Origin of the sequence: Paenibacillus sp. PastM-3, from assembly GCF_029893965.1 — a bacterium.
GTDB lineage: Bacteria > Bacillota > Bacilli > Paenibacillales > Paenibacillaceae > Paenibacillus_AQ.
The window spans coordinates 57,672-115,059 of record NZ_JARXXP010000022.1; the positions used below are offsets into that span (position 1 = coordinate 57,672).

Genomic DNA, 57,388 nt, shown 5'->3' on the forward strand with positions numbered 1-57,388 from the left:
TCGATTGCAGAGCTTGTTGGAAGTGCGCCTTATCTGCTGAGCAAAATGGACAGCTCCGACAAAGCGGTTACACTGGCGAATACGCTAATTGACAATGCAGCGGCAGTACTGAACAATGCGCAGGGAGTATCGGCAGACGAGATACAGAAGCTGAAAGCTAATGTCATCACCTCAAGCCAGTCAGCGCTTAACAAAGCGGGAGAGGTTACGATTGCCAAAGCTAATGTAACGGTTGAAGGCAATGCGGTTTCTTCACAGCTTGATGAATCGCTGATCAGTGCACAGATCCAATCTGCGAAGCAGGCCCTGTCGGATCTCTCCAAGAATCTGACCAGTAAGCTGGGAGCAGGAAGTGCCGCTGAGCTGAAGGCAGGTATTACTGTTAAGGTGCCGGCAGTTGAAGAAGGGATTCATAAGCTGAACACCTCACTTCCGTCGGATATCCTTACACTGATTAAAGACAATGATATTTCCGGTTTGAAAATCGAGATGGACCAGACAGCCTTCACTATTGAAGCAGATACCTTCGGTCCGCTTGCGGCAGGACAGACTATTAAACTGGCGGCAGAGGTTGTTGAAAATGCTGTCGTTACCAAACCAAGTCAGGCTGATCCGCTGGCAAGTATTCCGGTAATGGAATTCAGTGCGTTTATAGGAGCTGAGCAGGTGAAGAGCTTCAACAAACCAATTGATGTAACCTTTGATGTGTCGGCAATAGATACATCCAAATACTCTGAAGCGAACCTGGAGAATCTGACAGTGTATTTACTAAATGAGGAGAGTCTTACATGGGAGGCTGTCGGAGGAAAATATGACCCGGTTACCCGGACAGTGACAGCACCAAGAGGACACTTCAGTAAGTATACGGTAATGCTGGCTAAGGCTGCATTCACAGATGTAGCGGCAAGCCACTGGGCTGTGCAGGAAATTAACTATCTGCTTAATAAGGGAATCCTGGATCAGACTGCACAGTTCCGTCCGGCAAGCGCAATTACGCGCCAGGAATTTGCAGCCATGATTGCCCGGGCTTATGGTCTTAGCGGTGAAGGTCTGACGTTGCCGTTCAAGGATGTTGCCTCAGCTAATCCTTATTATCATGATATTGCTGCTGCTTATGCTGCAGGCATTATTACCGGCAAATCAGCCAGTGTCTTTGAACCTCAGGCAACCATTACCCGTGAGGAGATTGCAACGATGCTTGCCCGGGCGCTTACCGGCTTTAACGGCCAGCAAGCCGTATCCCAGCCTGCATCTGTAAATGCCGTCTTTACAGATGCAGCCAAGATATCCAAATGGGCAGCGGCAAGCGTAGCTTTGACCAAGAATATCCGGCTGATTGAAGGCTTCGAGGATCAGAGCTTCCGTCCGGCGCAGACAGCGAGCAAAGCGGAGGCGGCTGTGTTAATCTACCGTCTGTATCAATTGAAATAGCAGGATACAATAAAACTGGCAGGGCAGCAGTAATCCTACTCGGGATCATTGCTGTCCTGTTTTTTGTGGCTTATTATGGTAAAGTATTTCATTATTAAGTAAATGATCTTTTATAGGAGCGGAAGCATGGAACAAGCTAAAAAAGCCCTGCTGAGGAACCTTGCCGTGTTCTCCTTAATCCTGAGCATCGGGTACAGTCTTATCATAACCAATAGGAGTAACTCATTATTGTCTACACCGTATGTCAGCGGCCCGGGAGATGCTGTTGTATTTGTGCTGTTTTTTCTGATCTTGTACATGTGTCATATTGTGCTCAGTCTGTTGCATTACCTTATATTTAGGAACGGAGCATGGAAGCTTTCCGTAAAAATGATCATTTTTAACGGTACAGTAGCCGCTATGATTGTCATCTTGTACTCGTCATGGAATGAGCCTGTTGTGTTGTTACTACTCATTACTCCGCTGGTCTTCTCTCTTAGGTTATCGTAAACGAAGGAATCGTTGAATGGGAGTGCCGGACTTGCGAGGATTATTACGGTTCCGATTACGCTAGTTATTAATTTGCTGCTTATTGCTTTTGGACATCCGTTAAGCCTGAGACTAAAGAGGCTGTCTTACAAGGTTTTACTGAGGGCATTTATCATGATCATCACGCTGGCAGTTACGCTATACATGTATCCGCAGGAAAGCGGGCCGGCTGTTGTTGATGTACTGTGGGACAAGCTGGCTGGAAAGTGAGATCAGGAGAGGAGGAGAGAAGCGTATGAATAAGTCATTTAAAAAAATATGGATTATCTCCATCTATATGAATATCGTTTCTATTGTCTTCTTCTTTATGCTGGTTAATCGATTCTTTATAGATGGAATGATTATGGATTTGGTGAGTACAGCTATTCTATTGTTTTTCGGAGGTCCTTCAGCTCTCTTAATTATAGTCTCAACTACAATATTCACCGCAGGCTGGAAACCACGCAGTAAAGCGGGATATGTAGCGGCGTCCTTCATTATTGCTGCCCTCCTGGGACTTGCCGGATATCTCTTTTCATACGTAAAGTACCTCTGGTAAAAGAAAAAGCCCGCCCCGGCACCCGTTATCATTTAACGGATACCCTCAGGCGGGCTTTCTTCTAAACCAATATACAGTCTAATGCCCGCCATCCGTCTCCACAATCCATACCTCCGGCAGGTTGCGGTACTGCTCGGCGTAGTCGAGGCCGTAGCCGACGACGAATTCGTCGGGGATGTCGATGCCGCTGTAGTCGATAGGGATATCGGCCAGGCGGCGGGAGGGCTTGCTGAGGATGGTGCAGATGCGGACGCTGGCGGCTTCGCGGAGGGCGAAGAGCTGCTTGAGGTGCTGCAGGGTGAGGCCGGTGTCGATCAGGTCCTCGACGAGCAGGACATGCTTGCCGCGGATGTCGGTGTCGATGTCCTGCTTGATGGTGATGACACCTGAGGTGGTAGCGCTGCTGCCATAGCTGGATACAGACATATAGTCAACGGCGACAGGGAAGGTGATCTCCCGCATCAGATCGGACATGAATACGGCGGCCCCCTTCAGGATGCCGATGAGGACAAGCTCTTTGCCTTCATAATCGCGTGAGATGACGGCGCCCAGCTCCCGTACCTTGCTCTCAAGCTCTGCCTTGCTTACCAGTACCTTGCGTAATTCGTTCATAACCACTGCTCCTTGTGCATCGATATTATCTGTCAGGATGTACGGTCCTTCTCCTTTAGCATAACATCATGTGCCCCGCCTTCGTAAATCGTTGTGGCGGAGACAAGGGTGATTTTGGCATGCTGCTGCAGCTCAGGGATGGTCAGGGCGCCGCAGTTGCACATGGTTGATTTGATTTTGCTGATGCTGAGATCCAGGTTATCCTTAAGCCGGCCGGCATAGGGGATGAAGGAATCAACCCCCTCTTCGAACTCCAGCTTGCTCTCCTTGCCTGGATTGCCGAAGTCGTAGCGCTGCCAGTTGCGGGCCCGGCTGGAGCCTTCGCCCCAGTATTCCTTGACGAAGTTCCCGCCTACGAGCAGCTTGCGGCCCGGGCTCTCGTCAAAACGGGCAAAGTAACGGCCGAGCATAACGAAGTCTGCGCCCATCGCCAGGGCAAGCACGATATGGTAGTCATGAACGATCCCGCCGTCAGAGCAGATGGGTACATAAATTCCGGTCTGCTCGTAATATTCCTGGCGGGCTGCAGCCACTTCGATGACAGCGGAAGCCTGGCCGCGGCCGATACCCTTCTGCTCCCGGGTGATGCAGATGGAGCCGCCGCCGATCCCGACCTTGATGAAATCCGCCCCCGCCTCCACCAGATACAGAAAACCTTCCTTATCTACAACATTACCAGCCCCAACCTTTACAGCTTCCCCGAACGTTTCCTTGATATACCGGATCGTCTCCGCCTGCCATTCGGAATAGCCGTCAGAGGAATCGATGCAGAGCACATCTGCTCCTGCTTCCACCAGTGCGGGAACCCGCTCCTTGTAGTCACGGGAGTTAATGCCTGCACCGACGATCAGCTGCTTGTTGCTGTCATGCAGCTCCAGCGGATATTCCTGATGGCTGTCATAATCTTTGCGGAAGACCAGGTACATGAGATGGCCTTCACTGTTCACAATCGGCAGGCAGTTCAGCTTGTGATCCCAGATCATATCGTTGGCTTCGGTAAGGGTAATGCCTTCCTGGGCGTAGATCAAGGAGGAGAGCGGAGTCATAAACTCCGTAATCGGGCATTCCCGCGGCAGCCGGTTCTCGCGGTAGTCCCGGCTGGTGACGATGCCCATCAGCTTGCCGGTCGGCTCCCCGTTATCGGTAATGGCGATGGTGGAGTGGCCGGTGCGGGCTTTGAGAGACAGCACATCCTGCAGGGTGTCCTCCGGACGGAGGTTGGCGTCGCTTACGACGAAGCCGGCTTTGAATTTTTTGACCCGGCGGACCATCTCGACCTGCTGCTCGATGGACTGGGAGCCGTAGATGAAGGAGATGCCGCCGCTTTTGGCCAGGGCAATCGCCATATTGTGATCGGAGACCGCCTGCATAACGGCAGAGGTAACCGGAAGGTTCATGGTCAGCGCCGGAGTCTCACCGCGCTTGAATTTGGTTACGGGGGTGCGGAGATCCACATTGCCCGGGATGCATGCTTTGGTCGTCAGATTCGGAACGAGCAGAAATTCGCTGAACGTTCTGGACGGCTGCTCATAATAGTAAGCCATTGTCTTCACTCCTTGAATGTATGGTTAGCGTTATACCGCTGACAGCACCCGCACTGGAATTCCGTAGTCTGCTTCCAGCTGTCTGTAATGCTCGCCTTTGGCCAGAATGCCCTGTACCCCGACAAGCTCGATGCCCATGATCTTCATTTGATCAGCGATACAGCGGATCGTTGCGCCCGAGCTGATGACATCATCGAGAATAAGCACCCGGTCCCCGGCCGTGAAGCCGTCAAAATAAATGTAATTCTCGTTATACGCTGTCTCGCGCTTGATGCATACCTCATAATTGTCGTACAGCTCGGTGCTGAGCCGCAGAATGTTCATCGGTTTGTTCAGCTTATAGGCCGCGAGCATCCCCCAGGTGTGACCGCCCGGCTCAGGCGATACGATATAATCAAAGGCCGGGAACTGTTCAGTAATGCTGCTGGCCAGATTAGCGGTAATTTCACTGATCAGCTCCGGATGAATATAGGTGCCCCGCTCACCAAAAGGGTACAGCTTGAAATCATAGGCGGTATCCTTGTTTTTGTAGATTCTCACGTTCTTGGCGCTGCTGATGGATTCACTGAGCCGTGCATACGATGCGCTCATGGCCTTTCACTCCCTTTGTCTGAATATGCAAAAAACCCCGGAATACAAGAGACGCCTGCAGAGCAAATGTCGCTAAAAGCGGGCGGTCACAGTAACTTCTGCGGCAGCACGGATTCAAGCTTCTTCGTTCTTGAGGAGTCTCTTGTAGCCTGGGGCAATTTACGGTTGCCTGTAGAAACGCTCAAACCAGATTAATGAGCTTATACAAGAGTTATGATGTTGTAATTTTCATGTCAGATATTATAACTTTGATTATTTTTATATATGCTATCATTGTGGATTATATGTGTCAATCCTTGATTTGGTGTCAGTTAATATGACATTTATTCTTTGTTGCAGGTGATTCTGACTGGAAAGAAGGGATTTGCTTTGTTTTGTGAAATATTTAGGAAGACGAACTGCATCAATGGAGGATGATAAGAAATGCGTTTAAAAATGTACCGTGACTATTTTTGGTATATAGCAATGCTGAAAAAGAAGGAAACCTTTATAATTTTGGTGGATTTCGGAATTTTTTTAGCGACAGTATATGCTTTTATCGGACAAATGAAGCTTGAATTCAGCAATAGCACTATTACCTTCAGTATCGGGATTCTGCTTGTCCTTAGCATAGTAAAGTTCGTATGGGACTGCTATAAGATGTATTCGGACTATGCTTCCTATAAAGGTGAGGGGAAGTACACTACCGAGCAGACAGAACAGATTTTAAATGAGAAGGGGATTTACAAGCTCGCTGATCTACGGCCAAGCAGTGATGAGGAGGGCAGGGGCTTTCAGGTGCATTCTGTTCCAAACAGTACGGAGCATATGAATCAAAAGAAAAATCCGTTGGAGTACGTACTTTACTCGGATGATATCGACCATTATCTGCGGACCACTGAAATAAGGCTTACTCTTCATACCAGAAAGTATGCACAGGTTAGAAAGCGGATCAAGAAAGAGGGGGATGCTCTGCTCTCGTTCCTGAGATACAATTTTTATAGATCCCTGAATAAAGGCCAGCATTTTTATAACGAGCAGAAGCTTTGCTTGTCCACTGATATTTCTTTAAATAACAATGAAGTAGAATGTCATAAAGGAAGTTATTTTGATACATATCTCACCAACATTATCTCGATGCAGAAACTAATTGAAGCAGAAAATCCTGAACGTGCCGTTTTTGACGGACGCAGAGGTTATCCTTACAGCCTCAGTGCCGGAATCCTCAAGCTGTGCAGTATTAAAGATGCATGTGTTAATAATGAGATCGGGGTTTCCACTCTTGCTTTTACTAAGGATGGATATTTGGTCCTGTGGAATCAGAATGCATTGGCTCAATCAAGCGGAGCTATGCTCGTCCCGTCGGGAAGCGGGTCTGCGGATTGGGAGGACATTGAGGGGGCAAGCTTTACCAAATCAATTCAAAAAGGAATGAGCCGCGAGTTAAAAGAGGAAAGTACGTTAAACAGGTTATCCGCTGACGATATCGGTGAAACACGCATTGTCGGATTCTTCCGCTGGGTTCGCAAGGCGGGTAAACCAGAGTTTGTGGGCATCACTAAGATGAAGGTCGACTGGCTGGATATTAATCCTGAGACAACAGAGGTAGCGCGTATAAGTCATGCAGATAATAAAACGATTACATCTCTGGAGCAATTGAGTACAACCTTGGCAGAGATCAAAAACAGTCCCAATATATCCGTTCCGCTATATATGAATATAAATGCTTTGGAGCGGTATATCGCACGTGATCCTGCAGGAGTAATCGCTTTTTTGGAGCTGGAGTCCTAATAACGAAAGGATTGAAAAGATATGGACAGCATGAACCGCCGGACAGTAGAAAAATATACGCTGCAAGGAGACGGGCAATGGAATGAGGATGCGCTGATCGTCAATGAACCTGCGGATATTTACGGAGTCGTGGACGGGGCCACCTCGCTATCACCTTACCGCAACAAGGAGGGGATGACCGGGGGGTATCTGGCTGCGCAGCTGGCTGCTACCTTTTTCGGGGAGGCGGACGGGCAGGCGCTGGAAAAGATAGCGGTTCAAGCCAACGCGCGTTTACGCGAAGTAATGGAAGCTGAAGGTGTGGATGTGCTGGATGCTTCTGCGCTATGGTCAGCTGCCTATGTCATTGTCAAAGTAAATCCGCATTCTATCGACTATATACAGTCAGGAGACTGTATGCTGTTGTGTAAATACAGGGATGGGGCGGTAAGGGCACTCACGCACACCCAGGTGGCCCATGTTGACCGGCTGACGCTGAACAGGATGGAGGAGCTGCGGGCGTCGGGAGTTGAAGATCCGGCTGAGCTTCGCAGGCTGCTGCTCCCGCTGCTGCAGGATAACCGCAGAAAGGCAAATACGCTGGAGGGCTATGGAGTGATGAACGGCAGTACGGAGTTCCCGCTTTTTCTGGAGAAGGGTACATTTAACAGGGCTAATGTGGAGAGCCTGTATCTGATCACGGATGGCCTGTATTCGGGCGTGGAGAGCTGGGAAAGTCTGCTGGACAGTATGGATGCAAAAGGGCTGAAGGGCTATACGGATGAGCTGTACGCAAGAGAGCAGGAGGATGCCATGCTGCTGGCTGTTCCCCGGCTCAAGGGTTCGGATGACAAAACAGGAATGGTGCTGCGCTTCGCCTGATTAATAAATAAATTATAAATAACCCATCATAAACCATAGTACTTTTATGGTTTTTTATTTATAATAATTATTATCTGGATGTCATAAAGAGTTCAAAGGTTTTGTAAAAAGCCTTATATTGATGTGATATACTTAACACACGTGATTTGAGAAAATGTGAAAGACAGTGCCTGCACCACTGAATAGAGACTAGGATGGTGAACAAGCGATGCACATTGTCGTCGTTGGCCTGAATTACCGTACGGCTCCCGTTGAGGTGAGAGAACAGTTCGCTTTTGCAGAGAAGGATCTTCCCGAAGCGCTTCATCAGCTGATGAAGACCAAAAGCGTGCTGGAAGGTGTCGTTGTTGCCACCTGTAACCGGACGGAAATTTATGTGGTCGTAGACCGCCTTCATATGTGCGGATATTTCATCCGCAGTTTTATGGAGCAGTGGTTCAATGTAAAAAGTGAGCAATTTACGCAGCATATGTATATATACGAGGATGAGCAGGCCATTGCCCATCTGTTCCGCGTAACCTGCGGTCTGGATTCCATGGTGATTGGTGAGACGCAGATTCTGGGTCAGGTGCGCAATTCTTTTTTGACTGCCCAGAGCGAGGGAGTGACCGGTACCTGGTTCAACCAGCTGTTCAAGCAGGCGGTGACGCTCGGCAAACGTGCGCATAATGAGACCTCAATCGGGGAGAGCGCCGTTTCGGTAAGCTATGCGGCTGTGGAGCTGGGTAAGCGGATCTTCGGCATGTTCACCGGTAAAAGAGTGCTGATTCTCGGCGCCGGCAAAATGAGCGAGCTGACCGTCAAGCACCTGTACAGCAGCGGCGCGGCTGAAGTTATTGTCGCGAACCGTACGCTTTCGCGGGCGGTAGAGCTGGCGGAGAAGTTCTCCGGCAGACCGAGCACGATTGATGATGCGCTGCAGCATCTGGATGAGGTCGATATTGTAATCAGCTCCACAGGGGCTGAAGGCTATGTGCTGACTGCGGACCAGGTATCCGCCGGCATGAAGCGCCGCCCGTCGCGGCCGCTGTTCATGATCGACATCGCCGTGCCGCGTGATATTGATCCGGAAGCTGCGAAGGTGCAGGGAGTATTCCTGTATGATATTGATGATCTGGAAGGCATCGTGGAGAGCAATCTGGAGATGCGCCGCAGCGAAGCCGCCAAGATTGAAGTGATGATAGCCGAAGAGATGGACGAGTTCCAGGTCTGGCTGAAGACGCTTGGCGTCAGACCGGTCATCCGCGCGCTGCAGGACAAATCGAATGCCATCTATGAAGATACGATGGACAGCCTGTTCAACAAGCTGCCGGAGCTGGATGAGCATCAGCGCAAGGTGATCCGCCGCCTGACCAAGAGCATCGTGAACCAGATGATGCATGATCCGATCAATGTGATCAAGGAAATGTCCGGCGGCGACCAGGGAACCGAAGCGCTTGCGTATTTCACGCAGATCTTTGCCCTGCAGGAGCAGCTTGAAGCCGGCGGCGGAAGCGGAAGCAGACCGGCTCCTGTGCAGAAGAAAGAGGATGAACGTGTATCCGCTGCTGAATTCCTTGTGCCTAAGACCGTTTTTGCTCCGGCAGGCCTGCTGGGCGGGTGAGCAGCATGAAACTGCTGAACGGAATATATGATGCCGCTCTGCTGCTATATGCCCTGAGCCTGCTGTTTATTTTCTCGGATTGCCTAAGGCGTAATCCGGGCGGAAAGCGGCTGGGCACAGGGCTTCTTGCTGTTGTGGGCCTGCTGCAGATGGCGGGACTTGCGGTCCGTTTCTCCCAGGAGGGCGGGCTGCCGATTTTTACCCCTTATGATTTCCTGTTCTGGTTCTCCTTCATTATCGTCATTACGTCGCTGGCCATTGCCTATACACGCGGCGGGGAATTTACCATTCTGCTGCTCAGCGGTGCCGGCTTCAGTGTGTTTCTGCTTAACCGGTTCTGGCTGACGGCGGCAGATCATGGACTGGAGAGCTGGAGGGCGGTGCACGGCTGGCTGGCGATGCATATTATTTTGGCCAACCTGAGCTTTGGCGCACTGACACTGGGGACGGTTTTTGCGATAATGTACCTGTTCCTGCATATGAAGCTGAAGAATAAAAAGTGGGATGACCGCATCCGGCGGCTGCCGAGCCTGGAGACGATGGATAAATATTCGTATACGGCGATTCTGGCCGGTGTTCCGCTGCTGGTGGTGTCCCTGCTCCTGGCGGGGATGTCGATTATTGCCGAAGGACGGACGCCGCTGTTTCAGGATTCCAAGGTACTGACCACAATGGTCGGGCTGGGGGTATATATAACGTATATTCTGCTGAAAAGATCCGGCCGCAAAAGCGGTACGGTGATGGCCCGCTGGGCGATTTCGGGGTATGCATTTATTATTCTCAATTTCCTGCTGAACTCGCTTTCTGACTTTCACGGCTGGAGCGGGAGGTGAGCGGGATGGCGGGGTATTTGCCGGTTATGCTGGATGTCAGCGGGCAAAGGATTGTGGTGATCGGCGGCGGGGCTGTTGCGGAGCGCAAGGTACTGTCCCTCCTTGAAGCGGAGGCGGCGGTAGTGATAATCAGCCCTGAGCTTACTGCTGTACTCTCCGGGCTGGCCGGGGAAGGCAGAATACAGTGGGTTAACCGCGGTTATGAAGCCGGGGATGTCCGGGGCGCTTTTCTGGTGTATGCTGCCAGCAGCGATCCGGCGGTGAACGAAGCGGCGGCTGCCGAAGCGAAGGCGCTCGGTCTGCCGGTAAATGTAGCCAGTCATGCGGAAGCGGGAAATTTCATTACACCGGGGGTTCTGCGCCGGGGGAGGCTGACAGTGGCCGTCTCCACATCAGGTGCAGGACCCTCTGCTGCGGCTGAGATTACCGCGCAGCTGGCGGAGGTTTTGGGTGAGGAGTATGAGCCTTATCTGGATTTTCTGCACATGATGAGGTCCGAGATTAAGCGGCAGGAAGCTTCCGCTGAAGTCCGCAGACGGCTGCTGCGCCAGCTCGGTCAGCTGGATGTGTTGAATCAGCTGCGGCAGGGCACCTTTATAGAATGGACGCCGGAGGCAGTCCTGGCGTGGATTGCTGCGAACCGGGAGGAATAGCGGCGGAGGGAAGCCGCCGGACCCCTGAATCATTGAAGTGATTGTACTTTGTGCAACAGAATCCTTGCTGAACGGCCAAGGGCAGCCATTCTGTTGCATTATGTACAATTGATCTCAGGGAAATGAGGCTAAAACGCCTGAAACGTGAGAATCTGCTGTACGAAATACAATAGATCCGCTGCTCAGGCTGATTTTAAAATGATCTGTTGTACAAAGTACAATAGATGGGTTAGCGCGGGAGAAGAAGCGATACCGGGAGGAAGATGAGAATGCGCAAAATTATTGTAGGCAGCAGACAAAGCGCGCTGGCGCTGACCCAGACTGGGCATGTCATTGACGATCTGACGCGGCTGAGTGAGAAGCATGGCTTCGGGTTCACCTTTGAGGTGCACAAAATCATTACCAAGGGCGACCGGATTCTCGATGTCACCTTATCCAAGGTCGGCGGCAAAGGGCTGTTCGTAAAAGAAATTGAACAGGCCATGCTCGATAAAGTCATTGATATGGCCGTACATAGTATGAAGGATATGCCATCTGAGCTGCCGGAGGGGCTGATTAACGGGGCTGTGCCGAAGCGGGTCGACCCGCGCGACTGTCTGATTGCTACGGATGCGGCAAGCCTTGAGGAGCTGCCGGGGGGTGCGCGCGTAGGCACAAGCAGCCTGCGCCGCTCCAGCCAGCTGGCCGCGCTGCGTCCTGACCTGGTGATTGAGCCGGTACGCGGCAACATTGATTCCCGGCTGAAGAAGCTGGAGAACGGCGAATACGACGCGATTCTCCTGGCCGCAGCGGGCCTGACCCGGATGGGCTGGCAGGACCGGGTAACCTCTTATCTGGAGCCGGAGGTATGTCTGCCGGCAGTCGGCCAGGGTGCGCTTGGCATAGAATGCCGCGAGGACGACAGCGAGCTGCGCAAGCTTCTGGCGCTGTACAATGATGAGCAGACAGCGCTTACGGTAGCTGCAGAACGGACGTTTCTTGGTGCGCTGAACGGCGGCTGCCAGGTACCCATCGGCGCATTTGCGGTACTTGGGGCAGAGGAAGCAGAGAGCGGGGCTGGGCGTGAAGGGACGACTGCGGAGCAATCTGCGAATGATGAAAAAGCTGCAGAAGAAGCCTCGGGTGTACTGGGAGCGTCAACTAATCCTGCAGGACGGGTAATTACTTTGACAGGGATGGTCGGAACACCGGACGGCTCGCTGATTCTCAAAGAGACGCTTACGGGGACTGACCCGGTACAGCTTGGTGAAGAAGTGGCCCGCAAGCTGATTGCCCGCGGTGCGGAGAAGATTCTGGCGGATACAAGGGGATGATGGAGATGGCGGAGAAGACGGGGAAAGTATATCTGGTTGGTGCCGGTCCGGGAGATGCGAAGCTGATTACAGTAAAAGGGCTAGAGTGTATCCGTAAAGCGGATGTGCTGGTCTATGACCGGCTTGCCAGTCCTAGGCTGCTCAAGCAGATGAAGTCCGGCGGGGAGAAAATCTATGTCGGCAAGCTGCCCGACCGCCACACCATGAAGCAGGAGGAGATCAACCAGCTGCTGGTTGACCTGGCGCTGGAAGGCAAAACGGTGGTGCGGCTTAAGGGCGGGGACCCGACGATCTTTGGCCGGGTGGGCGAAGAAGCGGAGCTGCTGCGCCGGAACGGCATCTATTACGAGATTGTGCCGGGCATTACCTCGGCCATCAGCGTGCCGGCGTATGCCGGCATCCCGGTCACCCACCGGGACTATGCATCCTCCCTGTCGATTATTACCGGGCATGAAAGCCCGGACAAGCTGGACCATTCCATCCATTGGGACAAGGTAACGAATGCTACGGGAACGCTGGTCTTCCTGATGGGCGTAGCCAAGATTGGCTACATCAGCGGCCAGCTGATCAAGCACGGCCGTCCGCCGGAGACGCCGGTGGCGCTGGTGCGCTGGGGTACGCGTGCGGAGCAGGAGACGCTGACCGGTACGCTCGCCGACATCGAGGCGAAGGTAACAGCGGCCGGCTTCCAGCCGCCGGCGGTCATTGTCGTCGGCGAAGTGGTGCGCCAGCGCCCGCAGCTGATGTGGGCCGAGGCGCTGCCGTTGTTCGGCAAGCGCATCGTGGTCACCCGCGCCCGCAGCCAGGCAAGCGAGCTGGTGGACCGCATTGAGGAGCTCGGCGGCGAGCCGTACGAGTTCCCGGTCATTGAGACGGTCATGCCGGAGGATGCCGGGAAGAAAGCCGCCATAGCTTCCGCGCTGGGGGCGCTGGAAGCCTATGACTGGGTTTTCTTCACGAGCCCGAACGGCGTGGAGTTCTTTTGGCGCCACCTGGCGGAGCTGAAGGTGGACATCCGCGGTTTGCACCGCGCGCGCATCGGCGCGGTGGGACCGGCCACAGCCGCCGCGCTGGCGGAGCGGGGGCTGGTGGCCGAGGAGCTGCCCGCCCGCTTCCAGGCGGAAGGGCTGCTGGAGGCATTTGGCCCGCGGCTTGAGGCGGGCCAGAAGGTGCTGCTCCCGCGCGGGGACCTCGCGCGGGAGTGGCTTCCGGCCAAGCTGCGCGAGCTTGGGCTGGAAGTGACCGAGATCGACACCTACGAGACGGTGGTGACGGGCGAGGATGATATCGAGCTGCTGCGCCTGCTCGAGGAGAAACGCATCCATGCGGTTACCTTCACCAGCTCTTCGACCGTGCGCAATTTCATCGGCATCCTGAAGCGCATGGGCCTGGAAGACCCGGTGGCCGCGCTGGCCGGCGTGAAGATCGCCTGCATCGGCCCGGTGACCGAGGAAACGGCCGTTGCCGCCGGCCTGACCCCCGGCCTGCTGCCGGACGAGGCCACGATCGAAGGCCTGGTGCAGGAGCTGTGCCGCTGGAACGAGTCAACGAGAGTAAGATAGATAGGGGCTTCATCCCCCGCTGGCGAAGCGGGTTAAGGATAGTTACTTACACTCTCCTGATGCGGGGTTAACTGCACTTTATGCAACTAAACTCGGTCATATTCGGCTGCTGCGCGGAATAGCTGCACTCTATACAACTAACTCTGCCTAAAACGGCTAAAATCCGCTTTTTCCGCCAAAATAGCTGCAGAAAGTACAACTAATCTGGTTACTCAGGGGAAAACTGGAGGAATAGTTGTACAGCGTGCAGTTAAAGTTAGTTTGTGACAGGGGGAATCCTCCCGACGAACATCAAAGGTACTCCGGACATGCGCTGGCATTGCTCAGTGCTGCCGGACTTTTTTTACATATTAACTACACAGGAGGATACATCAATGAGCTTTCCAATTACCCGGCACCGCCGTCTGCGCGGTACAGCCGGAATTCGCGGGATGGTACGGGAGACTGTACTGAATACGCTGGATCTGATCCAGCCGATTTTTGTGACATATGGAACAGGGGTGAAGATGGAGATTGGCTCAATGCCGGGCGTGTACCATTTTTCGCTCGATATGCTGAAGGCTGAGGTGGACGAAATTGCGGCGCTGGGGATTCCGGCGGTTCTGCTGTTCGGGATTCCGGAGACGAAGGATGAGGTGGGTTCTTCCGGTTTTGCTGATGACGGGATTGTGCAGGAGGCGACCCGCCTGATCAAAAAGTGGTACCCTGAGCTGCTCGTTGTAGCTGATACCTGTCTGTGTGAGTTCACGGATCACGGCCATTGCGGCATGGTTCATACCCATGTGGTTGACGGTGTTGTCCACGGTGATGTCATCAACGATGCTTCGCTTACGCTCCTGACCCGTACGGCGGTATCGCAAGCCAAGGCCGGGGCGGATATTATCGCGCCTTCGAACATGATGGACGGTTTTGTGCAGGCGATTCGCGCCGGACTGGATGAGAATGGTTTTGAGCATGTGCCTATTATGTCCTATTCGGTAAAATACGCTTCCGCCTTTTACGGCCCGTTCCGCGAGGCTGCTGATTCTGCGCCGCAGTTCGGCAACCGCAAAACATACCAGATGGACCCGGCCAACCTGCGGGAAGCAATCCGCGAAGCGGACTCCGATGTCCTGGAAGGTGCCGATATGCTGATGGTAAAACCGGCGCTGGCTTATCTCGATGTGATCCGGACGATCCGCGACCAGTTTGATCTGCCTTTGGTGGCTTACAATGTGAGCGGGGAGTATTCGATGGTCAAAGCGGCAGCGCTGCAGGGCTGGATCGATGAACAAGCCATCGTAATGGAAATGCTGACCGGCATGAAGCGGGCTGGCGCGGACATTATTATCACTTATTTTGCCAAGGATGCGGCCCGCTGGCTGCGCGGCTAAATTAACGAACAGAACAGGAGTGAACAATATGGGCAATGTGCCATTGTCGCGCCGGGAAGAAGCTTCCCGGAACGCTTTTGAAGAGGCCAAGCAGTATATTCCCGGCGGGGTGAACAGCCCGGTGCGGGCGTTCAAATCGGTAGGCCTGACACCGGTGTATGTGGATCACGGGATCGGCTCGCGTATTTATGATATCGACGGCAACAGCTTTATCGACTATGTCTGCTCCTGGGGTCCGCTCATTATGGGACATGCCCATCCGGAGGTGGTCAAAGCGCTGCAGGAGACTGCGGTAAAAGGGACCAGCTTCGGCGCGCCGACGCTGCTGGAGACGGAGATGGCCAAACTGGTCGTCGAACGTGTGCCGTCTGTGGATATTGTGCGGATGGTCAACTCCGGTACGGAAGCTACCATGAGCGCCATCCGTCTGGCCCGCGGCTATACCGGACGCAGCAAAATCCTTAAATTTGAAGGCTCGTACCACGGTCATGCGGACAGCCTGCTGATCAAAGCCGGATCGGGCGTCGCAACCTTGGGTCTGCCGGACAGCCCGGGAGTGCCGGAAGGGGTAGCAGTTAATACAATTACTGTACCTTACAACGACCTGGAAGGTGTCAAAATCGCCTTCGAGCGCTACGGCAACGAAATTGCCGCGATCATCGTCGAGCCGATTGCCGGCAATATGGGCGTTGTCCCGCCGCAGCCGGGCTTCCTGGAGGGCTTACGTAAGGTGACTACGGGTTATGGGGCGCTGCTGATTTTTGATGAGGTAATGACCGGGTTCCGGGTAGACCGCAGCTGTGCGCAGGGCCTGTTCGGGATTGAACCGGATCTGACCTGCTTCGGCAAGGTCATCGGCGGCGGTCTTCCGGTCGGCGCTTACGGCGGCCGCAGGGAGATTATGGAGCAGATGGCTCCGGCAGGGCCGATCTACCAGGCCGGTACGCTCAGCGGCAATCCGCTGGCGATGGCTGCCGGCTACAGCACGCTGAAGCTGCTGACTCCGGAGGTGTACGACCGGCTGGAAACGCTGGGCGCTCGTCTGGAAGCAGGGCTGAAGCGCAACAGCGTTGACACCGGCATCCCGCTGACGATTAACCGGATCGGATCGATGGTCTGCCCGTTCTTTACGGAAGGGCCTGTCCATAACTTTGAAACGGCCAAGACAAGTAATCTTGAGCAATTCCGCAGTTATTTCGGCCAAATGCTCGACCAGGGCATCAGCTTGCCGCCTTCCCAATTCGAGGGCATGTTCGTATCGGGTGTGCACAGCGAGCAGGATATTGACGATACGCTTGAAGCCCACTACCGGGCGCTGAAGTCGCTGTGACGGCTGGCGGAGGGGATAAGCCGAGAAGCGGCGGCTGGGACAAGACGGTAACTGGCCGCTGGGATAAGCCTGCAAGAGGCGGCGAGAATACGGCAGTAAAGGGCAGCTGGGATAAAGCGGTTCAGGGTAGCGGGAATAAGGCTGCAAAGGGCGTCGGTGACAAGGCGGTAATTGGCGGTTGGGATAAGGCAGCAAAAGGTAGCGAGAAAAAGGCAGTAAAGGGCGCCAAGGATAAAGCGGTAAGAGGCAGTTGGGATATGACCGCAAAAGGCAGCGAGAACAAGACGGTAAAGGGCAGCTGGGATAAAGCGGTCCAGGGTAGCGGGAATAAGGCTGCAAAGGGCGTCGGTGACAAGGCGGCAATTGGCGGTTGGGATATGACCGCAAAAGGTAGCGAGAACAAGACGGTAAAGGGCAGCTGGGATAAAGCGGTCCAGGGTAGCGGGAATAAGGCTGCAAAGGGCGTCGGTGACAAGGCGGCAAAAGGTAGCGAGAATAAAGCTGTAAACAGCGCCGAGGACAAAACGGTAGAAACTGCCGGGAGCAAGCCGGTTCCAGGCGGAGGCGCCTGGAAACGCCGCGGGGAATGGCTTGAGGCCATGCCCGGCCGGGCCGTTACCGGAGCGGCCGATAAGGAGGCCGCGATTGACCGCTGGCTGCTGGAGACTGCCGGGATGCCGGCGAAGCTCCATGCCCGGCTGCGCCGCGAAGGCGGCATCCAGTGGCGGGGCGACCGGCTGCGGCTGGCGCTTTGGCCGGAGCGGGAGGCCGGCATAGAGTCGGTATGGCAGGAGGCCCGGGTGCTGTATGAGGACGACTTTTGCCTCGTCGTCCATAAGCCTGCGGGCATGGCGGTCCACCCGGACGGCAGCGGATCGGATGCTACGCTGGACCATCTGGTAGCCGGTCATTACGCCGCTTCCGGCGGCGGCATTGCCGTGCGCCATATCCACCGTCTGGACAAGGATACGACCGGTCCGGTGCTCTATGCGAAGAATGAGTACGCTCAGCTTGTACTCGATGAGGATATGCGCAGCAAGGACATTTCGCGCCGCTATGCAGCCATCACTGAGGGCACTGTGCCTGCCCAGCTTACCGTCATCGACGCGCCGATCGGCCGCGACCGGCATCATGCGGCGCGGCGGCGGGTGTCGCCCGGCGGCCAGCCGGCGGTGACGCGGATTACCGGGCGTGAGGTGCTGCGCGGGGCAACCGCCCTGCAGGTCGAGCTCGAAACCGGGCGGACGCATCAAATCCGCGTTCACCTCAGCCATGCCGGTCATCCTCTCATCGGGGATGAGCTGTACGGCGGGCCGCGCTGGGGACTGGCTGAACGCGGCCGCCAGGCACTGCATGGCGAAGCGTTAGCGTTTCGCCACCCCTGGACCCGGGAGCTGACCGTAGTGGCCGATCCTTGGCCGGAGGACATGCTCCGGCTGCGCGAGTCACTGGGCGGCGCGCCTCTGTAACAAGGCGTGCGAAACAAGAAAGCAAAATTTCCAGCTCGCCCATATGTTTGTACATAAAACCCGCGTGTCCCGCCAGGTTATTGGCGGTTCCCGCGGGTTTTGTGCAGGTGCATGGAGCTGTTTCTTAAGCGAGCCTGAAGCTTAGACTTAATATGTTACTCCGCGGGTAGTGCTAATGAATTAAGTGGAAAAATGCTACCTATTTCTCGCCAAAATAGCTTAACGCGGAATTTACGTGGAAAAAGGTTACTTAATTTCACTGTTTTTGCTTTAAAAGGAGGTTATAGCTTGAATTAAGTGGCATTTTTCCACTTAAATATGGAAAAGATGGAGAACCAGAGAAATTAGTTGACGAAAATCCAACTAAATACATGGAGCCCCATACAATACATGAAGCCCCATACAATACATGAAGCCCACACAACACATGCAGCTGACACTGGATTTTTACCGGAAGCCGACTCCAGTCAGAATGTTACACGTGTCCATCTGAATCCCTGCCGATTACCTCAATTTCCCAGCAGTCGCACCCTGCCGATTTTGGGTATAACACTATTAAGCGTTAGTAAACGTTAATTAGGTTTTGCTGTTTTCGCAAGACTCCGGAATATCCGGACTGTTACGGAAACAATAATCCATTAATGTAAACAGACTGGGGGATGGGCCATGAAGTGGCAGGGAAGAAGAGGCAGCTCGAATGTGGAGGACCGCAGAGGCGGCGGCGGCGGTGGCGGGAAGCTGGTCGGCGGCGGGATCGGAGGCATTATTCTGGTGGTTGTAGTCACACTGCTGAGCGGCGGGAATGTCGGGGATATCCTGGGCAATCTGACTTCAGGCGGAACCACCACCTCAAATGCCCCTTACCAGGAGACTGCCGAGGAGCAGGAGCTGGCACAGTTTGTCTCGGTGGTGCTGGCGGATACGGAGGATGTGTGGAGCGAGCTTTTTGCCCAGCAGGGAATGACTTATACCGATCCTACGCTGGTGCTCTATAGCGGCAGTGTGAATTCGGCCTGCGGGACCGCAAGCTCGGCGGTCGGACCGTTTTATTGTCCGGGGGACAGCAAGCTGTATATCGACCTGAGCTTCTATGACGAGCTGCAGCAGCGCTTTAAGGCGCCGGGTGATTTTGCAATGGCCTATGTCATCGCCCATGAGGTTGGGCATCACGTGCAGACTCTGCTTGGAACGACCAAACAGCTGGATTCCCTCCGCCGCAGCTTGAGCGAGACGGAATACAACAAATATCAGGTGCGCTTTGAGCTGCAGGCGGACTATCTGGCCGGCGTCTGGGCGAACCATGCCCAGGGGATGAATCTGCTGGAGGAGGGCGATCTGGAGGAAGCGCTGACGGCGGCGAGTGCTGTCGGCGATGATACGATCCAGAAGCAGGCCCAGGGCTATGCGGTACCCGACAGCTTCACCCACGGGACGTCGGAGCAGCGGAAACGCTGGTTCTACAAAGGCTTCAACAACGGTACGATCACCGGTGGAGACACTTTTAACGCTGCCGAGCTGTAGAGAACCGCGCCTTTTATGGAGCCGGTGATGTCCGTACTTTCTATTGAACTGCACGAACACAGCAGGTATTACCGAGTGAATACCGTATCAGCTTGTGCCACTCTGCAGACACAACAAGAGCCGTTCCAACCGGGCAACCGGTGGAACGGCTCTTTTATCATAACGGATTAGTCAGCCAGTGCATTGTGCGCCGAGAGCCGGTTGCGGCCGAGTTTTTTGGATTCCAGCAGGAGCTGGTCGGCGCGGACGTACCCTTTTTCCATGGATATGCTCTGATCCGCTCTAAAGTAGTAGAGGCCGAAGGAAGCCGAATAGCTGACCTTGATCTGCTGATCCTCATAATCTGCCGCAGCTGAACTTCCTTCTATATCGAGCAGCATTTCCTGAATGATCAGACGGCATTCCCGGAAAGACTTGCCCCTCAGAAACAATGTGAATTCCTCTCCGCCGCTGCGGAACAGGATGTCCTCCTCCTGCAGGTGGGCTTTGAGAGTATCTGCGAAATGAATAATGACCCTGTCCCCTACAGCATGATTGTAGGTATCGTTGATTTTTTTGAACCGGTCGATGTCTGCTACAACAATACCTATATATTCGCTGCTGTGGTCGAGCTCGTTCATCATTTTGTCCATGTGTGCCCGGTTAAAGGTTCCGGTCAGGAAATCCTGATAAGCCATCTGCTCGAACTTGTCCCGCTCGAATTTGTGCTGGGCACTCTGGGATTTGGAGAAAAAGGAGAGGCTGACAATGTAGTTCAGCAGGAACAGCGCAATCAGCATCTCCCATTTCTCCATCTGCAGCAGACGCAGCAGCAGGGCGTTGGTCAGCGCTACTTTGCTGAAATCCAGCAGGTTTCTGCTCTTGAACAGCAGATCAAGCGCTTCTTTGCGTGTTGTAATGTCCCCGGAGAGGGCGAAGGTTATGACCAGAAACCCCGAGGACAACAGGGTTGTCACACAGACCACCAGCAGGAACAGCAGCCAGTAACCGGCGGGAACATGTGCGGCAGCCGGATAGAGCAGCGTGTACAGGTAATAGGCGGCGGTCCCGCCAAGCGTGAAAGAGCCGATATTATAAAAAGCGTCCAGGAATTCTCCCGGATCGGCGGTCTTTGTTTTCTTTTTATAGAGGTACACTGTAGTCCGGTAGAAAATCTCATAAATCAGCGTGCCGAGCGGTCCGGCAAAAATACCGAAGGAAGAAGTATAGCTGATCGCATAGTCGATCGTGGAATTCCCTTTCCGGGTAACAAGGCGCAGCTGAAAGTAAAAGCTCGCGAATACCCAGTAGAGCAGCATGGCCTTTATATATGTATCATCCAGTACTACTGAAGGGTGCGTTAGAAGCGCCAGGACCACAGCAGCCGCGAACAAGGAGAGGTCGAATAATCTTGCTTTAGACATATCGGTAACATCCTTTCGAGCGTTATACCGATTATACCCGAAATATGTAAACATGATGAAAATAGTTTTGCAAAAATTCACACTTTACTCCGCTGATAGAATTGAGACTCCCAACCATACCGGAAAACCGGCGCCGGACATATAATACTATGTTAATGCATATGCCGGCTGTTTCTATTTCTGCAGTGAAATTTATAACCGGAGGAGAGGGATTCATGAGAATCTGAAGGAGTATGAGGCCAAGGCTGTAATGCCATCTCCGCTGAAGCGGCGTCAAGGTAAGAAGCTCATCATGCATGCAAGTCGCCTTGAATACATTAAGGGAGTTCACATCCTGATCCGTGCGCTGGGCGGGCAAAAGCGCATGTGTCCAAATTAGTCATGCCTTCCTGATTGGAGCATATACATGAGTGGAGTAACATTTTGGGCTTATACTCTGGGCTTGTCTCAGGGTTAGATTATGCCAAGAAGGAGGAAATTTCCCGTGTTTGACCAGTCCCACGGCTTGCGGTTTGATATTTATGAACGCATCCACCTGCCTGCAGAACTTCCGGGAATCGCTGAGCTGGAAGAGGTGGAGCTCATTCCGGAAATTCAGGTGATTCAGCGGGAAGACCGGGCCGAGCTCTACGGCCAGCTGCTGCTCACCGGACTTTACCGGGGAGAAAATGACCGGACGGAGCGCCTGGAGCATGCGATCCCCGTTGAAATCACAGTCCCGCTGACCCGGGTCAGCTCACTTGAAGACATAGGGGTAGAGATCGAGAACTTCGATATCGACCTGCTTACGATGCGTACTGTCAACATAACCGGCGTGCTTTCACTGAGGGGAGTAGGCGGAGCGGAGACAGGGAAGGCCTGGCAGCAGGAGGAGTATACAGTAGCCTACTCTCCCGAGCAGGAAGACCGGGCAGTTGCTGCTCCGGCCGAGGGCAGGGAACAGGACGGCGAAGCCCTGTACGAGAATTCACTGTGGACCTACGGCGAGGGGGCGGCGGAAATTCCTGCAGACCAGCAGGAGTATACCTCCTTTATTCCCGATGCGGCAGCGGTCAATCCGCTGGTTCTGGAGAGCTCCGTCTATACGCAGGCGGCCGGACCTGCTGCCCAGCCGCATAAGGAAAAAGAAGCAAAGCTGCGCACGCACAGCCTGGAGGACCAGACGGGATTCACCGGCGGAGCGGCTGCGGAAGCCTGGCAGAAGGGGAAGGCACCGGCGGAGCCGGTATCCGGGCATTTTTTCGGCACGCGCGAGAAGGAACCGGCAGTGAAACCGGCCGCTTCTGCTGCTGATATTACGCAGGCCGGATCCGGTGATGCTGCAGAGGAGATTGTTCCGGCAGCTGCGCAGGCGTTTGATTTCGCGGACATCGCCTCCGGGCAGCTCTATGCCGAGAGACTGGAGGAGCCGGTTGCTGCGGTTGAGCCCGAGAATACTCCTGCAGAGATCCAGGAAGAAGCGGAACTGCCCGAAGCGGAGGACACCAAGGAGCCGGAAGCGGAGGACACCAAGGAGAATGATGCGCTTCTCTCACCGGAAACACTGCCTGTCCAGGAAGAAAAGGCAGATCTCAAGGTTGCGCTCGGCAGCAAGAAGGAAGAGGCAAGCTCCGCCAAGGAGCATCTCACCTTCTCCTCCCTGCTCAGCTCAAGCCGGGCCCATAAGGAGCAGGAAAGCGCAGTGACTGCTGCTGCGGCTCCGCAGCCGGAGGTTAAGGAACCGGGGAATGACAGCGACTGGAAGAGCCGCTTTATCAGCAGAGCCGGCGGTGTGGAGCTGTTCCGCAAGGTCCGGATGTGCATTGTGCAGCGGGAGGATACGCTGGATACGATTGCCGAGAAGTATCAGCTCAGCGCAAGGGAGCTGGTAATGTACAACCGGCTGGCAGGCCAGAATGTGGAAGAGGGGCAGGTTTTATATATTCCTTAGGTTATGGTTATGGGACTGAGCAGCGGCTTCCTGATTACGGGGAGCGCTGCTCAGTTTTTTGTTAAGGAGAGGCAGGGTTGTGGAAAGCCGGCAGTTTAGATGCCGGTAGACGCCTTTAGCCGCTAACGGACCTAAGCGACCTTGTTTTCCCGGAAATTAGTATTTTGTCCGGCTAACGGACCGTGCTGCACTTATTTCCCTCCATACGGCCATTATTGTTCCGAATATCTGCATTTAAGGTTATTGATGTCCGTTAGCATGCCGAGAAATGACTTTATGCGAAAGGAAGTGCATCGGAGTCCGTTAGAGCAGGCGGTATTCTGTCTGCCGGGGCTGTGGCCGGGAAGCGGGAATTTGGATGCACATCCGGGAGAGGATTCTTTTACCTTAGCGGCATAGAATAAATTCAATAGTATAAGACCGGCTGTTTGTGTGTATGCTGGTTGACTAGGAATAGTACTAAATGTATTATGGGAATAAGTAAAACTTAGCTAAAGACTGGGAACGGGAAGAGTAGGTCGTCAGCCCTTCAGAGAGCGGAATTGTAATTGCTGTGAATTTCCGCAGGATGCATGCCACCGAAGTCGCCCCGGAGTCGCCCTTCCGAAGGTTAAGCCGTTATAGGCTGATCAGTGTAGGATGTGGCCGGACGCAGCCGTTATCTGCATGAGTGTCGCGCTAAGCTTCGGGGAGTGCAGGTTTTCCCGGGCACAGGGTTATTTTGCATTAGTGCGAAACAAAGGTGGTACCGCGAAAGAATGGCCTTTCGTCCTTTGAGACGAAAGGCCTTTTTGTATTTTCACAAGATAAGAAATTAATGGAGGTTCAGGACATGGCTGATGACATCAAAGCGGCAGAGATGCTGCCGGACACGCAGGAAGCGGCAGCGCAGGCTGCGGCTGACAATAGCGCTAAGAACGACATGCCGACAACGTACGATCCGAAAGCGGCAGAGCACAAGTGGTACACCTACTGGATGGAGAACGAATTCTTTAAGGCCGGCCAGCGGCCGGACGCAGAGCCTTACAGCATCGTAATCCCGCCGCCGAACGTAACGGGAATGCTGCATATCGGGCATGCGCTCGACTTCACCCTGCAGGATATTCTGATCCGCACGAAGCGGATGCAGGGCTTCGACACGCTCTGGCTGCCGGGGACAGACCATGCGGGTATTGCTACCCAGACCAAGGTGGAGCAGAAGCTGCGCCAGCAGGGGATTTCCCGCCATGACCTCGGCCGCGAGAAGTTCCTGGAGCAGGTATGGGCCTGGAAGGACCAGTATGCCGAAACGATCCACGGACAGTGGGCGAAGATGGGCCTGTCCCTGGACTATTCCCGCGAACGCTTCACGCTGGATGAGGGCTTGACCAAAGGGGTACGCCAGGTTTTTGTTGAGCTGTACCGCAAAGGCCTGATCTACCGCGGCAAGCGCATTATTAACTGGGACCCGGCTGCACGTACGGCCCTGTCGGATATTGAAGTGGAGTACAAAGAGGTTAACGGACACCTGTATCACCTGCGTTATCCGCTGAAGGACGGCAGCGGCCACATTACTGTAGCCACAACACGTCCGGAGACGATGCTCGGCGATACCGCGGTAGCGGTTCATCCGAAGGATGAGCGCTACAAGGATCTGATCGGCAAAACGCTGATCCTGCCGATTATCGGCCGGGAAATTCCGATTATTGCCGATGATTATGTAGAGAAGGAATTCGGCAGCGGCGCGGTTAAGATTACTCCGGCCCATGACCCGAATGACTTTGAGGTAGGCCAGCGCCACAATCTGCCGCAGATCAACGTGATGGACGAAGGCGGCGTAATGAATGAGGAAGCCGGACCGTATAACGGCCAGGACCGCAGCGAATGCCGCAAGAATATCGTTGCTGATCTGAAGGAGCAGGGCGTCCTGATTTCGATCGAGGATCACGTACACCAGGTAGGACACAGCGAGCGCTCCGGTGCCGTAGTTGAGCCATATCTGTCCACCCAATGGTTCGTTAAAATGCAGCCGCTGGCTGAGGTTGCCATCAATGCGCAGAAGGAAGGCAACGGCGTTAACTTTGTTCCTGAGCGTTTTGAGAAGACCTATCTGAACTGGATCGAAAATGTACGCGACTGGTGTATCTCCCGCCAGCTGTGGTGGGGACACCGCATTCCGGCCTGGTACTCTGAGTCTACAGGCGAGGTGTTTGTAGCCTACAGTGAAGAAGAAGCCCGCGAAATGAGCGGTCTTGATGATCTGAAGCAGGATGAGGACGTGCTGGATACCTGGTTCAGCTCAAACCTGTGGCCGTTTGCCACAATGGGCTGGCCTGACGAGAGCAGCAGCGACTACCAGCGTTACTATCCTAATAACGTGCTCGTTACAGGATACGACATCATCTATTTCTGGGTAGCGCGCATGATCTTCTCCGCCTTTGAATTTACCGGCCAGAAGCCGTTCGCCGATGTATTCATGCATGGTCTTGTGCGTGATGCCGAAGGCCGCAAAATGTCCAAATCGCTCGGCAACGGGATTGATCCGCTGGATGTTATTGAACAGTACGGCGCGGATGCTATGCGCTATATGATTTCTACCGGTATTACTGCCGGGCAGGATCTGCGTTTCCGGATGGAAAAGGTAGAGCAGGCCCGCAATTTTGCCAACAAGATCTGGAACGCATCGCGCTTTGCGCTGATGAATCTGGAGGGTGTTAATTTTGCAGATATTGACATTACAGGTGAGCTTACGACGGCTGACCGCTGGATTTTGCACCGCCTGAACGAAACTTCCCGCGATATTACGCGTCTAATTGACGCGTACGAGTACGGCGAGACCGGCCGTCTGCTGTACAACTTCATCTGGGATGATCTGTGCGACTGGTATATCGAGTTCGCGAAGCTGTCGCTGTACGGCAGCGATGCGGCTGCCAAAGCCAAAACCCAATCGGTGCTTGCCTACGTGCTCGACCGCACGCTGCGCCTGATTCATCCGTTCATGCCGTTCATTACCGAGGAGATCTGGCAGCATCTGCCGCACGAGGGTGCAACGATTACGCTGGCAGAGTGGCCTAAGTACGACGCAGCGCTGGAAAGCCCTGAGGCTGTGGCTGAAATGAACCTGCTGATGGACATCATCCGCGCGGTACGCAACATCCGTGCAGAGGTTAATGTACCGATGAGCAAAAAGGTCGAGCTGATCATCAAGGCAGGCAGTGCAGAAACACTCAGCATCATCAGCCGTAACGACAACTACATCAGCCGTTTCTGCAACACGTCTTCCTTTGAAGCGGGCCTTGATCCGCAGACTCCTGACAAAGTCATGTCTGCAGTTGTTACCGGAGCAGAGCTGCTGCTGCCGCTGTCTGGGCTGATCGATATTGAGCAGGAGATTATCCGTCTCGAAAAAGAAGTGCAGACGCTGAACAGTGAAGTGGAACGCGTTGAGAAAAAGCTTGGCAATCAGGGCTTTGTTGCCAAGGCTCCGGCTAAAGTCATCGAAGAGGAACGGGCGAAGCAGGCGGATTATTCCGCTAAGCGCGAGAAAGTGCTGGCCCGCATCGCAGAGCTGAGAGGATAAGGGATATGGAAGAGATGATCGGGAGCGGTAAGGCCGCTCCTTTGGGTTCTTATACAGAAGCAGTGGACTGGATTAACGGGCTGATTCCATTCGGCATCCGTCCGGGGCTGGAGCGGACCCGGCTCCTCATGGAGAAACTCGGCAACCCGCACCGCAGGCTGAAGTTTATTCATGTGGCGGGAACGAACGGCAAAGGTTCGACCTGTGCCTTTCTGACAAGTGTGCTGCTGAAAAGCGGCTACAGTGTAGGGACGTTTACGTCCCCCTACATTACGAAGTTCACCAACCGGTTTCAGTATAACGGTACGGATATTCCCGAAGATACGCTCACTGCGCTTGCGGAGAAGCTTCGTCCCCTCGTAGAAGAGATCGCCGCCGGCGAGCTTGGTTCACCGACGATGTTCGAGGTCGCGACAGCACTGGCTATCCTCTACTATGCCGAATGCTGTTTCCCTGATGTAGTCGTATGGGAGACAGGGCTTGGGGGAAGGCTGGATGTAACGAACATCGTCATGCCGGTTGTTTCCGTAATTACCAATGTCGGGCATGATCATACTGATGTGCTGGGCGATACGCTGGAGAAGATTGCTTTTGAGAAGGCCGGGATTATTAAGCCCGGTGTTCCTGTGGTCAGCTGTGTCAGCCAGCCTGAAGTGATTGCCGTTCTGAAGGCGCGGGCGGAAGCCTGCCGTTCAAAGCTCTATCTGGCCGGGGAAGATTTCAGCTATGAGCTTACAGGAATCGAGGCAGGCGTACAGAGCTTTACCTTCAAGGGACCGTTCCGTGAGCTTCAGGTCGGCATCGCCATGAAAGGCGAGCATCAGCTGAGCAACGCAGCCGGAGCGATGATGGTTGTTGAGGTGCTGCGCCAGTATATGGCGTTCATGCTGGAGGATGAGGATGTGCTGGAAGGCTTCAAGGATACCTTTTGGGCCGGACGCCTGGAGGAAGTAAGCCGGCATCCGCGGATTGTACTCGACGGTGCACATAATCCTGAAGGGGCGGAGAGCCTGGCCAGAAGCCTGCCGCAGTTTTATCAGTACGGTAAATTAAATTTACTCATGGGGATGCTGGCTAATAAGCATCATGAGTCATACTTCAAGCATATACTGCCTATAGTGGATACGCTCATCCTGACCGAACCGGATTTCCGGAAGAAAATGGACGCGGAAGAACTGCAGGCCATCGCAGAAAGTCTGCGGGAGAAATATGCCAGGAACCATTTGGAAATCATAGTAGAACGTAATTGGGGCAAGGCGCTGCAGCTGCTGCAGTCGATCACGTCGGAGAAGGATCTTGCGGTCGTGTCCGGCACACTGTATCTGATTTCCGATGTACGCAGTACGCTTTTGCGGCAACCCGATTCTGAAAAAGGCTGGTGACGAACTGTTGGATACTACTGAACGTGTGCATTTTATAGGGATCGGCGGCTACGGTATGAGCGCGATTGCCCGGGTAATGCTGGAAATGGGATACACGGTTACGGGCTCCGATGTGGCTGCCCAGGAATTAACCGAGAAACTGATCGCCAAAGGCGCCAAGATCTATATCGGGCATACGGCCGAGCAGGTTAAGGGTGCCGATCTTGTTGTCTATTCAACCGCGCTTACAAGCGACAATGTGGAGTGGGTGGAGGCCGAGCGTCTTAACATTCCGGTGCTGCACCGCTCCCAGATGCTGGCGCGTCTGCTGAATGAACGCAAGGGCGTTGCCGTTGCAGGGGCGCACGGCAAAACCACCACCTCCTCCATGATTGCATTGATCATGGAAGACTGCGGTGTGGACCCGACGTATATTATCGGCGGGGAGATTATGAATGTCGGTACAAATGCCAAGGCAGGACAAGGAGAATACGTTGTAGCTGAAGCAGACGAGAGCGACGGCTCCTTCCTCCAGTACCACCCTTGGCTGGCGATTGTCACCAATATTGAAGCGGACCATCTGGAAAATTACGGCGGGGATTTCGGCAAGCTGAAGGCTGCTTACGTCCAGTTTATGAATCAGCTGCGTGAAGACGGCACGGCGATTGTATGTGCTGATGATGAGACAGCCAGCTCTCTTTTGTCTGAAGTGAAGGGCAATATTATCACTTACGGCATTGATTCTCCGGATGCGGACTACACTGCTGCTGATATCGTGCTGGGGGACAGACAGGTCTCCTATACAATGAACCATCAGGGGCGCGTGCTGGGCAAGATTGAGCTGTCCATCCCGGGCAAATACAATCTTTACAACTCAATGGCTGCGGTAATCGCCTGTCTGAAGTCAGGCGTTGCCTTTGATGCCATTGCTGCCGCCATTGTGAAATTCCATGGCGCCAAGCGCCGCTTCCAGGTGCTCGGCGAGGTTAATGACATTCTGGTCATTGATGATTACGCCCACCATCCGACGGAAATCCAGGCTACGATCAGCGCTGCCAAGGCTACCGGTAAAAAGATTATCGCCGTATTCCAGCCGCAGCGCTATACGCGTACCTTCTTCCTGCTGGATGCGTTCAGCCGGGCTTTCAGTGAAGCGGATGAGGTCATTATTACGGACATCTACTCGCCGGCAGGTGAGAAGCAGATTGAAGGGGTAACCTCTGCGAAGCTGGTGGAGCTGATTGTCCAGAACAGCAATTCGAGCGCAAGGCATCTGCCGACCAAGGAAGATGTGCTTGCCGATCTGCAGGGCCGTATCGCTCCGGGCGACCTGGTGCTCACCATGGGTGCAGGCGACATCTGGAAGGTAGGCTACAAGCTGGCCGAAGGCTTAAAGGAACAAGGGAACAAGGAATAAATTAGCGCCGCTGCGTCGCTTGAAGCAGTGATCCGCTATTCTAAGGCGTATTTTCTCTGAACACAGAGAGAATACGCCTTATTTATAAGTTTTTCGGAGTTCCCGCAAAATGCCTGAGTCCGCATTCGCGAGACTGCCTTCTCTGAAGGACGGCATAGCCGTTTCTACTTGTGCACGTCAATTCTTGGGGGGGGTCTGCCGATAATAGATTTGATAGACTGCAGTTTGCGGTCACGATATTGATTTCCGGACAGTTGGTGGTGTGATTATGGAGTTTCAGCTTGACATCAGAACCTTAGTGTACCTTTTCATCTTAGGGAATTTATTTACTGGGCTGCTGATCACCTTTTACCGGTTCCATTCCCCTAAGGATATGGCTTCAGCCCTGTTCATCGGCGGCAAATGGGTGCAGGTGCTCTTTTGGAGCTCGATCCTCCTGTGGGATTATCTGCCGCATAAGCTGATGATTCCGCTGAGCAACGTCCTGATTCTGATCGGAGGGATACTGGAAATTACAGCACTTATGATGATGATGGATATCTTCGGTCGTTCGGCCAGACTGTATTATGGGCTGCTGACAGCATTAAGTGTTACGAGCTTCTGCGTGATTGCGCTGTTCTTCAATCAGGCCAACCTGCGGGTAGCTTCAGCTTCACTGTCGGTGCTGCTGTATGTCCTCTATCCGGCAGTCCGGCTGTCCGCAGGTAAGCAGAAGCCACCCCTGCACAGATTAACCGGACTTATCTTTTATGGGATTGCCTTTGTCATGCTGGGACGGTTTATTGCTGCGCTGTTTATTGACCCGGAGATGGGCGCATTATCGGCTAATATGGCGCAGTATCTGTATTATATGGGCATGTTTTTTATGCTCGTGTCGGGAACCGCAGCGTTTATCCTTCTCTCCAATGGGCATTCCTACGAAAGATTGAAAAGAATCGCTACCTACGATTCCCTCACGGGTATCCTGAGCCGCAGGGCATTTCTGCTCGAGGCGGAGCTGAAGCTTGCGCTTGCTGTTAAAAAAGGCCGGCCCTATTCCCTGCTGCTCCTGGACCTTGATCATTTCAAGAGGATTAATGATACCTACGGGCATGATAAGGGGGACGGCGTACTGCAGGAATTTGCCCTTACCGTGCAAAATAATCTTGGCAACGGCGCTTTGTTCGGGAGGGTCGGCGGAGAGGAGTTTGCTGCCGTTCTATACGGTCTGGGTGAAGCGGAGAGCAGTCGTAAGACGGAGCAGCTGCGCATGGCGGTAGCGGAAACCTCCAGGATCACAGGCACAGCCGGGTACACGGTCAGCATTGGCGTCATGACAGTCATTCCCGATCCGCACACCTCGGTCAATATGCTGTTCAAGCTGTGTGACCGGGCACTGTACCAGGCCAAGCAGGAGGGAAGAAACCGTGTCGTCCGTTACAGCAGCCAGTAGGGCGGGAAAGAGCGGAAAAATACATGGTAGGATTCAAGAATAATTCAGGCGGGGAAGGTGAACCACATAACGGCAGCGGTCAGTTTGGATTTTGAAACAATCCTGGTATGCCTGTTTATTGTCAACTTCTTTACAGTGCTGTTCATGCTGTCGCACCGTTCGCGTTATACAAAAGGCAGCGGCCTCAGGCCGTACATCATAGCCAAGCTGATTCAGCTGCTGGCATGGATGCTGCTGCTGCTGGATACCGCTGTCGACCTGCGCGGCGTGCAGCTGACAGTTATGCTGATATGCCTGGCCGGGGGAATGATGGAAGCTTTTTCCCTTCTAAAGCTGCTGGGAGTATACAATGCCGGACTCCGGCGGTCATATTACAGGCTGGCTGGCATATCAGGGGCCGGGGTGCTGCTGCTGGCGGGGCTGTACCCTTCAGCAGTGCAGGCTGGCGCCCTGACTGCGGCGGCAGGTGCGGGCATGATGGCCTATCCTGTCTATTTACTCTGCATGAAGCTGGGTGAAACTCCGCTGCAAAAGCTGATCGGGCTGCTGTACGGCCTCGCGATCATTGCGCTGCTCGGCCAGGCGGTCCACCTGCTGTACGCGCAGTCCTTGGCAGGCACGGCGGCGTCCGGCTGGCTGCAGGAAATCTTTTACATTGGCCTGTATCTGCTGATGTTTCTGGGTACGGCCGGATATATGCTGCTCTCGCGGGAGCGTACTTATGCTGAATTGGAGCGCGTGGCCACCTATGATGAGCTTACGGGAATCCTGAACCGCAGGGCTTTTGTAGTGAGGGCCCGTCCCCTGATTGCTGCAGCGGCCAGAGAGGATGTGCCCTTTTCTTTTCTGCTCCTCGATGTGGATCACTTCAAGCAAATCAATGATACATTCGGACATGAGACCGGAGATAAGGTGCTGTGGGATTTTTCGCGCAAAATCGAGGCTCAGCTCAGCAGCAACGACCTGTTCGGAAGATTTGGCGGCGAGGAATTTGCGGTACTGCTGCACAGGGCGGATGAGACCGCCAGTACCGGCATTGCTGAGCGGCTTAGGCGGTGCGTTCTGGGTGCGGTCATTGATGACACCTTGCTCCCGTATACAGTGAGCATTGGAGTAGTGACCATCTGCCCGGAGAAACGGGTACCGCTGGACAGATTATACAAGCTGACCGATTTAGCCCTGTATGAGGCCAAGCAAACAGGCAGAAACCGCGTCGTCAGAACCTATGAACACAGCAGTTTGCTGGACGAAAAAGTACCATCCTCTTAACAGGTTAAATGAGGAGGGTGCTTTTTTTTGTTTTGACTGAAAGGATAGATTTATATAAAAGAAATAATTTAGAAGTTTTTAAAATATTTTACCAGTTCATAGTAGGGAAAAGGTATTTATCCGGGTAATATATGCTAGACATCAGCGCAATACACATACATACACACATATAGATTGCAGGAGATGGGACGATGAAAAAGGAGAAAATACTGTTCATTTCCGCTGAGAATCCTTTTCCGCAGGACAGCGGCGGTAAGCTGAGGACTGGAAATATTCTAAAGCTTCTTTTGGCAAAATACGATGTGGATCTGCTGACCTACAGGAATCAGAGGCCGGACAACCGGCATGGGCATGTCCCGGGTCTTGCTGTACATGAGGTGGAACGTACAATGAGCTACCGTAAAGCCATGCTCCGCTCGCTCTATAAGTGGCGCAACTGCTCATACTTGAGTCATGCGGATAAAGACATGAATGGCCGGATTGCCGTGCTCAGCAAGGAGAACCGCTATGATCAGGTCTTCATTTCACACAGCCTGCTCGGCTCCTGTATTGATATTGTACGCAGCGTGCTGCCGGAGGCAGTCATTATTACAGATGCCCACAATTTCGAGAGCAGTCTGTCCGCACAGCTGGCCAAGAAAAAGCAGGGGGTAGCTCGGCTATACTTCAGGCTTAATGCAATGTGGACGAGGGAGGATGAACGGAAGCTGATGGATAAGACGAGTCTGCTGCTGGCGACCTCTGAGCAGGATGGCTTGTCATTCAAAGCCCTTTCTTTTCACAATTCGCACAAGGTGCATGTCATCCCCAACTTTATCCGGATCAGCGACTATTCTCCCAAGCCGGATTCAGGCAAGGAACAATGGATCATACTCCCAGGTAACATGAACTATTTTCCGAATATCAATGCCGCCTCCTATTTCAGCCGGGAAATCTATCCGCTCATCAAAGCAAAGCTTCCGGATATTAAATGGTATATCGTGGGCCGGGATGTGCATCCGGAGGTGGCTGCGCTGGCTGAAAGGGATCCGTCGATCGTCATTACCGGCTACGTCGACAGCGTGGCTGACTATGTGCGGAGGGCCGGTGTCGTGATTGTACCGCTGCTGGAGGGCAGCGGTACCCGGCTGAAGATTCTGGAGGCCTGGGCGCTGAAAACGCCTGTAGTTTCAAGTACCATAGGGGCAGAAGGCCTGCTCTATGAGCATAGCAAAAATATTTTGATTGCCGATAGCCCGGTTGCCTTTGCCGATAGTGTTCTGCAGCTGCTTGCTAACCGGGAGCAGGGAAGAAAACTCGCGGATAATGCATACCAGACGCTGCTGGCCCATTATGAGGCGGAGAGTGTGAAGCAGAAGCTGCTGAGCCTTGTCTGAAGAATGTCATATTTAGAAATAAAAAAAGTTTTCTCCCATGAATCGACATTCTTTCACGGTGAACTGCGCTACTATTGATCTACAACTAAAGTTTCAGGTTTAACTAGAATCAAGGAGTCGTAAGAGATGAGAGAGAGAATGCTGTATCTGTCCGCCCGGAACCGGGGTCCGGAGGAAGAGATTGAGGAAGAAACGCGTACGGAAGGGATGATCGGCATCCTGCTGGAGAAATTCGATATCGATCTGCTGGAATACTGCAGTTACGGTCGGAAAACTCACTTGAGGCCTGATCCCGCATTGAGAATACATGCAGTTACGCCTGCACCGAGGCCGCATACCATCCTGAGGAATTCACTGAATAAGCTGCGCGGCAGCTCGTACCATACCGATACGCATAAAGATTTGCAGAATGAGATCAGGCACCTGTGCAAAACCAATGACTATAGTCACGTGTACATTACCCGGGGAGTGCCGGGCAGCTGCGTTGAACTTATTTCATCCCTGCTGCCGGAAGCCTGTATTATCACAGACGCGCTGTATCTGGAGAGCCGGCATTCTGAGGGAAAGGCTGCCGGCAAGCGGGGTCTGAGCAAACGTTATCACATGCTTAATGCAGCACTTTCCCGGCGGGATGAGCGCAGGCTGATGAACAAAACCGGACTGCTCCTGACTGCTTCGGAGTGGGAGGCGCTGTCCTTTAAGGCCTTGTCCTTTGCAGATGCAGGGAAGGTCCATGTGGTGCCGCAATTTATAGATCTGGACGAATACCGGTTCAGCGAGCCAGCCGTCAAGGAGGATGCGGTCCTGCTGCACTGGAATATGCAGACCAGCCAGGGCAAGAACACTGCGTTGACCTTCCTTAAGAAGGTGTTTCCGCTGATCAAGCAGGAAGTGCCGGGCTGCAAATGTTATATTGTCGGTCCGGAGATCCATCCGGAAGTGGCAGCACTCGCCAATCTGGATTCCTCAGTACAGATTATAGAAGAAGGCAGTGCCGTCCAGGAATACATACGGCGCTCCAGAGCAGTTGTGGCCTCCCTGCGCGAAGGCTGCGGCGGCCAGCTGCGGATCCTGGAGGCGTGGGCGCTGCGGACGCCGGTAGTTACCGGCCAGAAGAGTGCGGAAGGATTACACTGTGAACAGGGCCGCAACATTCTGCTGGCCGGAACGACCGGGGAAATGGCCGACCAGGTGCTGAGGCTGCTGCAGACGCCGGAGCTGGGACCCATTATCGCCGATCAGGCATACCGGACACTGCAGAAGTATTATGAAGCAGGCAATGTCCGGGCTAAAGTGCTCAGTCTGGTGTAAAGATATTATGTTCTCAAAATAGCATATCCCTCTCTTCTCTATCATATATTCTCTTAAAGAATTGAAGATAGCGAGGTGTGGGATTTGAATAACGGAAAGATGACGTTCCGCTTTGATACAGGCAATGGCAGGGATAAGTCCGGACAAGCAGGAAGTATAAAGGATTCGGATTCCGGGCGGGGATATCTTGGTACAGCCCGGGATTACGGCACCGTTAAGGAATCCGGCACAGTTGAGGGATACGGTAACGTTAAGAGTTACGAGGCGGCTAAGGATTATGACATAGTCAAGGATTACCATATACCGCTGCATCGTGCCGATGTTTCCGAAGAAGTCCAGACATACAATACAGCTGGCGATTCTGGCTTTCGGGAGCAGCACAGACACAATGGGGACCGTATTTCCGAAGCCGAACCGGTAACGGTGCACTATGAAGATCCGGATGACCGTGGCCACCGGTCTGAACGGCCGGCTCCAACCTTCTTCCGCGCGGAGCCGGTGACTGACCTGTGGGAAAGAACACCGCCGCGGCGGACTCCGGAGGTTAATCAAGAGAACGGGTACGGACACAGGGACCGGTCTCCTGAGACTGTATTGGAAGATGATCCGGGGGCGTTCGGGGACATCTCCTACTCCGGGCTCAATTACACTGGCGGAGGCTCTTATCAGACCCGCCGGCCGACCCATTGGTGGAAATTCGCCCTGTCCATCGCGGGCGCACTTGGTACAGGGCTGCTGCTGGGATATGCTGCGCTAAATTTCATCAGCGGCGTGAACGACGGCAGCAGCGGGTCTGCTCCGGATGCTGTGCAGGCTGCCAACGCAGGCGCTAACGGCCAGCAGGCAGGTGGCGGTGCTGCATTGCCGTCCGCGGACAGCATCGCCGGCCGCATACCGGTTTCGGTTGCTGCGCAGAGCTATTACCTGCTGCAGTACGGCGTGTTCAGCACGCCTGCCGGAGCAGAGCAGGCGCAGCAGGAGCTGCTCACCGCAGGACTGGCCGCCGGAGCTGATCCTGACGGCGGCAACCGTGTCTATGCCGGAGTGTCGCCTGACCGGGAGCAGGCCAAGCTGCTGAGCAGCGGCCTCAAGCACCAGGGGATCGAGCTTTACGTCAGGGAGGTTAAGCTGCCTGCCTTGGAACAGGCTGCTTTTTCCGGAGAGGGTGCGGCGGTGGACAGCTATTTCGCAGCCAGCACAGAGCTGCTGAATGAGCTGAGTAGCCTGTCGGCCTCCTTGCTAAGCGGCGCTTCCGGGTTGCCAGATGCTACTGCCGTCAGTAATCTTCATATGCAGTGGACCGAAGCCGTCAAAGCGCTGGAGCCTGGCCTGAGCGCGGAAGGGCAAAGCCTGTGCGCAAGTCTGCAGAAAGCAATGAGCCAGGGTATTGCCGCCGTGAATGAATACAACAAAAACCAGGCGCAGGGCCTGCTCTGGGAGGTGCAGGAATCCATGCTGAGCTTCCTTACAGGTCAGAAGGCCCTGCTCTCCCTGCTTGAATAGTGTGAAACAAGCATCCCCCGGCTGCGGTAGTCCGCAATGCCGGGGGATGCTTGTTATTCAGTTTATGAGGAGGAGTAACAGGGGGGATTCAGCAAGAATTTAAGTGGAAATTCGCCACCTAATTCTTGCTATATCACCGGAAAGGGGGAGATTAGTTGGAAAAATGACACTTAGTTTGACGGAATCCGCTTCGATTTGGCGTTTTGGTCTGATTTAAGTGACAAATTTCCACCTAATACTAAGAAACGCCGGGAATTGGGAAGATTAAGTGACAAAAATCCAACTAAATTTGCAGAACCCCTCGCCGGTGGAAATCTTTTTGGCAACTACGAACCGCCAAGCCCGAAGCTCCCAAGCTCCCAAGCCCCCAAGCCCCCAAGCCCCCAAGCTCCCAAGCTCCCAAGCTCCCAAGCTCCCAAGCCCCCAAGCCCCCAAGCTCCCAAGCTCCCAAGCTCCCAAGCCCCCAAGCCCCCAAGCCCCCAACGGATACCTATCCCCTATGACGTCCCATGGGACATGTATCCCGCCCTACCCGTAAGCGCCTGATGCGTGTCCGGTGGTAATCATTTCCGCTGAGGATTTTGAGTTTGTATTGAGCCAAGTTTCACCGTATAATAATTAGGGTGTCAAAAAATGGCGAGGGAAGACGTGGATGAAGAAGAAAAATGTAGGAACATTGCTGTTATTTCTTATTCTGGGCTGGCTCGCCGGTGCGTGGATCGCAAAGCTGCTGGAGCCTGTAAAAGCCCTGTCTTTGCTTACAGCTTCGACTGTCTTGTCATGGTCGCCGCAAGCCGATTTGGACATCATAACCTACGACATCACCATTCATTTGAAATTGTGCCTGCTCAGTCTTGCCGGTATGATTACAGCCGTGTGGCTGTACCGCAGGCTGTAGCTTTCAAGCTGCTGACTTTAGAAGGGACGTTTATACAGTGGAGCATGACAACTCACGAATCATTATCCTTGCTTCAGGCTCACCCCGCCGCCGGGAGCTGTTATCCAATCTTGGCCTGCCTTTCGAGGTGCTGGTCAGCGATGCGGATGAGAGTACGCCCGCAGATTATACACCGGAGATGGTCGTGCATACCCTGGCTTTGCGCAAGGCGGAAGCCGTTTTGCCTGCTGCCCGGGATCGGAATGCAGTGATTGTCGGCAGCGACACTATTGTCGTACTGGACGGTAAAGTACTGGGCAAGCCTAAGGATGCGCAGGACAGCCATGCTATGCTGAGCATGCTTCAGGGCCGTACACATAAAGTGTATACCGGAGTAGCCTGCATCGGGCTGCCGGACGGCAGGTCTGAAGTAGCGCACCGGGTAACCTCAGTAACCATGAGAGCACTTGGCGAAGAGGAAATCTCCGCCTATATAGCGACTGGAGAGCCTGCTGACAAAGCCGGCTCCTATGCGATACAAGGGTTTGGTGCCACGCTGGTCGAAGAGATTCAGGGCTGTTATTTTAACGTGGTCGGACTACCGCTGTCGCTGCTTGGCGGCATGCTGCCCCGGTTTGGCATATCTGTGCTGGGCCGGCAAGGATAGTACAGGAGAGAGGGATAGGGATGGAGTCGCACACCTTTATGCTGCGGGACCTCCCCCATGAAGAACGACCACGAGAGCGCATGATGCATTATGGGGCGGAATCACTCAGCCAGGCGGAGCTGCTGGCGATACTACTGCGCACGGGAACGCGCCGGGAATCAGCCATTCACATTGCCCAGCAGCTGCTGGGCCATTCAGGCGGACTCCGCGGGCTCGCGGACCTGAGCATTGAAGAACTTACGAATATCAAAGGCATCGGCCCTGCCAAGGCGGTGCAACTGAAAGCTGGCATAGAGCTGGGCAGGCGGATGGCGAACTCCAGGCTTACCGAGCCGGTCATCATCCGCAGCCCGCAGGACGCAGCTGAGATTCTGACAGAGCAGCTGCGTTATTTACAGAAGGAGCATTTTGTCTGTCTGTTTCTGAATACGAAGAATCATGTAATTGCACAGGAAACCTTGTCGATGGGCAGCCTTAACGCATCAATCGTGCATCCGCGGGAGGTGTTCCGGGCTGCCATGAAATGCAGCAGTGCAGCGATTATCTGTGCGCATAATCATCCTAGCGGCGATCCTGCGCCGAGTCCCGAGGATATTTCCCTGACCTCCAGACTGGTTCAGGCGGGCGAAATTGTCGGGATTGACGTATTGGATCACCTGATTATCGGCGACAGCCGGTTTGTAAGTTTGAAAGAAAAAGGGTACATGTAATATAATTGTGCAGATTCACTAGGAAAAGGAGAATACAAGCATGTTAGGTGGTTTTACGAAAGATTTAGGAATTGACCTGGGGACAGCGAATACGCTCGTCTATGTACGCGGTAAGGGGATTGTAGTGAGAGAGCCTTCCGTGGTGGCCATTAATACTGATACTAAGACAATTGAAGCGGTAGGCGAATCTGCCAAAAAAATGATCGGCCGCACGCCGGGCAACATCCGTGCCATCCGTCCGATGAAAGACGGCGTTATCGCTGATTTTGATACGACGGCGACGATGATCAAATACTTCATCCGTCAGGCGCAGAAGCAGCGCTCCATGTTCCAGCGTCACCCGAACGTGATGGTGTGTGTACCTTCCGGCATCACTGCAGTTGAGCAGCGTGCCGTTGAGGATGCGACCAAGCAGGCAGGCGCGCGCGAAGCTTACATTATCGAAGAACCGTTTGCTGCGGCAATCGGTGCCGATCTTCCGGTATGGGAGCCAACAGGCAGCATGGTGGTGGATATCGGCGGCGGAACGACTGAAGTTGCTGTTATTTCGCTTGGCGGTATCGTTACCAGCCGTTCTGTACGTGTAGCCGGCGATGAAGCGGATGAGTCCATTATCCAGTACATCAAACGCCAGTATAACCTGATGATCGGTGAACGTACTTCCGAGCAGCTCAAGATGGATGTGGGTTCAGCTCTGCCGCTGGAGAAGGCTGAAACGATGGAAATCCGCGGCCGTGACCTGGTAACCGGGCTGCCGAAGACGCTGACCATTACTTCAGATGAGATTTGTGAAGCGTTGTCGGACACGGTAAATGCGATTGTCGAAGCTGTAAAAGTAACGCTCGAGAAATGTCCGCCGGAGCTGGCAGCCGACATTATGGACCGGGGCATTGTACTGACCGGCGGCGGCGCACTGCTGCGCAACCTGGACAAGCTGCTTGCCCGTGAAACGGGGATGCCGGTTATTGTAGCCGAGAATCCGCTGGACTGCGTCGTTATCGGTACAGGCAAGGCGCTGGATAACATTCATCTGTTCAAGAGCCGCAACAATACAGGACTTCGTCAGAAACGTTAGGCTACTGCTATTTGTGCACATCAACCCCTGATATGGGTGGAATACGGTTGTTAGAGGGTGTTGAAACTGTTTAAACTGTTTAACAATAAACGTCTGTTCATCCTGCTGATTACACTGGTGATGTTCATCGTGGTCATGGGCTTCAGCCTGGGGACAAGGAAGTCCTTGTCCTGGCCGGAGAATTTCCTCAGGGATACGACCGGATTCGTGCAAAATTTGTTCTACAAGCCCGCTGGATATGTAGCGGGCTTCTTCCAAGATATCGCGAATCTGCATGATCTGGCCGAAGAGAACGAACGGCTCAAAATTTTGGCTGCCCAGTACGCGCGGGATAAGGCAATCTATAATTTTACTAAAGCGGATAATGACAGGTATAAGGGACTGCTGGAATTCAAAGAAGCTCAAAAAGTGCTGTATGATTATGAGCTGCACATCGCCCAGGTAATCAGCCTGACGACAGAGCCAAACAACAGCTCTGTTGTTATTGATCTTGGCTTAAAGGATGGGATTAAACCCAACATGTCCGTCATTTCTCCGGAAGGCATGGTTGGTGTGATTAGTCAGGTAAGCAATTTCACCTCGACAGTGAAGCTGATGACAATGATGGATATCAACGATCCCAACTCCCAGCCGCCGATTGCCGGAACTGCACTGAACAAAGAGCAGGACAGCTTCGGCATGATCGAAAGCTATGATCCGCAGACGGGAATGCTGGAGATGAATAAAATTCCGGTCGGTGATCCGATTGCCGTAGGTGATACCATTATTTCCAAGGGAAGCGGCGGCGTGTACCCGCGCGGTCTGACCATTGGAACCGTCAAGAGTGTTCAAGAGGGGGCCTACGGATATACATCGACTGCCCTGATCGAACCAAGCGCCAATTTCCAAGACTGGAAGGATCTGTTCGTGGTGTTCACGGAGGAGCGTGTTGAATAGTGAGGATGCGCAGATCAGTTCTTATCCTGTTGTTATTTCTTCTGTTTATTGTTCAGGGAACCATTGTGCCCTGGCTGCTTCCGGATGTCTGGGAAATGAGAGTCATCCCTAATCTTGTCTTTATCGTAATTTTGTTTGTTACTGTTTATCATCACCGGCATACAGCACTTATTCTGGGCTTATCCTTTGGCATGCTGCATGATGTGGTTTTCTACGGAAGAATTCTTGGGGCCCATTCCTTTGCAATGGGCTTATCCGCCTATCTGATCGGTCTGGTGTTTCAGCTTCCCCGGGCTCCTCTGCCTCTGATGATGACGGTTGTCCTGCTCGGCAGCCTGCTGGAGGACAGCATCCTGTTTGGTATCTACAGTGTATTCAACCTGAACAGGGAACCTTACAATTGGTCACTTCTGAATCATATGCTGCCGACCATGCTGTTCCATTTCGCTGTCGGGCTGCTTCTGTACATTCCGGTAAGGCGCCAGCTGGAGCTGCTGAAGAAAGAGACGCAGAAGGAAGAATCTGCATAGCAGGGCTCTGCATTTTCTTTGAGACAAAGCAGGAATTTACCTGATCCGGAACGAATGAATGAGGATGGGGGGACAGGCATATGACAGTAAAATCCAAGCACGTGAGGATTAAGGGCATCAAGGACGGCCTGGTATTCCTGCTAGACGACAAGTGTCCCTTTGAAGATCTCTTAAGCGAACTGCGTTACAAGCTGGAGCACAGCCATCAGAATATTCTAACCGGACCGATTGTGCATGTGGACGTTAAACTGGGCAGCCGTCCCGTTACTGAGGAAGACAAGGAAGCTGTGCTGGAGATTCTGAAAGGACAGGGCAACCTGCTGATCCGGTCCATAGATGCGGTTGTTGAATCCGCCCAAACCGATCAGGACGTCCTGTTCATTATGAGCGGAATCATCCGTTCCGGCCAGGTGGTTCATCATGTTGGTAACCTGCTATATCTTGGTGATGTTAATCCGGGAGGGACGGTTACCTGCACAGGTGATATCTATGTTCTCGGAGCGCTCAGGGGCGTCGCTCATGCCGGTGTGGACGGTAATCAGGAGGCGATAATCGCCGCTTCTTTATTAACCCCGACCCAACTGCGGATTGCCGATTGTATAAGCCGGCCTCCGGATGAATGGGGAGCCAGGGAGAGCAGTATGGAATTTGCCTATTTGTCCAGTGGTGCTATGCAAATCGATAAAATTCATAATATAGTCAAAGTACGTCAGGGTTTAAATGTGTTTAAAGGGGTGTAGCCTCCATGGGAGAAGCGATTGTCGTAACCTCGGGCAAAGGCGGTGTTGGCAAAACAACCACAACGGCCAATATTGGAACCGCGCTTGCACTGCAGGGCAAAAAAGTATGTCTGGTTGATACGGATATCGGACTGCGGAATCTGGATGTGGTTATGGGGCTGGAAAACCGGATCATCTATGATCTTGTTGATGTGGCGGAAGGGCGTTGCCGCCTGAATCAGGCGCTGGTCAAGGACAAACGTTTTGATGAGCTGTACATGCTTCCGGCTGCCCAGACAAAGGATAAGACGTCCGTTACTCCGGAGCAGGTCAAGGACATCATTCTGGAGCTTAAAAAGGAGTACGAATACGTATTGATCGATTGTCCGGCCGGGATTGAGCACGGGTTCCGCAATGCTATAGCCGGTGCCGACAAAGCTATTGTGGTCACAACTCCGGAACATGCGGCTGTGAGAGATGCAGACCGGATCATCGGGCTGCTGGAGCAATCGAGTGTGGAGTCACCGAAGCTAGTAGTTAACCGCATCCGCCCCGGGCTGGTCAAAACCGGGGACATGCTTGATATTGAAGATATTTTACAGGTGCTTAATATTGACCTGATCGGAATCGTTCCGGACGATGAGCTGGTCATTAAGGCAGCCAATAACGGTGAGCCAACAGTCATGAATCCAGACTCGTCTGCCGCCATTGCCTACCGCAATATTGCCCGCCGCATTCTCGGCGATGCCGTGCCGCTGATGCAGCTGGACCGGAAGATGGGCGCTTTCAAGAAGTTCAAGAAATTTTTCGGCATGGGCTAATCCTTATTCAGCAATCATACAAAGACATACAATCCCGCCGCAGGGCATCTGCGGCGGGATTTTTGCGGTGCGGGGAGAAGTAGCGGCCCTTGTACCCGTAGCGGTATCCTAACTGTCTTCCCTTTTCCGGTATTGTGTATGCTGCCGTGGAGGGCTTGTTCTAAACAGGCTCCGGGCTCTCATAAACTAGCAATAAAACAAGCCCGCCGGAGGGATCAATATGGAACAGGGATCAGGGATCAAAGGACGGCGCAAGGAGCGCATCCGCAGTCTGCTGGATGACCAGCGGGAAGGCGCACCGCTTCCGCTGTATACGCTGGAGGAGGATGCACCCAGCTTCAAGGAATGGGGCAAGCACCAAGGCGGGAGGGAGCCCGGCTATGAGCCGGACCCCGAGGTCCTGTGGAAGCAGAACCGCGGAGGGTGGATGGACGAAGGGGGCGACGGCGGCAGGCCGCGCTTCACCGCCGGGCTTATCCGCAGAACTGTAGCGAGTGTACTTGTGTTCGGGGCAGTATGGGGCATTTTCCTCGCCAGGGAGCCTTGGGCCGTCAAAGCGCAGGCATTTATTACAGATGCGCTGAGCAACGATATGGATTTTGCAGCTGTCCAGGTATGGTACGAAACGCATTTTAACGGTGCGCCATCGTTTATTCCGATCTTTGGAGAGGATGAGGTTCCGGCTGAAAAGGTAAGTACCGCGCATACCCTGAGTGCCCCGCTAACGGGCAGTATCCTGCGTTCTTTTGCCGACACCCTGTACGGTGTGGAAATTATGCCTGAGTCCGATTCAAGCGGCAATGTCACGGTGAAAAGTGTAGATACGGGACGGGTTCTATCCGTGTCCAAAGAGGCGCAGGGGGGCATCCGGATCGTTATCCGCCACACAGGCGGCCTGACGGCGGAATACGGGCATTTAAGCGGAACCAGACTGTCGGCGGATGACTGGGTGGAGAGCGGGGATACCGTCGGCTGGATGCAGGAGACGGAGAGCGGGGCGCCTCTGCTTTTTTTCGCGGTTATGAAAGACAAGACTTATATTGATCCCGCTGAAGTGGTATCGTTTGATTAGGATATTTGGAATCCAGCTGTCGCTGCATCCGCTGTTTGTGCTGGTTATGCTTCTTTCAGTTATCACCGGACAGTTCCTGGAACTGCTGACGTTATTTGTGATCGTATTTATTCACGAGATGGGACATGTGTGTGCCGCTCTGCTGAACGGGGTTACGGTGAAGTCAGTCCAGCTGCTGCCCTTCGGCGGGGTGGCTGTCATTGAGGATCATGGACGGCTGAATGCCGGCCGCGAGATTGCCATAGCGCTTGCCGGACCGCTGCAGAACGGGATCATGATTCTGATCGCGCTCCTGCTTCAGCAGCTGGGGGGCGGCAGCAGCGCCTTTCTTGCCTACTTTATCCAGGCCAACGCTATAATTGCGCTGTTCAACCTTCTGCCGGTTCTGCCGCTGGACGGGGGCAAAATCGTACAAGCAGCGCTCAGTACGCTCCTGCCCTATTACTATACCCTGCTCTGGAGCGGAAGAGTGAGCATTGCAGCAAGCGGGCTTGTCATCGGTTATGCGCTGCAGCCCCTGACTGCAGGGGGCGGACTGCGGCTTAATCTGCTCATGATCGGAGCGTTTCTGCTCTATTCCAATATTACGGACCAGCGTAATCTGCCTTACCGCTTTCTGGCTTTTCTGATGAACAGGGAGGCTGCCTATGAGCGGTATTTAAGCCTCGGCAGTGCGGCTCGTCCGATTGTTGCTTTTTCCGCGAAACCTTTAGATGATATATTGCGTCTATTTAAACGTAACCAGTATCATTTTATCTATGTGATGAATGAGGATAACAATGTGGTAGCCGTTGTACCGGAGCAGCGCCTGATCTCCTCCTATTTCGGGAGGTAGAGCATGGCTTAGCGCTGCACAGCGGATGGCGACGAATGAAGATCTAGACCAGAGGTGAAGCCATGAAACAAATGATCGTTCACTGCACGCAGCATATTACCCGGATGGCTCTTCTGGAAAACGGACGGCTCGTGGAGTATGCGGCTGAACGCGATCAGCAGCAAGGGCTGGTCGGCAGTTATTACAAGGGCCGGGTTATGAATGTTCTGCCAGGCATGCAGGCTGCTTTTGTCGATATCGGACAGAAGAAAAATGCCTTTTTATATGTAGATGATGTCCTCCATCCCCACCTAGAGAAGCAGCCGCAGGTGAAGCCCTCTATTGATACCCTGCTGCAGCCCGGCCAGGAGATCATCGTCCAGGTCCGCAAAGAGCCGCGGGGGGGCAAGGGGGCGCGGGTAACTACCCATTATACACTGCCGGGACGCTGGATGGTGTACATGCCCTTTGCCGAATATGTCGGAGTATCCAAAAAAATCAGCCGCGAATCAGAGCGCAACCGGCTGAAATCGATCGGTGAACGGCTGCGGCGGCGGGAAGAGGGCCTGATCATGCGTACCGTATCGGAGGATGAGCAGGCGGATGCGGTCGAAGGGGATCTGTCCTTTCTGCGCGCGCAGTGGGAGATGATTGTCCGCCGGGCTGAGGAAGCGGCTGCACCTGCCCTTTTGCACTCGGATCTCAGCATTGTGCAGAGGTTCATCCGCGATGCCTTTAACCCGCAGCGGGATGAGCTAATGATTGACTCGCCCAAGGCCGTGCGGGAAGCGGAGGCTTTTCTCGCAGATATGGCCCCTGATGGGTATAAGCCGGTCGGCCTATACCGCGGGCAGGAGTCGATCTTCACTGCCTACGGCGTTCAGGAGCAGCTGCTGAAGAGCTTCAGCCGCAAAATCATCCTTGAAGGCGGAGGCACGCTGATCTGGGATGAAACCGAAGCGCTGACTGTTATTGATGTTAATACGGCACAGTACACAGGCGGGTCAACACTGGAAGAGACGGTGACGCAGACAAATCTGCTTGCGGCAGAGGAGATCGGCAGGCTAATCCGGCTGCGTGATACCGGTGGCATCATCATCGTTGACTTTATAGATATGGAACTGGATGAGCACCGCCGTCAGGTGCTGGAACGGCTGGAGCGGGTGATCTGCAATGACCGCACGAAGACACATATTCTGGGCTGGACGCATCTTGGCCTGCTGGAAATGACCCGCAAAAAGGCGAGGCACGATGCAGCAAGCTTTGCGCCTGTCATCTGCCAGTGCTGCGGCGGGACAGGCAAGGTTGGCGCCTGGCTGGAATAAAGGAAATTCAGCTTGTGTTGTTGACTCTATTAATTATGTATGATAATATCTTCAAGTATGTGTTTGGTTATCTTATTCCTGCACATGCTGTAACCGCTCCGATCGGGTACATAAGCGCGGTTCCTCCGGGAATCTGCCACCTAGACTAGGCGAGTCTGAGACATGAGGAGGTGCAAGTACAATGTATGCAATTATCGAAACTGGCGGTAAACAATACAGAGTCCAAGAGGGCGATGTTCTGTTCATCGAGAAGCTGGAAGCTGAAGACGGCGCAAGCGTAACGTTTGACCGTGTATTGGCTGTTTCCAACGAAGGCGGTCTGACTGCAGGAACTCCGCTCGTAAGCGGCGCGTCTGTAACAGCTAAGGTCGAGAAACACGGTAAGGGTCAGAAGGTTGTAGTTTACAAATACAAACCGAAGAAGAACTACCACAAGAAACAAGGCCATCGTCAACCGTACACTAAAGTAACTATCGAGAAGATTCAGGCGTAAGAAGGTGCGTTAATGATTAACGTGCGGATTACACGGGCTTCAGACATGGGTACTGTTATCGGTTTTGAGGTGGAAGGGCATGCAGGTTATGCCAAACGCGGTGAAGATATTGTGTGCGCCGGAGTATCTGCTGTTACAGTAGGTACGGTGAACTCAATTGAGAGCCTGACCGGAATTTCCATGGATACGTCCATGAAGAACGGCTTTTTAAGCGGAACCCTGGGTTCTGTTGAAGATGCTGAAACCTCCGCGAAAGTTCAACTGCTGCTGGAATCCATGGTCTTAATGCTCAGTGATATCGCAGAATCATACGGGAAGTATATTAAGATACAGCAAGTTATCATTTAAAGAAGGAGGTTGACCAACATGTTGAAATTGGATCTTCAGTTATTCGCATCCAAAAAAGGGGTAGGTTCCACAAAGAACGGACGTGACTCCCACTCCAAGCGTCTTGGCGTGAAACGTGCTGACGGTCAGGCAGTTACCGGTGGTAACATTCTGGTTCGTCAACGCGGAACCAAGATTCATCCGGGCACTAACGTAGGCATCGGTAAAGATGATACGCTGTTCGCTCTGGTTGATGGCGTAGTGAAGTTCGAACGTTGGGGACGCGATCGCAAAAAAGTGAGCGTGTACCCGGTTGATGTCGCTCCGGTAGCAGCGGCAGTGGAAGCGTAAGCTTTTCGAACCATATTTGCATGAGAAGCCTCCGGCATGAGTGCCGGGGGTTTTTTTGATAAGTGAGACGGCGGATCAGAGGGTTCCCTGAAACTGTCTGAATGCTGGTGATTGCACCGGATGCGTGTGTTATACTGGAAAATGGTAAAAGCGCCTTAGGGCTGGCTAGACTAAATTTGGCATGAATTTTGCGAACTGAGGGACGGGGAGAAAGAATGAAATCCTGGAAAGGTATTGTCTGGGCAGTCATGTTATCCGTAACGCTTCCTTTGGGCCTTCTGTATTGGCACACCACCCTTTTCACATGCCTGCTGCTCGCGGTATGGGTAGCTGCAGTGCTTGCTTTCAGCTTTTTTTACAACCGGCGTCATTTTGAAGAGGAACTGCGTATACAGGAGAAGACTCTGCAGCAGGCGGCGAACCGGACACTGAATCATCATCGTCATGACTGGATGAATGATCTGCAAGTGCTGTATGGATATATTCAGCTGAACAAGCCTGATAAATCCGTACAATGTGTGGAAAGAATAAAGGAACGAATCGCACTCGACAGCCGGATCGCCAAGCTTGGCATTCCGTCACTGGTATTCTATCTGCAGTCGTTCCGCACCTTCAGCAGCAATCTGGTGCTGGAGGTACAGGTGGAGGAAGGCTTACAGCTGGAGGACAAGCTGACTCCCGGCCAGGGTGACGAGCTGACATCTGTGGTGATGCAGACGGTAAGGGCTTACCAGTACAGCGGGCTTACGTCCCAGGGCGATACGCGGATACTCCGCCTCAGCTTTATACAAGACAAGGGAGATATTCTTATCTCATTCGAAAGCAAGGGGGAGCATGGTAACCCTGAGCTGCTGCAGGAGCAAATTTATAATATAGTGCAAGGCAAAATCATGAAGGCGGAGCAGTGGAAGCCAAGCGAGGCTTACGTAGAGCTGCGGGTGCCGCTGGAGATGTAAGGAAGGTGAATATTCATGTTCGTAGATAAGGCTAAGATTTATGTTAAAGGCGGCGACGGCGGCGACGGTCTCGTGGCCTTCCGCCGTGAGAAGTACGTACCGGAAGGCGGGCCGGCCGGCGGTGACGGCGGCCGCGGCGGCGATGTGATTTTCCGTGTGGATGAAGGGCTGCGGACACTGATGGATTTCCGTTATCAGCGCCATTTTAAAGCTGACCGCGGTGTAAAGGGCCGTAACAAGAGCCAGCACGGGGCAAATGCTGAGCATATGATCGTGCGTATTCCTCCGGGAACTATACTGATTGATGATGATACCCAGGAAATCATTGCCGACATGACCCGTCATGGACAGCAGGTGGTAGTAGCGAAGGGCGGACGGGGCGGACGCGGGAATGTCCGGTTTGCCACTGCAAATAATCCTGCGCCTGAACTTGCCGAGAACGGGGAAGAAGGCCAGGAACGTTATATTGTAATGGAACTGAAGGTTATGGCGGATGTGGGCCTGGTAGGCTTTCCAAGCGTAGGCAAATCCACTCTGCTGTCGGTAGTCTCTGCAGCGCAGCCAAAGATTGGTGCGTATCACTTCACTACGATTACCCCGAACCTGGGTGTGGTTGCAGCCGGCGATGGCCGCAGCTTCGTTATGGCGGATCTGCCCGGTCTGATTGAAGGAGCCAGCGAAGGTGTAGGCCTTGGACATGAGTTCCTGCGCCACGTTGAACGTACGCGGATCATTATTCATGTAGTGGATATGTCCGGCTCCGAAGGGCGCGATCCGTTCGAGGACTGGGTGCTGATCAATGATGAGCTGAAGCAGTATAATGCCAATCTGCTCGACCGTCCGCAGATCGTGGCGGCGAACAAGATGGATATGCCGGAATCGGAGGAGAATCTGATTTCCTTCCGGGAACGGATTGCTGAAATTCGTCCTGACCTCGAGATTATGCCGATCTCCTCGCTTACCCGCCAGGGGATTCAGGAGCTGCTCTACCGTGCAGCAGATCTTCTGGACAGCATTCCGGTTGCTCCGGTGGTCGAAGAGGTTGCCGAAACAGTGGAACGCAAGGTGTACAAGCTGGAAGCCGAAGCGGATGACAGCTTCACCATTACGCGTGATAACGAGGCCTTCGTCGTCAACAGCCCGCGTATTGAGAAGATGCTCAAACGCATGCAGCTGAGCACGCATGATGCGATTCTGAAGCTGGCCCGTACGCTCCGTCACATGGGAGTCGATGCCGAGCTGCGTAAGCGCGGAGCTGTGGAAGGAACGATCGTCCGCATCGGCGATTTCGAATTCGAATTTGTTGAGAACAGCAGCTACTACTAAGAAATGCTTCTGCCCGCGGGCAGGCAGTCATAGAACGCCGGCAGTGCCTTCTCCTAGCGGAGAGCACTGCCGGCGTTTTTTATCATGCAGGGCACATCCAAACAGGCATTTGATCGTATACAATGGGAGATGGAAGGCGCAATTTCCGATATAAGCCGGATGACTGGAATTTAAGTCAGGGCAGAAGAAGGGCCGGTTAAAGGAGGACATTATGCAAAAGAACAGGAGCTATACGGGAAACATTAGTCTAATCTATGCAGCAGCGGTAATTCTGACAGTCGCCTTCTTCATCATCCTCGGGCTGCCCGGACTGCAGCTCCGCTCTTTCGTAAGCATGCTGGCTGTGCTGGCTGCGGAAAGTGCGGTCTGCGGCTATACCGTATGCCGGCTACGCTCGGCCATGAGTAACCGGAATCCATCTCCGGTGCTGACTGGCGTCGCCTGGATTACTGCCGCTTACGCGGGCGCTGTTTTGATTGCGGCGGCTCTGCTCGACTGGGGCCTGCAGCTCCAGGCTCCCGCTTATGCGGCAGTGCAGCTGACGCTGCTGCTGGTTAGTGCTGCCCTGCTGGCGGTTACAGGCATATACAGCCGCAATGCCGTTGCAGGGGAACAGCGCACTGACGCCGCCGCCAGCGCTCACATACAGCACCAGGCCGAGTTGAAGGACATCCGGGAGCTGGCCGGAAGCTGGAGACATCCCGGGGCGCAGTGGCTTGTGGAGCTTGTCGCCGGGCTGGAGGAGCAGTTCCGGTATAGCGACCCGCACTCCAGGCCGGACCTGTATGATACCGAGGAAATGCTTACCCGGCAGATTTCTTTGCTGCATGATCAGGTGGCGCTATTGCTGACGCTCAGGGACCCGGGCAGCGGCTGGGAAGGGGCAGCCAGTGAACTGGCGGACAGTATAGCCGGTACGCTCCTGCTAAGGAACAGGGAGCTTGCGGCGTTTAAGTAGGAGACAGCGTAAAAATGTTATAATGCAGGAAATACCGAAAGGCCAACACTCGGGTTGAGCGGCGGGAAAGCGGTTAAAAACCGTGGCCTGACTGCACCGCCAAGTGTTGTGATAGCCGCATGTTATCTTTTTATACAGGCCGATTTTGCATTTGAACGGGGATGGCCCGGCTGCACCCGGTGAAAATCTATTGCTTTTTTCAGAGCTTTTCAAGTATAATGTCCACTATGAAAACACAAAAGTCTTTGGGGTGAGGACGTTCGTGAAAGAGCGCTATTATTTGGTCCGCGAGGACATTTTGCCTGACGCAGTGCTGAAGACCATGCAGGTCAAACAGCTGCTGGAAGCAGGAGACGCCAAGACGGTGCATGAGGGTGTGGAGCAGGTTGGGCTTAGCCGCAGCGCTTTTTATAAATACAAAGATGGCATACATCTGATTCACCAGCTGGAGCGGGAACGGATCGTAACCATTTCACTCGATCTGGAGCATGAATCGGGGATGCTGTCCAAGGTTCTCGGCTGTGTGGCGGTTCACGGGGCAAATGTGCTCACGATCAATCAGAGTATTCCGCTGCAGGGACGGGCGAACGTCGTCATCTCTGTAGAGATTTCGCATATGAATCAGGAGCTGGGTGACATGCTGGACGGTCTGAAGGAAATATCCGGTGTAAAACGGGCTTTGATCATAGGCCAGGGGTAGCAGTATAGCTTCATAAAACTAAGCGGATGCTTACGAAGCAAGTTTTATTACGTAGACATTCAGAGTAGTATAGCTTCATAAAACTTTTAGGAGGAACCACATGAAGCCGGTTAAAGTTGGATTATTGGGCCTTGGTACGGTCGGTGCAGGTGTTGTCCGTATCGTGGAAGGAAATCAGGAGGACCTGAGCAGTCAGGTGGGTTCCCCGATCGTTATTGAACGTATAGCTGTAAAAAATGTCGATAAGCCGCGGGACATCGAAGTGGATGCAGCGCTGATTACTACAGATCCGTGGGAGGTTATCCGCGACCCGGAAATTGATGTCATTGTTGAAGTAATGGGCGGCATCGCCGGCACGAAGGAATATATCCTGGAGGCGCTGGAGCTCGGCAAGCACATCGTCACCGCCAATAAAGACCTGATGGCACTGCATGGGTCCGAAATTCTGGCCAAGGCGCAGGAGAAGCAGTGTGACGTATTTTATGAGGCCAGCGTGGCCGGCGGGATTCCGATTATCCGTACGCTGATCGAGGGGTTTTCCTCTGACAAAATCAAAAAAATCATGGGGATCGTAAACGGTACAACCAATTACATACTGAGCAAAATGAGCCAGGAAGGCGCCTCGTATCACGATGTGCTGAAAGAAGCGCAGGGACTTGGCTATGCAGAGTCCGACCCGACCTCTGATGTGGAGGGCCTGGATGCAGCACGCAAAATGGCCATTCTGGGCACGCTCGGCTTCCGCACCAATGTGGAGCTGAATGATGTCAGCGTCAGCGGGATTTCCGGCGTTAGCAAGGAGGACATCGCTTTTGCCAAACGGCTTGGCTATGATATGAAGCTGCTGGGAATCGCCGAATGCGAGGACGAGGAATTCAGCATCAGTGTCCAGCCGACGATGATTCGTACCGGCCACCCGCTTGCCTCGGTGAACGGTGTGTTTAATGCAGTTTATGTCTACGGGCAGGCGGTTGGAGAGACAATGTTCTACGGCGCAGGTGCAGGCGCAATGCCTACAGCGACTTCAATCGTTGCGGATCTGGTGGCGGTAATCAAGAACCTGAAGCTGGGCGTGAACGGCCTGAAGCAGATTGTGCCTTATAAGCAGAAGAAGCTGAAGAGCGATGAAGATATTTTTTACAAAAACTTTCTGCTGCTGCATGTCGATGACAAAGCGGGTGTACTGGCCAAAATTACCCAGGTGTTTGCCGAGTATGAGGTCAGTCTCGATTCCGTGGTGCAGCAGGCCAACGCGAACAATCCGGATGCGGAAATTATTATTGTAACTCATAATGCCAGCAAGGCGAGTATGAATAAGGTGCTGCGCCATCTGGAGGAGCTTCCGGTTATTCACCGGGTCAAGAGCCATTACCGTGTAGAGGGATAGTACTCGCAAAAAAGACGAAGGAGATTTCACCCGCTATGAGTATGTATGGAAGGTCTAGAGTAAAAGTACCCGCCAGTACCGCCAATCTGGGACCCGGCTTTGATACGCTTGGGATGGCTTTATCGCTGTATGCCTGGATTGAGATGGAAGAAGCCGAAGAGACGGTGTTTCACTTTTACGGCGACCAGATGAACGGGCTTCCCTGTGATAAAAGCAATCTGCTCTACCAGGTGGCCCAGATGGTATTTGCCGAAGCGGGCGTCTCTGTTCCGGAGCTGTCGATTTCGATGTATTCGGATATTCCGCTTACCCGGGGGCTTGGCAGCAGCGCATCGGCGATTGTCGGCGCGCTGGCTGCGGCCAATACGATGATCGGCTCTCCGCTGGATAACGCCAAGCTGTTCGATATGGCCTGCTCCCTCGAAAAGCATCCCGACAACGTTGGTGCCTCCCTGTTCGGAGGAATGATTACGGCTGTCTGGGACGGCACACATGCCGACTATATCCGGATTGAGCCGCCCCGGGATATGGAGGTGCTCGTTGTAATTCCAGAGTTTGAGCTTGCTACGACCAAGGCACGGGGTGTAATTCCTGCCGAAATTACCGTCAGCGATGCCGTGTATAATATTAGCCGTACCTCATTGCTTACAGCAGCCTTTGCTGCTGGCAGGCTTGATCTGATCGGCCGGGCGATGCTGGACCGTCTGCATCAGCCGTACCGTGCTCCGCTTGTCCCCGGAATGGAGAAGCTGCTCGCTGAAGCCCCGCAGCACGGGGCGCTGGGAATTGCGCTTAGCGGAGCAGGCCCGACCCTGCTCTGTCTGGTGGACGCTGGCAGCAGTCAGAAGCAGGAGCTGGAGCTGTTCCTGAAGGAGACGATGGCGGAGCACGGGATTCCGGCACAGACCCGCTGGCTGCCTCCGTGTACGGACGGCGTGACGGCAGAGCTGCTGCAAAGAAACGGGATGCAAAACGGCTCATTTTTGGATATGATAAAAGGAGAAATACAGTCATGAAATCAATAGCGGTATTGCCGCAGGGTACGGTATCCCACGAAGCGCTGCTGCATTTATTTGGTGATAAGCCGGTCAGCATTGTGCATCACAAGCTGATTTCCGATGTTTTTCTCTCGACGGCAGGCGGTACTACAGATTACAGTGTGATCCCGATTGAGAATACGATCGACGGTTCGGTAAGCCTGCATATTGACTGGCTCATCAATGAAGTCAATTTGCCTATGCAGGCGGAGTGGATTTTTCCGTCTATTCAGAATCTGATCGGTCATCCCGGAGAATTCAAGAATAGCAGCGGGGAAAAGGACTATTCCGCAATGGTGAAGATCCTCTCCCATCCTGTCGCTATGGCGCAGTGCCTGCAGTTTATCCGCGAGCATGCGCCGTGGGCTGAGCTAGAGTCGGTGGGAAGCACCTCCGAGGCTGTGGAGATTGTGAAGAACAATCCCGGCCGGGGCTGGGCGGCCATCGGTACGGCGCTTGGAGCCGCGACACATGGCCTGGAGATTGTCGAGCGCAAGATTACGGATCACCATAATAACTACACGCGTTTTGTTCTGGTAGGACCGCAGAAGCTGAGCCTTCCGAAGAAGAGCTCTGGTGACAAGACGAGTATTCTTGTGACCCTGCCGGAGGATTTTCCGGGAGCCCTGCATCAGGTGCTGGCCGCATTTGCCTGGCGGCGGCTGAATTTATCACGCATTGAATCACGGCCGACGAAGAAGAAGTTGGGTACTTATTATTTTTACATTGATGTGCTGGAACCGATAGAATCAGTCCTGCTGCCGGCGGCGATCGAAGAGATCAAGGCCTTGGGCTGCCAGGTGCGGATTCTGGGCTCGTATCCCACATACACCTATGAGGAAGAGAAAGCGGAGGTGCAGTAAGTTCATGGCTGAGCAATGGATCTATCTGGATGGACAACACGTAACAAAGGAAAATGCAAAGGTATCCGTATTTGATCACGGTTTTCTTTACGGGGACGGTATTTTCGAAGGCATCCGTATTTATAACGGCAATATTTTTAAATGCAAAGAGCATCTGGACAGGCTGTATGATTCGGCCAAATCTATCATGCTGGACATTCCGCTGACTTATGATGAAATGCTGGAAGCGATGGCAGAGACGATCCGCCTGAATGAAATGCGCAACGGCTATATCCGTCTGATTGTATCGCGCGGCCCCGGCAACCTCGGACTTGATCCGCGCCGCTGTCCTAAGGCCAGTGTAATCATCATTGTGGAGCAGCTCGCGATCTATCCGGAGCAGGCTTACTTGAACGGCTTGCGTGCCGTCTCTGTATCCCAGCGCCGCAACCTTCCGGATGCGCTCAATCCGAAGATCAAGTCGCTTAACTATCTGAACAACATCCTCGTCAAAATCCAGTCCAATCTGGCGGAAGCCGACGAAGCCATCATGATGAATGCACAGGGCTATGTAACTGAGGGCTCCGGTGACAACATCTTTATCGTCAAAAGAGGAGTTGTCTACACGCCGCCTTGCTATCTTGGCGCGCTGGAAGGCATCACCCGCCTGGCGATCATTGAGCTGTGCGCGAAGCTGGGTCTGCCTTTGAAGGAAGAGCCATTCACTATGCACGACGTGTATATTGCCGACGAGGTTTTCTTCACCGGAACAGCAGCCGAAGTTATCGCCGCCCGCGAAATCGACGGCCGGATCATCGGCGAGGGACATGCTGGTCCGATCACGCTGCAGCTGCTTGAAGAATTCCGTAATGCCGTGGATAAGGACGGCTATAAAGTCTGGGAGTAAGGTTTAGGCGGAAGCTGAGCCACTTTTAATTAGAAATTTGAATCCCTTCATGCAAGCGGGATGGACCTTTGTTAATAAGACAATGGCCGGTCCCGTCTGAGCATGAGGGGATTTTTTTTGTTTGAGGGATGTCAATCGCCCATGGGCTGCATAAGATGTAGTAACGAAGGAGGCAGCTGTAACGCATATAACGATGCTCAGGGAGCGGTACCCGGGAGTGGGGACGGATGCTTCTATGAGCCGGAATTTGCAGCCGGATTACAGAGGACATGGCTGTAAAGCTTGCAACGCGCTCCAACCATTACGCATTTTTTAGGAGGTTAATGCTGCGTGAAAATACACATTGTCAAGCAAGGCGATTCGCTCTATGCATTATCGCAAAAGTACGGAGTACCGCTGCAAAAAATCATTGAGGCTAATCCGCAGATCAGTAATCCGGATGTGCTGAACGTAGGGGATAAAGTCAAGATTCCTTCAGCACCGGCCAATGTGCCGGAAACCAGTGAGCTTTTTTATAAACATACAGTCAAACAAGGAGATACCTTGTGGAAATTATCCAAAGCCTGGGGAATTACGCTCAAGGAAATGATCGATGCCAATCCGCAGCTTAAAAATCCGAATGCGCTTTTGACGGGCGAGATTGTGAACATCCCTAAGAAATCCAATGGAGCGGCCATCCAGCCGCAATCGATCCAGGGGAATGCCACACCGGTTCCGGCCAACGCCACATCTCCGGCAGTTGTAGATAAAACAAAGGTCGGCGGAAAAACCTACACTGGACCTATAGCAGAACCCGCTAAGGAACCGGAGACGGCCCCGGTAGCAGAAACGGTACCTGAGCCTGTAATCAATAAAGCGCCGGAAGTGAAAACTGCTCCGGAAGTGAATACTGCTCCGGAAGTGAACGTAGCTCCGGAAGTAAATATAGCTCCAGTAGTGATCAAAGCGCCTGAGCCTGCGCCTGTCCAGATGGTCCATGAATCGCAAAGCCTGTACGTGCAGATTTCCGTTCCCGCCCAGGAAGCCGTGGTCTATGAGCCTAAGGAAAAGGGGAAAACAGCAGTTGAACCGGCAGCCTGGGTTCCGGCAACTAAGGAAACACATTGTGATCCGGCAGCAGGCTACCCGGGGTTAAATGAAAATCCTTATGCCTATGATTACCCGCCGGTTTCTCCGAATTATGAGCAGGCTCTGCCGGTAACGGGCATCAATCCGGCGCAGAATATGATCGAGCCGGCCATGTATATGCCAGATTGCATGATCCCCTACGGCGTGCCGTATGTCTATCCTGGCAATGTATATCCGGCAGCTGAAGCACAGGGGGCCTGGTATCCGAATATGGCGCCTAATTATCCGGCTGCACCGTTTACCGGTGTAAGTCCTGCAGCCGATTATCCGCCTTATGGAGTCCCGCAGTACGGGGGCCAGCCGGTGAATCTGCCATGGCCATCCTGCGGCTGCGGAGGCGGACCAGTGATCCAGCCGTACAGCTATGACCATCCGGTATACGGGGGCGGCTATCCTGTATTCACGCCTCAGCCAGACGGAATATCGCCATATGGATTTATGACAGAGTCTATGCCTAATGCCGGCATTAACGATGCAGCAACGTTAGGTGCATACACTAGTCCGGCGATAAGCGGTATTCCGGCTTATCCGGTGTACCCCGGTATGGAGAACGCTGTGCATAACCGGGTGCCGGAGATTCTGGAACCGGAGCCTGCCGTGCAGGATATTCCTCAAGCATCCGCCGAACTGAAAGAGACAGCAGCGAAGGGGAAGGCACGGAGTGGTAAGACGGGAGAGGCGAAAGTGAAAGTATCAGGCCATACTGAAGGAAAAGCGGCGAAGGCAGCTTCCAGGCAGGGAGGCAGCCGGAGCAGCAAAAAAAGCAAAAATCCATGGATTTCGAATTAACCGGGTTTAGTTTATACAGAAGCATGCGGGCTGTAGGCCTGCATGCTTTTTTGATAGAATATAAAAGCCTTGGGAGAATAGCTCTTTTGGACTAATGCAATGAATTTATAATTGGGAAATATTGTGGGTTGTCTTTACGTGACAGACCATGGTATATTATAAATCCAGTCGCGAACAGCAAGGTATTGTTGGTGATTGGGACATGCTCTGATGATGAGACTGCAAAACACTTCAGAAAAAAAGTGTTGCGTTAAATCGAAAGATATGATATATTATAAAAGTTGCTGCTGACGAAACATGAAGAGCGACAACGAGCTTGATCTTTGAAAACTGAACAACGAGTGAGTATCGGAATTCACTTCGGTGATTCCAAATTAGAGAATGTAAATTCTCGTCAGATGTTTCAAAATGAGCGAATCGCTCTAACAATAGTTTTCGGATGGTTATTTCCTTGGAGTGATTCGGGTGAAGTAACCGCTCGGAAAAACCTTATTGGAGAGTTTGATCCTGGCTCAGGACGAACGCTGGCGGCGTGCCTAATACATGCA

The 57,388-nt window shown here is 53.4% G+C and carries 49 protein-coding genes, 1 rRNA gene, 1 riboswitch and 2 other annotated features (1 of these 53 running past the window's edge); of the genes, 46 read left to right on the top strand and 4 right to left on the bottom strand.

All coding sequences use genetic code 11. The features are described from left to right. Together M2108_RS23965 and M2108_RS23970 are read left to right on the top strand one after the other, a co-directional pair. Positions 1-1,431, top strand: the final stretch of a protein-coding gene (locus tag M2108_RS23965) for an S-layer homology domain-containing protein (protein WP_277471898.1). 3,846 nt of this gene lie to the left of the window's left edge; 1,431 of the gene's 5,277 nt are visible here — the last part of the coding sequence; its start codon lies beyond the left edge, outside the window; the stop codon is at positions 1,429-1,431. 763 nt (positions 1,432-2,194) lie between these two features. Next, positions 2,195-2,497 carry a hypothetical protein gene (locus M2108_RS23970; protein ID WP_277471896.1) on the top strand — a complete coding sequence of 101 codons (303 nt, stop codon included), beginning with the start codon at positions 2,195-2,197 and terminating at the stop codon, positions 2,495-2,497. A 78-nt stretch (positions 2,498-2,575) separates the two neighbouring features. Here M2108_RS23970 and hpt read toward each other — a convergent pair whose 3' ends face one another. The 3 genes from hpt to M2108_RS23985 are packed head-to-tail and all read right to left on the bottom strand — an operon-like array spanning position 2,576 to position 5,244. Further along, positions 2,576-3,109: a hypoxanthine phosphoribosyltransferase gene (hpt, locus tag M2108_RS23975; RefSeq protein ID WP_277471895.1), complete on the bottom strand. Its 534-nt coding sequence runs from the start codon at positions 3,107-3,109 to the stop codon at positions 2,576-2,578. A gap of 32 nt (positions 3,110-3,141) precedes the next feature. Beyond that, positions 3,142-4,653, bottom strand: a complete 1,512-nt coding sequence (locus tag M2108_RS23980) for an IMP dehydrogenase (protein ID WP_277471894.1) — start codon at positions 4,651-4,653, stop codon at positions 3,142-3,144. A gap of 30 nt (positions 4,654-4,683) precedes the next feature. Further along, positions 4,684-5,244, bottom strand: a complete 561-nt coding sequence (locus tag M2108_RS23985; protein WP_277471892.1) for a phosphoribosyltransferase — start codon at positions 5,242-5,244, stop codon at positions 4,684-4,686. Between the two features lie 125 nt (positions 5,245-5,369). Beyond that, positions 5,370-5,472: riboswitch (purine riboswitch) on the bottom strand. A 579-nt stretch (positions 5,473-6,051) separates the two neighbouring features. Here M2108_RS23985 and M2108_RS23990 point away from each other — a divergent pair. The 11 genes from M2108_RS23990 (at position 6,052) to ypfJ (ending at position 19,532) form a co-directional block, all read left to right on the top strand. Continuing rightward, the gene (locus M2108_RS23990; protein ID WP_277471890.1) at positions 6,052-7,014 is read left to right on the top strand and encodes a hypothetical protein; all 963 of its coding nucleotides are present in this window, start codon (positions 6,052-6,054) and stop codon (positions 7,012-7,014) included. Positions 7,015-7,035: 21 nt separating this feature from the next. Next, positions 7,036-7,875 (top strand): protein phosphatase 2C domain-containing protein, encoded by an 840-nt coding sequence (locus M2108_RS23995; protein WP_277471889.1) that lies wholly within the window; start codon positions 7,036-7,038, stop codon positions 7,873-7,875. 208 nt (positions 7,876-8,083) lie between these two features. Next, entirely contained in the window at positions 8,084-9,478 is a 1,395-nt protein-coding gene (gene hemA / locus M2108_RS24000; RefSeq protein WP_277471888.1) for a glutamyl-tRNA reductase, read from the top strand. A gap of 5 nt (positions 9,479-9,483) precedes the next feature. Beyond that, positions 9,484-10,311, top strand: a complete 828-nt coding sequence (gene ccsA, locus M2108_RS24005) for a cytochrome c biogenesis protein CcsA (protein ID WP_277471886.1) — start codon at positions 9,484-9,486, stop codon at positions 10,309-10,311. A 5-nt stretch (positions 10,312-10,316) separates the two neighbouring features. Further along, on the top strand, positions 10,317-10,964 hold the full coding sequence (locus tag M2108_RS24010) for a precorrin-2 dehydrogenase/sirohydrochlorin ferrochelatase family protein (protein ID WP_277471884.1): 648 nt from the start codon (positions 10,317-10,319) through the stop codon (positions 10,962-10,964). A gap of 269 nt (positions 10,965-11,233) precedes the next feature. Beyond that, positions 11,234-12,277, top strand: a complete 1,044-nt coding sequence (gene hemC, locus M2108_RS24015; RefSeq protein WP_277471882.1) for a hydroxymethylbilane synthase — start codon at positions 11,234-11,236, stop codon at positions 12,275-12,277. A 5-nt stretch (positions 12,278-12,282) separates the two neighbouring features. Then, positions 12,283-13,839 carry a uroporphyrinogen-III C-methyltransferase gene (gene cobA, locus M2108_RS24020; RefSeq protein WP_277506357.1) on the top strand — a complete coding sequence of 519 codons (1,557 nt, stop codon included), beginning with the start codon at positions 12,283-12,285 and terminating at the stop codon, positions 13,837-13,839. A gap of 374 nt (positions 13,840-14,213) precedes the next feature. Further along, positions 14,214-15,212 carry a porphobilinogen synthase gene (gene hemB / locus M2108_RS24025; RefSeq protein WP_277471880.1) on the top strand — a complete coding sequence of 333 codons (999 nt, stop codon included), beginning with the start codon at positions 14,214-14,216 and terminating at the stop codon, positions 15,210-15,212. Positions 15,213-15,240: 28 nt separating this feature from the next. Beyond that, positions 15,241-16,542: a glutamate-1-semialdehyde 2,1-aminomutase gene (gene hemL / locus M2108_RS24030; protein WP_277471879.1), complete on the top strand. Its 1,302-nt coding sequence runs from the start codon at positions 15,241-15,243 to the stop codon at positions 16,540-16,542. 599 nt (positions 16,543-17,141) lie between these two features. Then, a complete protein-coding gene (locus M2108_RS24035; protein ID WP_277471957.1) occupies positions 17,142-18,011 on the top strand; it encodes an RluA family pseudouridine synthase in 870 nt (289 codons plus the stop codon). A 666-nt stretch (positions 18,012-18,677) separates the two neighbouring features. After that, a complete protein-coding gene (gene ypfJ / locus M2108_RS24040) occupies positions 18,678-19,532 on the top strand; it encodes a KPN_02809 family neutral zinc metallopeptidase (protein ID WP_277471877.1) in 855 nt (284 codons plus the stop codon). A gap of 167 nt (positions 19,533-19,699) precedes the next feature. Here the strand turns inward: ypfJ and M2108_RS24045 are convergent, their stop codons facing one another. Beyond that, a complete protein-coding gene (locus M2108_RS24045) occupies positions 19,700-20,935 on the bottom strand; it encodes a GGDEF domain-containing protein (protein ID WP_277471875.1) in 1,236 nt (411 codons plus the stop codon). A gap of 484 nt (positions 20,936-21,419) precedes the next feature. Between M2108_RS24045 and M2108_RS24050 the strand changes: the two genes are divergently transcribed. The 33 genes from M2108_RS24050 to M2108_RS24210 all read left to right on the top strand — a co-directional run. After that, the gene (locus M2108_RS24050; RefSeq protein ID WP_277471872.1) at positions 21,420-22,865 is read left to right on the top strand and encodes a LysM peptidoglycan-binding domain-containing protein; all 1,446 of its coding nucleotides are present in this window, start codon (positions 21,420-21,422) and stop codon (positions 22,863-22,865) included. 491 nt (positions 22,866-23,356) lie between these two features. After that, positions 23,357-23,642: a binding site (T-box leader), on the top strand. A gap of 82 nt (positions 23,643-23,724) precedes the next feature. Then, positions 23,725-26,424 (top strand): valine--tRNA ligase, encoded by a 2,700-nt coding sequence (locus M2108_RS24055; RefSeq protein WP_481856944.1) that lies wholly within the window; start codon positions 23,725-23,727, stop codon positions 26,422-26,424. A 5-nt stretch (positions 26,425-26,429) separates the two neighbouring features. Beyond that, positions 26,430-27,806: a bifunctional folylpolyglutamate synthase/dihydrofolate synthase gene (locus M2108_RS24060; RefSeq protein ID WP_277471870.1), complete on the top strand. Its 1,377-nt coding sequence runs from the start codon at positions 26,430-26,432 to the stop codon at positions 27,804-27,806. 7 nt (positions 27,807-27,813) lie between these two features. Further along, the gene (gene murC / locus M2108_RS24065; protein WP_277471869.1) at positions 27,814-29,202 is read left to right on the top strand and encodes a UDP-N-acetylmuramate--L-alanine ligase; all 1,389 of its coding nucleotides are present in this window, start codon (positions 27,814-27,816) and stop codon (positions 29,200-29,202) included. Between the two features lie 268 nt (positions 29,203-29,470). Next, the gene (locus tag M2108_RS24070; RefSeq protein WP_277547383.1) at positions 29,471-30,634 is read left to right on the top strand and encodes a GGDEF domain-containing protein; all 1,164 of its coding nucleotides are present in this window, start codon (positions 29,471-29,473) and stop codon (positions 30,632-30,634) included. 57 nt (positions 30,635-30,691) lie between these two features. Beyond that, positions 30,692-31,903 (top strand): GGDEF domain-containing protein, encoded by a 1,212-nt coding sequence (locus tag M2108_RS24075; RefSeq protein ID WP_277471866.1) that lies wholly within the window; start codon positions 30,692-30,694, stop codon positions 31,901-31,903. A 191-nt stretch (positions 31,904-32,094) separates the two neighbouring features. After that, positions 32,095-33,279, top strand: a complete 1,185-nt coding sequence (locus M2108_RS24080; protein ID WP_277471865.1) for a glycosyltransferase family 4 protein — start codon at positions 32,095-32,097, stop codon at positions 33,277-33,279. Between the two features lie 126 nt (positions 33,280-33,405). Beyond that, positions 33,406-34,590: a glycosyltransferase gene (locus tag M2108_RS24085; RefSeq protein ID WP_277471863.1), complete on the top strand. Its 1,185-nt coding sequence runs from the start codon at positions 33,406-33,408 to the stop codon at positions 34,588-34,590. Between the two features lie 84 nt (positions 34,591-34,674). After that, positions 34,675-36,093 (top strand): SPOR domain-containing protein, encoded by a 1,419-nt coding sequence (locus tag M2108_RS24090; protein ID WP_277471862.1) that lies wholly within the window; start codon positions 34,675-34,677, stop codon positions 36,091-36,093. Positions 36,094-36,745: 652 nt separating this feature from the next. Then, complete coding sequence (locus tag M2108_RS24095; RefSeq protein ID WP_068728431.1) at positions 36,746-36,991, top strand: DUF4321 domain-containing protein; 246 nt, start codon at positions 36,746-36,748, stop codon at positions 36,989-36,991. Positions 36,992-37,028: 37 nt separating this feature from the next. Next, positions 37,029-37,637, top strand: a complete 609-nt coding sequence (locus M2108_RS24100) for a Maf family protein (protein ID WP_277471860.1) — start codon at positions 37,029-37,031, stop codon at positions 37,635-37,637. Between the two features lie 20 nt (positions 37,638-37,657). Continuing rightward, on the top strand, positions 37,658-38,347 hold the full coding sequence (radC, locus tag M2108_RS24105; RefSeq protein ID WP_221803993.1) for a RadC family protein: 690 nt from the start codon (positions 37,658-37,660) through the stop codon (positions 38,345-38,347). A gap of 40 nt (positions 38,348-38,387) precedes the next feature. Continuing rightward, a complete protein-coding gene (locus tag M2108_RS24110; protein WP_277471859.1) occupies positions 38,388-39,422 on the top strand; it encodes a rod shape-determining protein in 1,035 nt (344 codons plus the stop codon). Between the two features lie 57 nt (positions 39,423-39,479). After that, a complete protein-coding gene (mreC, locus tag M2108_RS24115; RefSeq protein WP_277471857.1) occupies positions 39,480-40,358 on the top strand; it encodes a rod shape-determining protein MreC in 879 nt (292 codons plus the stop codon). After that, entirely contained in the window at positions 40,358-40,888 is a 531-nt protein-coding gene (gene mreD, locus M2108_RS24120) for a rod shape-determining protein MreD (RefSeq protein ID WP_277471856.1), read from the top strand. The genes mreC and mreD overlap by 1 nt, the downstream gene beginning before the upstream one ends. A gap of 80 nt (positions 40,889-40,968) precedes the next feature. After that, a complete protein-coding gene (locus M2108_RS24125) occupies positions 40,969-41,628 on the top strand; it encodes a septum site-determining protein MinC (protein ID WP_277471855.1) in 660 nt (219 codons plus the stop codon). 5 nt (positions 41,629-41,633) lie between these two features. Next, the gene (gene minD / locus M2108_RS24130; protein ID WP_221803989.1) at positions 41,634-42,428 is read left to right on the top strand and encodes a septum site-determining protein MinD; all 795 of its coding nucleotides are present in this window, start codon (positions 41,634-41,636) and stop codon (positions 42,426-42,428) included. A 220-nt stretch (positions 42,429-42,648) separates the two neighbouring features. Continuing rightward, the gene (locus M2108_RS24135) at positions 42,649-43,500 is read left to right on the top strand and encodes a M23 family metallopeptidase (protein WP_277471853.1); all 852 of its coding nucleotides are present in this window, start codon (positions 42,649-42,651) and stop codon (positions 43,498-43,500) included. After that, positions 43,493-44,335, top strand: coding sequence for a M50 family metallopeptidase (locus tag M2108_RS24140; protein WP_277471851.1), 843 nt, complete (start codon positions 43,493-43,495; stop codon positions 44,333-44,335). Before M2108_RS24135 ends, M2108_RS24140 begins: the two co-directional genes overlap by 8 nt. A gap of 62 nt (positions 44,336-44,397) precedes the next feature. Beyond that, positions 44,398-45,639 (top strand): Rne/Rng family ribonuclease, encoded by a 1,242-nt coding sequence (locus tag M2108_RS24145; RefSeq protein ID WP_277471849.1) that lies wholly within the window; start codon positions 44,398-44,400, stop codon positions 45,637-45,639. A gap of 81 nt (positions 45,640-45,720) precedes the next feature. After that, positions 45,721-45,806, top strand: a sequence feature (ribosomal protein L21 leader region). A 14-nt stretch (positions 45,807-45,820) separates the two neighbouring features. Continuing rightward, positions 45,821-46,132 carry a 50S ribosomal protein L21 gene (rplU, locus tag M2108_RS24150; RefSeq protein ID WP_019908991.1) on the top strand — a complete coding sequence of 104 codons (312 nt, stop codon included), beginning with the start codon at positions 45,821-45,823 and terminating at the stop codon, positions 46,130-46,132. A 12-nt stretch (positions 46,133-46,144) separates the two neighbouring features. Beyond that, a complete protein-coding gene (locus M2108_RS24155; protein WP_277471848.1) occupies positions 46,145-46,480 on the top strand; it encodes a ribosomal-processing cysteine protease Prp in 336 nt (111 codons plus the stop codon). Between the two features lie 18 nt (positions 46,481-46,498). Then, positions 46,499-46,810, top strand: coding sequence for a 50S ribosomal protein L27 (rpmA, locus tag M2108_RS24160; RefSeq protein ID WP_039876443.1), 312 nt, complete (start codon positions 46,499-46,501; stop codon positions 46,808-46,810). Between the two features lie 215 nt (positions 46,811-47,025). Further along, entirely contained in the window at positions 47,026-47,766 is a 741-nt protein-coding gene (locus M2108_RS24165; protein ID WP_277471845.1) for a Spo0B domain-containing protein, read from the top strand. A 15-nt stretch (positions 47,767-47,781) separates the two neighbouring features. Next, on the top strand, positions 47,782-49,092 hold the full coding sequence (obgE, locus tag M2108_RS24170; RefSeq protein WP_277471843.1) for a GTPase ObgE: 1,311 nt from the start codon (positions 47,782-47,784) through the stop codon (positions 49,090-49,092). Positions 49,093-49,303: 211 nt separating this feature from the next. Then, positions 49,304-50,050, top strand: coding sequence for a hypothetical protein (locus M2108_RS24175; RefSeq protein WP_277471841.1), 747 nt, complete (start codon positions 49,304-49,306; stop codon positions 50,048-50,050). Between the two features lie 262 nt (positions 50,051-50,312). Continuing rightward, positions 50,313-50,750, top strand: a complete 438-nt coding sequence (locus M2108_RS24180; protein ID WP_277471839.1) for an ACT domain-containing protein — start codon at positions 50,313-50,315, stop codon at positions 50,748-50,750. 100 nt (positions 50,751-50,850) lie between these two features. Continuing rightward, positions 50,851-52,137, top strand: coding sequence for a homoserine dehydrogenase (locus tag M2108_RS24185; RefSeq protein WP_277471838.1), 1,287 nt, complete (start codon positions 50,851-50,853; stop codon positions 52,135-52,137). A 35-nt stretch (positions 52,138-52,172) separates the two neighbouring features. Next, a complete protein-coding gene (gene thrB, locus M2108_RS24190) occupies positions 52,173-53,153 on the top strand; it encodes a homoserine kinase (protein ID WP_277471837.1) in 981 nt (326 codons plus the stop codon). Then, the gene (gene pheA, locus M2108_RS24195) at positions 53,150-54,037 is read left to right on the top strand and encodes a prephenate dehydratase (protein WP_277471836.1); all 888 of its coding nucleotides are present in this window, start codon (positions 53,150-53,152) and stop codon (positions 54,035-54,037) included. Before thrB ends, pheA begins: the two co-directional genes overlap by 4 nt. Positions 54,038-54,041: 4 nt before the next feature. Next, the gene (gene ilvE, locus M2108_RS24200; RefSeq protein WP_277471835.1) at positions 54,042-54,923 is read left to right on the top strand and encodes a branched-chain-amino-acid transaminase; all 882 of its coding nucleotides are present in this window, start codon (positions 54,042-54,044) and stop codon (positions 54,921-54,923) included. Between the two features lie 330 nt (positions 54,924-55,253). Then, complete coding sequence (locus M2108_RS24205) at positions 55,254-56,840, top strand: LysM peptidoglycan-binding domain-containing protein (RefSeq protein WP_277471834.1); 1,587 nt, start codon at positions 55,254-55,256, stop codon at positions 56,838-56,840. 489 nt (positions 56,841-57,329) lie between these two features. Beyond that, positions 57,330-57,388 (top strand): 16S ribosomal RNA (locus tag M2108_RS24210); the annotation flags it as partial.

Coding starts and splice junctions, on each gene's coding strand:
- M2108_RS23970 (WP_277471896.1), top strand. CDS start 2,195: ATGAATAAGTCATTTAAAAAAATATGGATTATCTCCATCTATATGAAT.
- hpt (WP_277471895.1), bottom strand. CDS start 3,109: ATGAACGAATTACGCAAGGTACTGGTAAGCAAGGCAGAGCTTGAGAGC.
- M2108_RS23980 (WP_277471894.1), bottom strand. CDS start 4,653: ATGGCTTACTATTATGAGCAGCCGTCCAGAACGTTCAGCGAATTTCTG.
- M2108_RS23985 (WP_277471892.1), bottom strand. CDS start 5,244: ATGAGCGCATCGTATGCACGGCTCAGTGAATCCATCAGCAGCGCCAAG.
- M2108_RS23990 (WP_277471890.1), top strand. CDS start 6,052: ATGAATCAAAAGAAAAATCCGTTGGAGTACGTACTTTACTCGGATGAT.
- M2108_RS23995 (WP_277471889.1), top strand. CDS start 7,036: ATGGACAGCATGAACCGCCGGACAGTAGAAAAATATACGCTGCAAGGA.
- hemA (WP_277471888.1), top strand. CDS start 8,084: ATGCACATTGTCGTCGTTGGCCTGAATTACCGTACGGCTCCCGTTGAG.
- ccsA (WP_277471886.1), top strand. CDS start 9,484: ATGAAACTGCTGAACGGAATATATGATGCCGCTCTGCTGCTATATGCC.
- M2108_RS24010 (WP_277471884.1), top strand. CDS start 10,317: ATGGCGGGGTATTTGCCGGTTATGCTGGATGTCAGCGGGCAAAGGATT.
- hemC (WP_277471882.1), top strand. CDS start 11,234: ATGCGCAAAATTATTGTAGGCAGCAGACAAAGCGCGCTGGCGCTGACC.
- cobA (WP_277506357.1), top strand. CDS start 12,283: ATGGCGGAGAAGACGGGGAAAGTATATCTGGTTGGTGCCGGTCCGGGA.
- hemB (WP_277471880.1), top strand. CDS start 14,214: ATGAGCTTTCCAATTACCCGGCACCGCCGTCTGCGCGGTACAGCCGGA.
- hemL (WP_277471879.1), top strand. CDS start 15,241: ATGGGCAATGTGCCATTGTCGCGCCGGGAAGAAGCTTCCCGGAACGCT.
- M2108_RS24035 (WP_277471957.1), top strand. CDS start 17,142: ATGCCCGGCCGGGCCGTTACCGGAGCGGCCGATAAGGAGGCCGCGATT.
- ypfJ (WP_277471877.1), top strand. CDS start 18,678: ATGAAGTGGCAGGGAAGAAGAGGCAGCTCGAATGTGGAGGACCGCAGA.
- M2108_RS24045 (WP_277471875.1), bottom strand. CDS start 20,935: ATGTCTAAAGCAAGATTATTCGACCTCTCCTTGTTCGCGGCTGCTGTG.
- M2108_RS24055 (WP_481856944.1), top strand. CDS start 23,725: ATGCTGCCGGACACGCAGGAAGCGGCAGCGCAGGCTGCGGCTGACAAT.
- M2108_RS24060 (WP_277471870.1), top strand. CDS start 26,430: ATGGAAGAGATGATCGGGAGCGGTAAGGCCGCTCCTTTGGGTTCTTAT.
- M2108_RS24070 (WP_277547383.1), top strand. CDS start 29,471: ATGGAGTTTCAGCTTGACATCAGAACCTTAGTGTACCTTTTCATCTTA.
- M2108_RS24080 (WP_277471865.1), top strand. CDS start 32,095: ATGAAAAAGGAGAAAATACTGTTCATTTCCGCTGAGAATCCTTTTCCG.
- M2108_RS24085 (WP_277471863.1), top strand. CDS start 33,406: ATGAGAGAGAGAATGCTGTATCTGTCCGCCCGGAACCGGGGTCCGGAG.
- M2108_RS24095 (WP_068728431.1), top strand. CDS start 36,746: ATGAAGAAGAAAAATGTAGGAACATTGCTGTTATTTCTTATTCTGGGC.
- radC (WP_221803993.1), top strand. CDS start 37,658: ATGGAGTCGCACACCTTTATGCTGCGGGACCTCCCCCATGAAGAACGA.
- M2108_RS24110 (WP_277471859.1), top strand. CDS start 38,388: ATGTTAGGTGGTTTTACGAAAGATTTAGGAATTGACCTGGGGACAGCG.
- M2108_RS24125 (WP_277471855.1), top strand. CDS start 40,969: ATGACAGTAAAATCCAAGCACGTGAGGATTAAGGGCATCAAGGACGGC.
- minD (WP_221803989.1), top strand. CDS start 41,634: ATGGGAGAAGCGATTGTCGTAACCTCGGGCAAAGGCGGTGTTGGCAAA.
- M2108_RS24135 (WP_277471853.1), top strand. CDS start 42,649: ATGGAACAGGGATCAGGGATCAAAGGACGGCGCAAGGAGCGCATCCGC.
- M2108_RS24145 (WP_277471849.1), top strand. CDS start 44,398: ATGAAACAAATGATCGTTCACTGCACGCAGCATATTACCCGGATGGCT.
- rplU (WP_019908991.1), top strand. CDS start 45,821: ATGTATGCAATTATCGAAACTGGCGGTAAACAATACAGAGTCCAAGAG.
- M2108_RS24155 (WP_277471848.1), top strand. CDS start 46,145: ATGATTAACGTGCGGATTACACGGGCTTCAGACATGGGTACTGTTATC.
- rpmA (WP_039876443.1), top strand. CDS start 46,499: ATGTTGAAATTGGATCTTCAGTTATTCGCATCCAAAAAAGGGGTAGGT.
- M2108_RS24165 (WP_277471845.1), top strand. CDS start 47,026: ATGAAATCCTGGAAAGGTATTGTCTGGGCAGTCATGTTATCCGTAACG.
- obgE (WP_277471843.1), top strand. CDS start 47,782: ATGTTCGTAGATAAGGCTAAGATTTATGTTAAAGGCGGCGACGGCGGC.
- M2108_RS24175 (WP_277471841.1), top strand. CDS start 49,304: ATGCAAAAGAACAGGAGCTATACGGGAAACATTAGTCTAATCTATGCA.
- M2108_RS24185 (WP_277471838.1), top strand. CDS start 50,851: ATGAAGCCGGTTAAAGTTGGATTATTGGGCCTTGGTACGGTCGGTGCA.
- thrB (WP_277471837.1), top strand. CDS start 52,173: ATGAGTATGTATGGAAGGTCTAGAGTAAAAGTACCCGCCAGTACCGCC.
- pheA (WP_277471836.1), top strand. CDS start 53,150: ATGAAATCAATAGCGGTATTGCCGCAGGGTACGGTATCCCACGAAGCG.
- ilvE (WP_277471835.1), top strand. CDS start 54,042: ATGGCTGAGCAATGGATCTATCTGGATGGACAACACGTAACAAAGGAA.